Below are 56221 nucleotides of genomic sequence, written 5' to 3'. Positions count from 1 at the left end.
CGAGGCTCCAGCTCCGGCCGTCCGGGCCCTCGCCACGATAGGCGTTGACGTTCTGGCCGAGCAGGGTGATCTCGCAGACCCCCTGGGCCAGGAGCTGGCGCGCCTCGGCCAGGATCGCGGCGGCCGGGCGCGACGCCTCGGCACCCCTGGTATAGGGCACCACGCAGAAGGTGCAGAACTTGTCACAGCCTTCCTGCACGGTGAGGAAGGCGGACGGGCCCACGGGCGTGAGCGCCGCCGGCAGCTCGTCGAACTTGCTTTCCAGGGGAAAGTCGGTGTCGACCACGCCTCGCGCCGTCCGGCCGCGCCTCGCCAGCATCTCCGGCAGGCGGTGATAGGCCTGCGGGCCCACCACCACGTCGATGAAGGGGGCGCGCTCGAGCATGGCCTCGCCCTCGGCCTGGGCGACGCAGCCCGCCACCGCGATCGTCAGGTCGTCGCCCGAGGCACGACGCTGGTCGCGCAGCAGGCGGACCCGGCCGAGCTCGGAATAGACCTTCTCGGCGGCCTTCTCGCGGATATGGCAGGTATTGAGGACGACGAGATCCGCGTCCTCGATCCGATCCGTGGCGGCATACCCATGTGGTGCCAGAGCTCCGGCCATACGCTCGGAGTCATAGACGTTCATCTGACAGCCATAGGTCTTGATGAAGAGCTTCTTCGTCACCCGCCAACCAGAAATGGTTTTACCGCGCCGAGTTATTCCCAGCGCGGCTCGACGCGTCAAGTTACGCTTCGCTGCGCAGCCATGCCGTCGGTGCCGGGGGCGCCGATACTGGAGGCTGGCGCTGCTGTCCGCGGCACCGGTGCGGGAGGCTCAGGCCGGAGGGCCCACCTCCCGCCGGGCGGTTGCGGTCAGGCCGAACGGCGGCCGCGGGCACGCGGCTTGGTGCCGAGCCCGATCTTCTTCGCCAGCGACGAGCGCTGCTCCGCATAGGCGGGCGCGACCATCGGGTAGTCGTCCGGCAACCCCCAGCGCTTGCGATAGTCTTCCGGAGACATATTATAACGGGTCTTCAGATGCCGCTTGAGCATCTTCAGCTTCTTCCCGTCCTCCAGACAGATGATGTACTCAGGCGTGACCGACTTCTTCACCGGCACGGCCGGGGTCAGCTTCTCCTGGGGCTCTTCCTTGATCTCGACGCCCTGAGACGACAGAGACGAATATACGAGCCTGATGAGGTCGGGCAGGTCGGTGGACGACACCGTGTTGTTCGACACGTGTGCCGCGACGATCTCCGTCGTCAACGACAGGAGTTCGTTCTGGGTCAACTGATCCGCCATCTCAGCGTATGGGCTCCCGGCCTACTTGGTATTAGACGAGCCACTACTATATTTCTTCAACGCGCGCCCGCAAGGGGTCAGCGAGAAAAATCGTGTCAGAAAAGGCTAGTTGAAGTGCCGTCAACTGAAGCAACCCTGGACATCACTGCCGACACCTGCCCGATCACGTTCGTTCGTGCAAAGCTGGCACTCGAAAAGATGCGACCCGGCGACATGCTGCGCATTCGGCTGCGCGAGGGTGAACCGCTGAGTAATGTCCCCGTTTCCCTGGTCGACCATGGACACGAGGTCATTGCTCACGAAGCTGTGGACAAGGGGATTTTCGAGCTTGTCGTGCGCCGGGGGAAGGACTAGCCCAGGCGGGCCCGCGACCTGAGGCTCCCGAGGGAGGCCTTCATCGTATAGGCGCTGGTCTTGCGGCCGTCCGGTCGGTGGTAATAGTCGGTCCGCGTGCCGACCCGCTCGAAACAGTATCTTTCATACAGGCTCTGCGCCGTGACATTGTCGACGGCGACCTCCAGGAACATCGCTTCCGCGCCGGCTTCATGCGCCCGGAACATCGCGGTTTCCAGTAACATTCCGGCGACGCCCCGCTTGCGCCAAGGTTGCAAGACGCCGATCGACAATAGTTCGCTCTCGTCGCGCACCACCCGACAGATGGCGAACCCGACCCCGCGCAGCCCGTCGATCGCGGAGAAGCCGCGGTCGAAGCAGCGCGCGATCAGGCCGAAGCTGCCCGGCAGGGACAAGAGATGGGCGATGTCCGATCTCGACCAGCCGTCGTCGAAGCAGCCGCGATGAAGCCGTGCCAGCCGCCCGAGGTCGAAGGGCCCGATATTCTTGACGGCGATCTGGCCGGGCCGGGGCAGGGCGATCAACGCCATCAGGCCGCTCCGGCCAGATCCAGCAGCGACCGCCCGGCACCTTCCCGGGCATCGGCACCGCGCAGGTAGAGCGGCACCAGCATCTCGCCAGCCATTCCCTGCTCGCCGGCCAGCAGCCGTCCGGCCGCCGCCAGGCCCACCTCCTCGGCACCGGCCACGAGCTGCACCGCTTCGGGCACCTCGCCGACGAGCTGGAAGCCGGCAGCGGGGCCGGGCGGGGAGGAATCCGTCGAGATCGGGCCGAAGCGCCCGGCCGCATCGACGTCCTGCACATGCCAGTTGCCCCGGCCGCCGGGCACCACGATCCGCAAGGGCGCCGCGATGCCGCCGGCCCGGGCGGCGACCGCCAGCGCCTCGAAGGTCGAGACGGCCATGACCGGCACACGAGTGGCGAGCGCCAGTGCTCGGGCGAGCGCCACGCCCACCCGGATCGAGGTGAATCCGCCAGGCCCGACCCCGCAGGCGATCAGGTCGAGCTCATCGACGCGCCAGCCGGCCTGGTGGAGGCAGGCCTGCACCTGGGTCGGCAGCAGGTCGGCCTCGGCGGCAGCAGCCCGGGTCGCCCGGCCGGTCACGGTCACGCCGTCGGCGTCTGCCAGGCAGGCGGCCGCCGCGACCAGACCGGTCCCACCGATCGCCAGGACGCGCACCGGACCGGCCGGAGGCTCAGTCGATCGCGCGGACTTCGACGACATCCGGCACGTAGTAACGCAGGAGGTTCTCAATGCCGTTCTTCAGCGTGACCACCGAGGACGGGCAGCCGGCACAGGCACCCTTCATGTGCAGGTAGACCACGCCGCGCTCGAAGCCGTGGAAGACGATGTCGCCGCCGTCATTGGCCACGGCCGGGCGGACACGCGTGTCCAGGAGCTCCTTGATCTTGGTCACGGTCTCGTCGTCCTCGGGCGCATGGCCAGCGTGCGACGCCTCCGCCTCGGCCTGGACCACCGCCGGCTCGCCGGACATGAAGTGCTCGACCATGGCGCCGAGCACGGCCGGCTTCAGCACATACCAGTCGGCCGCGGCCTGCTTGGTGACGGCCACGAAATCCCGGGTGATGAACACCGAGCGCACCCCGTCCACCGCAAACAGCCGGCGCGCCAGCGGGGAGACCTGCTCCGCCTCGTCGGCGTCGAGGACTTCGACCTGCCCCTGCTCGACGATGGTGCGGCCGGGGAGGAACTTCAAGGTCGCCGGATTGGGCGTCTGCTCGGTCTGGATGAACATGGGGTATTTCTCCTTGCGCCTGAGGTGGCGACCGTGTGCCACTAACGCAAGAGGATGTTGGTCACCTCACGCAACTGCGTGCGTGCGCGCAGCAGGAGGAAGCCCTGGCTGGCCAGATGGTTGGGCTTGAACTGGCTTTCCAGTCCTCCGTTCACGACCACCCACGGTTGAAGCGTCGCAGCGAGTCGGAAACTGTCGAGCATTTCGGTCCAGCTCGACGCCGCACCCCGCTCGCGGATCACGTCGGCATAGTCCAGCCCCAGCTCGCGCAGGAGGATGTAGTAGGCGTAGAGCTGGCCCTTGGCGGTGTAGAACAGGTCGTCAGCCGAGAAGTCGAGCCAGCGGTTCCCGCTGAGATCGATCGCCTGGTAGACCGCGCCGGAGGTGGAGCCCAGGTCCGAGGCGATCGCGTCCAGGCTTTCCAGCAGGTTGTCCGCCCTGAGCTCCAGCGTCGCCTCGCCGGATGCCAGCCGGCCGTTATAGGCGCGCAGTGCAGTCACGGCCTGGCGGTACTGGCTCTCGGTGGTGGCGGTGGGCGCCCAGGAGTTCGCCGGGTTCCAGACCCAGACATTGCCGGGATAGGCCAGGAGGCCCATGGCGCGGGTCAGGTCCGCGTCCGCCTGCGAGGAGCCGCGCACCCTTGCCAGGCGGTCGCGCACCGATACGCCGAAGCGCTGGACGGCAGCGACGATGCCAATCTGGTAGTTCGGCATGTTGTCGAGCAGGACGCCCGGCTTGAAGAACGGCTCGTTCGGCGTCCACTCGTTCTGGTCGATCTCCCGGGACACGAGGTCGGCCATGGCCGCCACCGCGCGCGAGCCGCCCTCGGGTGCCGTGGTGGCCGTGGCGAAGTCCGGGTCGTCGTCGATCCGGTGCACCACGGCCATGCCGACCAGGTACCAGCCCGCCACGGCCAGCACGAGCAGCGCCGGCAGGCCCAGGAGCGCGCGCCGCAGGAGCGGGCGCCGGGCGGGAATGGAGGGGTCCGAGACGGCCATTATCGATCCTTGGAGTGAAACGGAAGCTGCCGGGACAGATGGCGCGCCGCCCCGGCGGCTGGAAGGCTTTAGGCCTGCCGGAAGCCGATGATATCATAGACCTGCCGGAGGATGGGGCCGGCGATGGCATCGGCCTTCTCGGCACCCCGGTCCAGGATCCGGTCGATCTCGGCCGGATCCGCCAGCAGGCGGCGCATCTCGGCCGTAATCGGCGAGAGCTTCTCGACGCACAATTCGGCCAGCCGCCCCTTGAAGGCCGAGAAGTTGGCGCTGGCGAACTCCGCCTCGACCTGGCTGCGCGGCTGATCGGCCAGGGCCGCGTAGATCGTCAGGAGGTTGGACGCCTCCGGGCGCCCGGCCAAGTCGTAGCTCATCCCCTCGATCGGGTCGGACTTCGCCTTCCTGATCTTCTGGGCGATCGTGTCGCTGTCGTCGGTCAGGTTGATGCGGCTGTAGTCGGACGTGTCCGACTTGCTCATCTTCTTGGTGCCGTCGCGCAGCGACATGACCCGGGTGGCCTCGCCCAGGATCATCGGCTCGGGCAGGACGAAGAAGTCGACGCCGAACTGGCGGTTGAAGGCGCCCGCCGTGTCGCGCGCCAGCTCCAGATGCTGCTTCTGGTCCTCGCCGACCGGCACGTGGGTGGCGTTGTAGGCCAGGATGTCGGCCGACATCAGCACCGGGTAGGTGTAAAGTCCGGCCGAGGCGTTGTCGCGCTGCTTGCCGGCCTTTTCCTTGAACTGGGTCATCCGGTTCAGCCAGCCGATCGGCGTCTGGCACATCAGCACCCAGGCGAGCTGGGCGTGGGCCGGGACGGTCGACTGGTTGAACAGGATCGAGCGGTCCGGGTCGATGCCGCAGGCGATCAGCGCCGCGGCGACCTCGCGGATGGCACCCTTCAGCTCCTTGGGATCCTGGGGCAGGGTGATCGCGTGCTGGTCGACCACGCAGTAGATCGCCTCGTAGTCCTGCTGCAGACGGACCCAGTGCCGGATAGCGCCCAGATAGTTGCCGAGATGCAGGGCGCCGGTCGGCTGGACGCCGGAAAAGATGCGGCCGGACATGGACGAGCCTTCGTAGCGGGACGGTACGGACGGTCGAGCGCGGTTGGATGGCGGCTCGCGACCGTTGCGTCAAGCTCGGTCCCGGAAGAGTGCGACGAGTTCCTGCGGCCGGACCACCCGCGCCACCGCCGCCATGCCGAGAAAGGCCAGCCCCGCCACCAGGATCGCACCGCCGAGCGCCATGGGCGGCTCCAGATGCTGCATCTCGCGCAGTGCCTGCACGGCGACCGAGGCGGCGACGATCGCGCAGACGAGCCCGCCCAGCGCCCGCAGCTTGGTGCGCCGGGAAAAGGCGCGGCCCTCGATCCGGCCGATCCGGCGGACCAGCACGGCGAGATTGGCCCAGCTCGACAGGCTGGCCGCGGTCGCCAGCCCCAGATGGCCGAGGCTGCCGAGCGTGGCCAGGCCCACCGTGAGGTTGACCGCCAGCGCCACGATGGCGCCCATCAGTGGTGTCCGCAGGTCGCCCCGGGCGAACAGGGTGGCGGCCATGATCCGGACCAGCACGGCTGCCGGCAGGCCCAGCGCGAAGGCCTGCAGCGCCGCGGCGGTGGCGACCGTGGCCGCCGCATCGAAGGCGCCCCGGCCGAACAGGATGCTTACGATCGGCAGGGCCAGCGCGGTGAGCCCGGCCGCAGCCGGCAAGGTGAGCAGGAGGGCGATCTCGACCGCCTGGTCGCGCACCGCGCGCGCCTCCTCCAGCCGGCCTTCCGCCATCCGCCGCGCCACGATCGGCAGGAGTGCCGTGGAGATGGCGACTCCGATCAGCCCCAGCGGCAACTGGGCCAGCCGGTCGGCGAAATAAAGAAAGGACACAGCCCCGGGGGCGAGTGCCGTCGCCATCACCGTCACCACCACCACGTTGACCTGATAGACGCCGGCACTGGCGATCCCGGGCAGGATGCGGCGGGCCAGCGGGCGGAGCTGCGGGTCGGCGAGGTCGGCCCGGGGGCGGATCGGCGCACCGGCGCTCCTGCAGGCTTGCCAGAGCAGCAGGAGTTGCAGGGCACCCGCCACCGGCAGGGCCAGGGCCAGCACGCGCGCCAGCGCCAAGGGCTCGCCTCCGTACCAGAGCAGCACCGCGATCATCACGAGATTGAGGATCACCGGTGCCGCCGCGGCGGCGGCAAAGCGGCCCAGCACGTTCAGCACGCCGCCCAGGAGTGCCGCCAGCGACACGAACAGGATGAAGGGGAAGGTGCGCCTGGCGAGTTCCACCGCCAGGTCCCGGCGCGGGTCGAGCGGGTCGAAGCCGGGAGCCAGCACCAGGATGACCAGCGGCATGGCGAGCAGCGCCAGGCCGGTGGCCACCGTCAGCACCAGGCCCAGCGCGGTCAGCGCCCGGCCCGCAAAGGCCAGCGCCCTGGGGCGGCCGTCGCTCGTCAGGATCTGGCTGAACAGCGGGACGAAGGCGGCGGAGAAGGCACCTTCGGCGAACAGCCGGCGCAGAAGGTTCGGCAGCTTGAGCGCCACCAGCAGGGCGTCGGCGGCCACGCCGGCACCCAGGCTCTGCGCCAGGAGGACGTCGCGCAGGAAGCCCAGGAGACGCGAGGCCAAAGTCGCGGCCGAGACGATCGAGGATGCGCGCAGCCAGCCCAAGCACTCTTCCCGGTCAAGTGAGGTCTGGTCAGGTCAGGCTCAGCGCCTCGGTGAGCTGCTTTTGGACCTTCATGACCTTGCTGCGCACCGTAACCTTCATGCCGAACACGTCCTTGACGTAGAACACGTCGACGACGCGCTCGCCATAGGTGCTGATATGCGCGGAGCTGATCACCAGGCCCAGTTCCTTCAGCGCCTTGGCGAGATCGAACAGCAGGCCCGGCCGGTCGCGGCCATTGACCTCGATGACGGTGTGGGTGCGGCTGGCATTGTTGTCGAGCAGCACGCGCGGCTCGACCTGGAACACATCCGCCCGGGCCGGCAGGCTGCGCCGCCCCGCCAGCGCCTTTTCCAGCCAGATCTCGCCGGACAAGGCGCGGATCAGGTTGTCGCGGATGCGCTGGAAGCGCTCGGGGTCGTCGACGGCCGCGTGCTTGCCCGCGTCCTGGAAGCCCAGCATGTCGAGCGCCGTGCCGTCGGTCGTGGTGAAGATGTGCGCGTCCACGATGCTGGCGCCGCCCAGTGCGATCGCCCCCGCCACCTTCATGAACAGGCCGGGATGGTCCGGCGCGTAGAGCAGGAGCTCGGAGCGGGCGCGGAACTTGTCGACCCGGAAGTCGATGCCGATCGGCAGGGACTGGCTCTCGGTACGTCGGATCAGCTCGGCATGGCGGACCAGGTCCTCGGTGCCGAAGCCCAGCCAGTAGCGCGGGTCGTGCCGGGCGAGATGCCGGTCGATGCGCTCCTGCGTCCACCAGCCGTCCGGCTCCGCCAGCAATGCCTCGGCCAGCTCGGCCTTCGCCCGGTTGGCCCGGCTGGCGCGCCGCCCGCGCAGGTCGCCGGACTGCAGCGCCGCCTCGGCCTCGCCATGCAGCTCGCGCAGGAGCTGGCCCTTCCAGCCATTCCACACATTGGGGCCGACCGCGCGGATGTCGCACACGGTCAGCATCAGCAGGAGCTTCAGGCGCTCAGGGGACTGCACCACCTCCACGAAGTCCTGGATGGTCTTGGGATCCTCCAGGTCACGGCGAAAGGCGGTGTCGCTCATCAGCAGATGGTAGGCGACCAGCCAGACGACCGTCTCGGTCTCTTCCGGCAGCAGGCCGAAGCGCGGGCAGAGCTTGCGCGCGATGACCGCACCCACCTCGGCATGGCGCCCGCCCCGGCCCTTGCCGATGTCGTGGAGGAACAAAGCGACGAACAGGGCACGGCGCGACAGGAGCTTGGGCACCAGCTCGCTCGCGAGCGGCAGGTCGTCCCGGAGCTGGCCGTCCTCGATCTGCCGCAGGATCGCGATCGCCCGGATCGTATGCTCGTCCGTGGTGTAGACGTGGTAGAGATTGTGCTGCATCTGGCCGACGATCCGGCCGAAGTCCGGCACGAACCGGCCGAGCACCCCGGCCTCGTTCATCCGGGTGAGGGTCCCCGCCGGATCCTTGCGCGAGGTCAGGATCTCCAGGAACAGCCGGTTGGCCTGCGGGTCGTCGCGCAGCTCGGCATCGATCCTGGGCAGGGCCTGGCCCACCGCCGCCAGCGTGGCGGGGTGGATGTCCAGGCCGCGGGCATCGGCGGTGTGGAACAGTTGCAGGAGCTTGATCGGCTCCTGCTGAAACAGTTTCGGGTCGTCCAGCGCCAACCGGTTGCCCTGGATCAGGAAGCCGTCCACCCGCTTGCGGGTGAGGCCGAAGCGCGGCAGCGCGAATTTCGGCCGGCGCCGGTGCTGTTCCTCCAGGGCCGCGCAGACGATCCGGGTGAGGTTGCCGACCTCGCGCGCGGCCAGATAGTAGCGCTTCATGAACCGCTCCACCCCCATGGAGCGGGTCCGGGTGCGAAAGCCCATGCGCGCGGCGATCTCGGGCTGCACGTCCAGGGTCAGCCGGTCCTCGGCCCGCCCGGTCAGCCAGTGCAGGTGGCAGCGTACCGCCAGGAGGAAGGCGCGCGAGCGCCGGAAGGTCGACAGGTCGCGCCGGGTGATCAGCCCGCTCTGGACCGGCTTGACCAGATCCGTGCCGCCATAGACGAACCGGGCGATCCAGCCCAACGTATGGAGGTCGCGCAGGCCGCCCTTGCCTTCCTTGACGTTGGGCTCGAGCAGGTAGCGGCTGTCGCCGACCCGCTGGTGGCGCCCATCGCGCTCGGCGAGCTTGGCCTCGATGAACGTCGCCTCGTGGCCGTGGACGATCTCCTTGCGGTAGCGCTCCTCGAGGTCGCCGGCGGCGGCGGCATCCCCCCAGAGCAGCCGCGCCTCCAGCAGCGCGGTCGACACGGTGAGGTCCTGCTGGGCCAGCTTGATGCACTCGCCGGCCGTGCGGGTGGCCTGGCCGACCTTCAGGCCCAGGTCCCAGAGCCGGTAGAGCAGGTACTCGGTGATCTGCTCGCCCACAGGCGTGCGCTTGTAGGGCACCAGGAACAGGAGATCGATGTCGGAGTGCGGGCAGAGCTCGCTGCGCCCGTAGCCGCCCACCGCCAGCACCGCCATGCCCTCGCCCTTGGTCGGGTTGGGGGTCGGATAGACATGGGTGCTGGCTAGGTCCAGCAGGCCCTGGATCAGCCCGTCGGTGATGGCGCTGAGTGCTGCCACCGCGGCCTCGGCCGGCCCGCCCGCCTCGAACGCGCGGCGGACCAGGCCGCGGGCATCGCCATGGATGCGCTTCAAGGCCGCCGTGAGCCCCGGGATGTCGGCGGCAGCGGCCGCCCCCAGCGCCTGGACCTCCGCCCGGACCTGGGCACGGATGGCCGGCGCATCGGGCAGCGTTGGAGCTTCGGCGGCAGTCGTGCTAGGCGCAAGGGCGGCCCGCTGCGGATCCTGGCTGGACCCGGGCGCTGGCCGCGCCGCGTTGCCATGACCTTCGACCGGAGCTCCGGTGCTCGCGTCCAATTCCCACCGCCTCTCGCCGCTCGTGCCGTGCTGCGCGGCATACCGTGACCCGCCCGCTGCGGATAGTGCCGGCACCGGAGGACCGGTCCATGGCTGAGTTCCTCGCGATGGGCGGCTATGCGGCTTATGTATGGCCGGCGTTCGGCTTCACCATCCTGGTCCTGGGCGGCCTGTGGCTCCTGTCCCTGCGCCAGATGCGCGCCAAGGAAGCCGAACTGGAAACCCTGCGCAGCCAGATGCGCGCCCGCCGCCCGGCACGCCCCGCCCAGGTGATCCGCCCGCGCCGCGCATCCGCCACCGAGCAGGAAGGCTGATCCGACCGGAATCGGCGCCCGGCCATCTTCCGGTATCCTGACGATTTCCTCATTCCGCCGCATCACCCTGGTCGCGCCGGCACCCGCCCGCTACCTGATCGGGCGCCGGACCTGCCAGGCAGGCCCGGCAGTGGCGCGTCAGGGGCAGGGCGTCCTCCGGCGTGCCGGTCACCGGTAGAGGATCGTTTCGGCTCATGCTGCTTCGCGCGTTCGCCTTCCTGCTCGTCCTCCTGATCGCCCAGACTTCCCCCGCCACCGCACAGAACGCGCCAGGCCAGCAGGCCCAGCCGCCGGCATCGGCGGCCGCCCCCGTCGCCGAACGGGCCGACGATCTCGCGACCATCGACCGGGCACTGCAGCTCCTGAAGAACAATGCCGGCCGCCAGGCGGTCATCGCCGATCTGGAGACCCTGCGCGCCCAGCTCGAGGCGCCGCCGTCGTCGCCGGCCACCGGCCAGGCGGCGGGGGAGGCGCCGGTTCCGGCCAGCCCGGACCAGGCAGCGCCGGCCGAGAACGGCACGCCCGCCGAGGCCGGTGCGGCACAGGCACCGCCAGCCGCGGCCGAGCCGGCCCCGGCTCCCGCTGCCGAGCCGGCGCCGGCGGCCGAGCCCGCCCCGGCCGAGGCGATCCTGACCGAGCACGGCCTGGTGGGCGCGCTCAGCGACTGGGCCAGCGACGTCGGCCAGGAGCTGCCACGCCTGGCGCTGGGCGGCGGTTCGATCATCGAGCGCTTCCGCCTGGCCGGCCAGCAGGTCCACGCGCGCATCAGCGATCCCGGCTTTCGCGACGGGCTCGAATATTTCCTGATCCGGTCGATCGCCGGCTGGGCGCTGGGCTTCGGCATCCTGTTCCTGGTGGCCAAGCTGCCCGCCGTGCAGCGGCGCACGGTCGCCACCCAGCGCAGCCGCGGCGGCAAACTGGTGCGGGAGATCCTGACCCGCGCCCTGTTCGGCATCCTGCCGCTGGCCGTGGCCGCCGCCATCCTGCTCATCTGGCCGGTCGCCTCCGGCATGAGCGCGCGCGGCCGGCTGATCTTCCTGCTCCTCGCCTCGCCCTTGTGGTGGGGCATGTTCGCCCGCCAGATCTTCCACCACTTCCTGATGCTCGCCGCACCGGCGCGCGGCTGGCGGCTGGTGGGCTATGCGCAAAAGCGCATGGGCGTGTGGATCTCTTGGCTGGTGGGCCTGGCCGTGTTCAGCGCCGTGCTGCGCGACCCGAACCTGCGCAGCACGATCGGCCTTGCCACCGCCGACATCGTCTCCCTCCTGTTCGACCTGCTCTACAATCTCGCCGCCCTGATGTTCGTGCTCCGGCACAAGGCGACGATCCGCGCGCTGCTGATCCGGGGCCGGCTGGCCAAGGGCATCGGTGTCGGTCAGGTAGAGGCGGCGCTGGTCGGGCTCGCCCGCCGCTGGCACCTGATCGCGATCGCCTTCCTGGCGTTCAACGTGATCGCCCGGCTGCTCGGCACGCGCAGCCAGAGCTTCATCCTGCAGGTCTCCTTCTCGCTGGCGCTGGTGATCGTCGGCACGATGCTCGCGGCCTGGCTGCGCAAGCGCGCGCGGATCGCCGAGGAGCACATGCAGCAGCGCCGGATCACGACCAGGGGCGCCGTCGCCGCCCGGGTGATCGGGCTGGTGGCGGTGATCGGCCAGGTGGTGCTGGCGGTGCTGGTGGTGGTGATCACTTTCCGGCTGTGGGGCTTCGACCTCCTGGCCTGGCTGCAGCGCGAGCCGGGGCGCACGATCGTGAGCTCGCTCTCCGGCATCGGCTTCGCCCTGATCACCGCCTGGCTGGCCTGGATCTTCATCGACAGCTGGATCGCCGGCGCGCTGGTGCCGACCGACCATCAGGGCCGGCCGCGGCCGATGTCGAACCGGGTGAAGACCCTCCTGCCGCTCTTGCGCAACTTCGTGTTCGTGACCTTGTCCGTGCTCACCGTCATCGTGGTGCTGGCCAATCTCGGCCTGAACGTGGCCCCGCTGCTCGCCGGCGCCGGCGTGGTCGGCCTCGCCATCGGCTTCGGCTCGCAGCAGTTGGTCCAGGACGTGATCACCGGCCTGTTCATCCTGCTGGAGGACACGATCTCGATCGGCGACGTGATCGACACCGGCGACCGGGCCGGCACGGTCGAGGCGCTGACCATCCGCACCGTGCGCATCCGCGACGGCGAGGGCGCGCTCCATTCGATCCCGTTCTCCAGCATCAAGGCGGTCAAGAACCGCTCGCGCGACTTCGGCGTCTATACAGTGACGGTGATGATCGACCACCACGCTGACACGCAGAAGGCGATCGACACCATGCGCGAGGTCGGCAACTCGCTGCTGAAGGACCCGGCCTACGCGCCGCTGATCCTCCTGCCGCTGGACGTCTGGGGCGTGGACGAGGTCAACCCGGACGGCATCGTGCTCAAAGGCGGCATCCGCACCCGGCCGCTGCAGCAATGGGCGGTCGGCCGCGAGCTGAACCGCCGCCTGCTCGCCCGCTTCGACGAGGTCGGCATCGACCTGGCCCACCGCCAGTACCAGCCGGGGCTGCAGGCCGTGCCGGCGGCCTGAGCAAGTGCCGGCTGCGACTTCCACTGCTGCGTCACATAGGCGTAGTGTCTATTCGTAGTGTGGAGATGTCTCATGGGCATGCCGATCTCGATCCGGCTCGATGACGATGTACGTGACGAGCTCGAAGCGCAGGCACGCGCAAGCGGCGTCGGTCTGGCGACGTTGTTGTGTGACCTGACGACCCGGGATGCGCGGGATGCCCGGCGTGCGCGCATCACCGAAGCAAGCGCGCGAGTTGGCCGTCGTGTCGCCAATTCGCCCGAAGGCAGGGCGTTCTACGAGGATTGGGGAACGCCGCCCGCCGATGCCGACTGAGCGTGAGCTGTCGAACTTCGCGGCCGGCCAGATCGTGCTGGCCGACTGGCGGGCGGCGCCTTGACCAAGGAGCCGAACAAGCGTCGTCCGGCGGTCGTGGTCGAGGACGACGCGCTGTTTGCCCCGGCCTACCCGAACGTGATCCTGGTGCCGCTGACCGAGGATGCGACCCTGGTGATCGCTGACCTCGCAGTGCCGATCGCTCCCAGCCGTGCCAACGGCTGCAGCAAGCCCTGCTGGGCGGTATCCCATCTGGTCGCGACCACGTCCAAGGCGCGGCTGACGGCGACACCGTCCCGAATCACCCCTGACCAGCTCGCCGCCATCCGCCGCCAGATCGCCCTGGCGCTCGGGATCGGCGGCTGATCATCCACGCCAGGTCGGCTGTACCACCCACGGATGGCTCCAGCCGGTGGACGCTGCGCTTCCCGGTAACGACGTCCTGCTGCTCGACAGGGGCAGTGGCGGGAGTAATCGGCCTTGTTGGTGAGCTCGCCGAACCGGTGGACGCCGCCTTCGTCATCACCCGGTCGTTGCGGCTGAACATCGTCCATGGGCACGGGAGCGGCTTCGCCACCTCGTCGAGATCACCTGGGTCCCGGCGAAGGTGGTGAACAACAGGATCCTGCCGCCGCTCCGACCGGTGTTTCGTCGTGAAGCATGCGCCGCATCAGGCGCACGAGGCCGGCCTGCGCCTGGACCAGCGCCCCTCCATCCCGGGCGAGCAGCCGGACGAACAGTCCGGCTTCCTGGCGCAGCGGGCTCGCACCGCCAAATACGTCCGGTCCCTCCAGCAGCACCTGGATCTCCCGGCACCACTCCTTGGCGAGCGCGGGCGAGGTCGGGCGGACCAGCAGCAGGCTGCCCTGGGCCAGGAAGCCGCCGGCCACGCCGGGCGTGTCAGCTGCCAGGGCCGTCCCGCTCGCCCGGGAGCGATCCAGCGCCACGAGGCGCCCGTCCGGCCGCGCCAGGCCGAGGGTAGTGACGCACCAGTCGAACCCGCGCCCGGTCCGGCCGGGGTCGTGCATCATGAAGCCGTCGCCCACCAGTAGCCGTGCGCCCGCATCGGCGGTCACCTCGATCGTCTGGGTGAGCCGGCTGTCCGGGAAGAGGATCAGGGGCGGGGGCGTGAACTCCAGCACCGAGCCCGCCTCAGCCACCAGCTCGATCCGCTGCTCGCTGGCGCCGCCGTTCGGCATCTCGTGGACCACGGTCGCGGCCGGGACCTCGACCCGCAGCTCCGCACCCTGCTGCACGGCGACGCGCTGGCCGAGCCGCTCGCCCTCGAAGATCCCGCCCGACATCGACTGGACGAAGATCCGCGCCCCCAGCGGCCGGCCGGGCAGGTCCCAGAGCGGGGCCTGCACCGAGAAGGGATGGCGCACGCGGCGGCCGGCGAGTGCTGTCCGGCCGTCCGGCCCGGCCCGGAAGGACAGATCGAGGGCTAAATTCATGCGTCCTGGAACAGCACCGCATGGCAGATGGCATCCGCCACCTGGTCCACCCCGTCGCCCTTGCGGCAGTTGGTGCAGACGATCGGGCGCCCGCCGCGCACCGCCTGCGCTTCGGTCAGCATGCGCGGGAGGTCAACGCCGACATGCTCGTGCAGGTCGACCTTGTTGATCACCAGCAGGTCGCACTGGAGGATGCCGGGGCCCCGCTTTCTCGGGATGTCGTCGCCGCCGGCCACGTCGATCACGAACAGCCAGTAGTCGACCAGGTCGAGCGAGAAGGTCGAGGCGAGATTGTCCCCGCCGCTCTCGATCAGGATCAGCTCCAAGCCCGGGTAGGCCCGGTCCAGGCTGTCGGCCGCCTCCATGTTCAGGGTCGGGTCCTCGCGGATCACGGTGTGCGGGCAGGCACCCGCCTCCACCGCCAGGACGCGGGCCGGGTCGAGCAGGTTCGCCCGGCGCAGGCGCTCGGCGTCCTCGTGGGTCACGAGGTCGTTGGTGATCACCGCCAGGTCCACACCCCGGGCCTTCAGCCGCGGGATCAGCGCTTCCAGGAGCGCGGTCTTGCCCGAGCCCACCGGCCCGCCGATCCCGACCCGTGCCGCACCCTTGCTCATCGCAACTTCCCGTTCATCGCAGCATGTAGCGCCGGTTGAGCGGCACCCTTTTTGCCGGCTCGCACATCAGCAGCCTGCCGTCCGCCCGCACCTCGAAGGTACGCGGGTCGACCTCGATCTTCGGCATGGCGTCGTTGCGGATCATGTCCTTCTTGCCGAGCCCACGCAGGTTTTTGATCGGCACGAACGGCTTTTTCACCCTGAGCTTCTTCTGCGTGTCCGCCTCGATCGCCAGCTTCGAGACGAAGGTGACGCCCAATTCCAGCGGCGAGCGGCCGAACGCGCCCCACATCGGCCGCTGCACGATCGGCTCGGAATCGGTCTGGCTGGCGTTGCCGTCGCCCATCGCCGCCCAGACGATGAAGCCGCTCTTGATCACCATCCAGGGCTTGGCCCCGAACGAGGCGCGCGGCCAGAGCACCAGGTCGGCCATCTTGCCGGGCTCGATCGAGCCGACATGCGCGTCCATGCCCGACGCGATCGCCGGGTTGATCGTGTATTTGGCGACGTAGCGCTTGATGCGCTCGTTGTCGGCGCGCTTGGTCGTCTCCTCCGGCAGCCGGCCGACCCGCTCCTTCATCACGCTGGCGAGCTGCCAGCATTTCGCGACGTTCTCCGCCAGCCGCCCCATGCCCTGGGTGTCGGTCGCGAAGATCGAGATGGCACCCATGTCGTGGAGGAAGTCCTCCGCGGCCATGCTCTGGGCACGGACCCGCGACTCCGCGAACGCCAGGTCCTCCGGCAGGCGCCAGTTCATCATGTGCGCCAGCATGGTCATCGGCAGACCCTCGTTCAGCGCATAGGCGGTGAACGGGTTGGTCGGGTTGGTCGAGGACGGCAGGACGTTCGGATGGCTGTTGACGATCAGCAGGTCCGGCGCATGGCCGCCACCGGCCCCCTCCACATGGTACATGTGGATGGTGCGCCCGCCGATCGCGCGCAGCGTGTCCTCGCAGAAGCCGTACTCGTTGATCGTGTCGGTATGGAGGTTGACCTGGAAGTCGTTGCGGTCGGCGGCCTTCAGGCTGCCGTCGATCACCGCGGGCGACGCGCCCAGGTCCTCGTGGATCTTCACGCCCAGGCAGCCGCCCGCGACCGATTCCTCGACCGCGCCGGGATCGGAGCAGCCGCGCCCCAGGAAGGCGAAGTTGAGCGGAAAGGCGTCGCAGGCCTGGATGATCTGGCCGACCACGTTCGGCCCGGCGCAGCTCGTGTCGAAATGGGGCCCGGGCGACATGCCGATCATGGTGGTGCAGCCGCCGGCCAGCGCATGCTCCCACTGCTGCGGCGACAGGAAATGGGCGTGCGCCTCGATGGCGCCGGCCGTGCAGATGAACGCGTCGCCGTGGATCACGGTGGTGTTCGGCCCGCAGCGCAGAGCCGGGTCGACCCCGTCCATGAAGTCCGGGTTGCCGGCCTTGCCCACACCCACGATCCGCCCGTCACGGATGCCGATGTCGGCCTTCACGATGCCGATCACCGCGTCGATGATCGTGGCGTTCTGGATCACCGTATCGAGCGCGCCGGAGGCGTACGTCCCGGTGGTCTGGAAGCCTTCGCCGTCGCGCATCGACTTGCCGGCCCCGGTGGTCAGCTCCTCGCCATAGACGGTGAAGTCCCGCTCGATCTCGGCGAGCAGCTCGGTATCCCCTAAGCGCACCATGTCGCCCGTGGTGGGCCCGTAGACCTCGGCGTAGTGACGCCGGCTGAGGACCGCCATCGTTCTTCTCCTTAGGTCGGGTCAGGCGCCGCGATAGTTCTGGGCACGGGCCAGCGCCAGCGCCGCCTGCCGGCTGTCCTCCGTGCGGACCGTGCCGTTGACCAGGCCCGCCTGGCCATGCACCAGGCCCGCCCCGCCGATCTCGACCAGCTCTACCGACTTCCGCAGCCCCGGCTCGAACCGCACCCCCTGGCCGGATGGCACGTCCAGCCGCATGCCGAACGCCGCCGCCCGGTCGAACTCGAGCGCCCGGTTGGTCTCGAAGAAATGGGCGTGGCTGCGCACCTGGATGTCGCGGTCGCCGGTGTTGACCACCTCGACCGTCACCTTGCGCCGCCCGGCATTGACCTCGATCTCCTCGTCCGGGGTGATGATCTCGCCGGCCACAAGATGCTCCTCGACCGGCTTCTCCCCGGGCCCCACCGGCCGGAACACGATCACCATCTTGGTGCCTTCCTCGAAGTCCGCCTCGACCGACACCAGCTCGATCATCGCGGCCACGCCCGGCATCACGTCGTCCGTGGTGAGCAGCCGGCCGGCCATGTCGACGATCGCCTCGTATGCCATGCCGGCACGGGCGGCGAGCAGCATCTCGTCGGCGATCAGCGCCACCGCCTCGGGATGCGACAGGCGGATGCCGCGGGACTTGTGCCGGCGCGCGAACTCCGCGGCGGTGAAGATCCACAGCCGCTCCATCTCGGTCGGCGTGAGGTTCATCATGGTGTCGGCCTCACCTCGTCAGTTGGCGAACAGGCGCAGTTCCTGCCCGGCATGGCGCATCATCGCGATCTCCGCCGCGGGTGTGAACGCAGCAGCCTCGTCCAGGGCGGGCAGGGGACCTGCCAGAAGCCCCGCCAGTACCGGCCGCAGTGCGGTCAGCGCCTGCTGCGCGTCCAGATGGCTGGCCAGACCCAGGCGGATCGCGGCCGTGCAGAAGGCGGCCGCTGTGGCATGGGCGGCGACCGCCAGCGCTTCTGCCAGCCCGAGCCCCACGCCTGCCAGCACCATGCCCTGGACCACCGCCTGATGGCCGTGCGCCGCACCCGCATGGACGCGCGTGCGCAGTTCGGCAGCTCCTGACGTGCCCAGGCGCTGATGCACGCCCAGGAGCGCGTTGCCGGCCCGTTTCGAGCCATCCCGGGCCGGCTCGGCGAGCGTCGCGGCATCCACCCAGTCATCCAGCTCGCACAGGCCCTGAAGGTCGCGGCAGCGCCGGTGCGCTTCCGCGATCACCACCCGGTCGAAGCAGGCCCAGCGCTGGCGGAACTGGCCCTCGATGAAGTGATGGAGGTCGCGTCGGCCGAGATGGCCGCCGCCCATGAGCCCTTCCAGGCCCCAGGAAAAGGCGAAGCCGCCGCTCGGGAACTGGCTGTCGCCGTGCTGAAGGGCCGCCAGCAGGCGGGCAGGGTCAGTCATCGACCAGGGTGACCCGGCCGGAGGCCAGATGCTCCTCGATCCGCGCCAGATAGCGCTCGCGCGGCACGTCGACCGCGACCAGCAGATGCCCGTCGGCAAAGCGCACCCGCCAGTGGAGGTTGCCGGCGAGATAGCCCAGCTCCAGCGCGAACCCCTCGGCCGGCCGCAGCTTCAGCCATTCCTGCTCCCCGACCTTCACCACGATCGCCCGGTTCCCCTCCAGCAGCAGCACCGCGCCGTCGAACAGGGCGGTATCGCGGGGCAGGGCGATCGCACATTCGGTGCCCTGGTCGGTGACGGCGCGAAACCGCCGCCGCGGCAGGTCGGCCACCGGGACCGCCACCGTTTCCAGCCGTCCGTCATGGGCCAGGTGGTGCAGCCGGTGGGCGAGGCCAGGCTCGGTCCGGTCGCCGATGATCCGCTCGATATGGCAGAGCTGGCTGGTCATGGTCTGGTCGCGCTGTACGAGGGCGCCACCGGCTTAGTCCCGATCCGCGCAGGGTTCAACGCCGGCCAGGGCGGCATTCGTCTGGGCGATGCCGCCGCCTGCCTGCGCGGTGACTTGCGCTCGCCAAGAAGATCGTCGGGTACGCCAGTAATCAGCCCGCTTCTTCCGGCGCGTTCTTCATGCCGCCGGTCGGGAATTCATCGTATGAAATATACGCCGACCGGCGGTTGATCCTGTCCGCGACGCATTCGTTTGACACACTGGGGGCGGGCGCATATTGTTTCGAGACAAAGCGTTAGAAGTCGCCAGGAAGAACTGCGGCCACGGAGGGAGGATGATCAATGACGTCATTTTGGCGGCTAAAGGTCTGACCAAGCAGTTCAAAGGTTTTGTCGCGGTAAATGATGTAGATCTTCAGATCGGGCGTGGCTCGATCCATGCGCTGATCGGGCCGAACGGGGCCGGCAAGACGACCTGCTTCAACCTGCTCACCAAGTTCCTGCAGCCGACGCGCGGCACCATCACCTATAATGGCCGGGACATCACCCGGATGCAGCCGGCGGACATCGCCCGGCTCGGCATGGTGCGCTCCTTCCAGATCTCGGCGGTGTTCCCGCATCTGACCGCGCTGGAGAATGTCCGCATCGCCCTGCAGCGCCAGCGCGGCGACAGTTTCGACTTCTGGCGCTCGGAACGGGTGCTCTCCGGCTTCGATGGGCAGGCCCTGGCCCTGCTGGACGAGGTGGGCCTGGCCGACTTCGCCGCGGACCCGGCCGGTGCGCTTCCCTATGGCCGCAAGCGCGCGCTGGAGATCGCCACCACCTTGGCGCTGGACCCGGAGATGCTGCTGCTCGACGAGCCGATGGCCGGCATGGGCCACGAGGACGTCGACCGCATCGCCGGCGTCATCCAGCGGATCGCGAAGAACCGCACGATCCTGATGGTGGAGCACAATCTGTCGGTCGTCGCCAGGCTCGCCGGCCGGATCACCGTGCTGGCGCGCGGCAAGGTACTGGCCGAGGGCGACTACGCCACCGTGTCGAAGAACCCGGACGTCATCGACGCCTATATCGGAGCCGGCCATGACTGAGGCCCAACTCATGGAGCGGGCACATTCCGCCCAGGGCAGCAGCCTGCTCACGGTCCGGGACGTCCATGGCTGGTATGGCGAGAGCCACGTGCTCCATGGCGTCAGCTTCGACGTCCATGCCGGCGAGGTCGTGACCCTGCTCGGCCGCAACGGTGCGGGCAAGACCACCACACTCAAGGCGATCATGGGCATCCTGGCCAAGCGCCGGGGCTCGATCGTGTTCGACGGGCGCGAGACGATCGGCCTGCCCGCCCGCACCATCGCGCGCGCCGGCATCGCCTTCTGCCCGGAGGAGCGCGGCATCTTCGCGAGCCTCTCGGTCGAGGAAAATCTGATGCTGCCGCCCAAGGTCCGCGATGGCGGACTCTCGGTCGAGCAGATCTTCGAACTGTTCCCGAACCTGAAGGAGCGCCTGTCCAGCCAGGGCACCAAGCTGTCCGGCGGCGAGCAGCAGATGCTGGCGATCGGCCGGATCCTGCGCACCGGTGCCAAGCTCCTGCTCCTGGACGAACCCACCGAGGGGCTGGCCCCGGTGATCGTCCAGCAGATCGGGCACACCATCGCGAAGCTCAAGCGCGCGGGCTTCACCATCGTCCTGGTGGAGCAGAACTTCCGCTTCGCCGCCTCGGTGGCGGACCGGCATTATGTCGTGGAGCAGGGCAGGGTCATCGACACGATCCGCAACGACGACCTGGAGAGCAACCTCGACAAGCTGCACGCCTATCTCGGCGTGTAGCCCGCACATTCAGCTGGACGGCGCGAACAAGAATGCGCCGCGCAAGGGAGAGCTTGGACCAGATGACGAGGATCAGGAACTTCACGCTGGCGGCAGTGGCCGCGACGCTGCTCTCCGGCACCGCGCTGGCCGAGACCAGTGTCAAGATCGGCGTGCTCAACGACCGCTCCGGCGTCTATGCCGACCTGTCCGGCGAGGGCTCGGTGGTCGCCGCACAGATGGCGGTCGAGGACTTCAACGCGGCGGAAAAGGGCATCACGGTCGAGATCGTCTCGGCCGACCACCAGAACAAGCCGGACGTCGCCTCGACCATCGCGCGGCAGTGGTACGACCAGGACGGCGTCGACGTGATCGTGGACGTGCCGACCTCCTCGGCGGCCCTGGCGGTCAACGACATCACCCGCGAGAAGAACAAGGTCTTCATCAACTCCGGTGCCGGCACCGCCGACCTGACCGGGCCGCAATGCTCGCCCAACACGGTCCACTGGACCTACGACACCTGGGCGCTGGCCCATGGCACCGGCAGCGCCATGGTCGAGGCCGGCCACAAGAAATGGTTCTTCCTGACCGCCGACTACGCCTTCGGCCAGGCGCTGGAGCGGGACACCACCGCAGTGGTGGAGGCCGCGGGCGGCGAGGTGGTCGGCACCGTCCGCCATCCCTTCCCGGGCTCGGACTTCTCGTCCTTCCTCCTGCAGGCGCAGTCCTCGGGTGCCGACGTGATCGGGCTGGCCAATGCCGGCGGCGACACGATCAACTCGATCAAGCAGGCTTCCGAGTTCGGCATCACCCAGGGCGGCCAGGCCATCGCCGGCCTGCTGGTGTTCCTGACCGACATCCACGCGCTGGGGCTGGAGACGGCGCAGGGCCTGGTGCTCACCGAGAGCTTCTACTGGGACCAGAACGACGGCACCCGCGAATGGTCCAAGCGCTTTGCGGAAAAGCATGACGGCGACATGCCGACCATGGTCCAGGCGGGCGTCTATGCCGGCGTGCTCCACTATCTCAAGGCCGTGGAAGCGACCGGCGGCAAGGACCCGACCGCGGTCATGGCCAAGATGAAGGAGATGCCGACCGAGGACGAGCTGTTCGGCCAGGGCACGATCCGGGAGGACGGCCGCAAGATCCACGACATGTACCTGTTCCGGGTGAAGACGCCGGACCAGTCGCAGGGCCCGTGGGACTATTACGAGCAGGTCGCCACCATCCCGGCCGACCAGGCGTTCCGCCCGCTGAACGAGGGCAACTGCCCGCTCGTGCAGTGATGTCGTCGGGGCAGGGCGGGCCGCAGCGCCCGTCCTGCCCTTCTTGCTTTTTCGGCTGACTGCAGGACGGGCCGATGTTCGAGCTTCTGGGAATCCCGCCGCAGGCCCTGTTCGGCCAGCTCCTGCTGGGCCTGATCAACGGCTCGTTCTATGCGCTGCTCAGCCTCGGGCTGGCGGTCATCTTCGGTCTGTTGAACATCATCAACTTCACCCACGGCGCGCAGTACATGATGGGCGCGTTCGTGGCCTGGATGCTGCTCAACTATCTCGGGATCAACTATTGGGCGGCCCTGGTCCTGGCCCCGGTGATCGTCGGGATCACCGGCGTCATCATCGAGCGCCTGCTGATCTCGCGCCTCTACCATCTCGACCATCTCTACGGCCTGCTGCTGACCTTCGGCCTGGCGCTGGTCATCCAGGGCCTGTTCCGCAACGAATACGGCATCTCCGGCCTGCCCTACCAGATCCCGCCCCAGCTCTCCGGCGGCATGAACCTGGGCTTCATGTTCCTGCCGAACTATCGCGGCTGGGTGGTGGCGGTGTCCCTGGTCGTCTGCCTCGCCACCTGGTTCGTGATCGAGAAGACCAGGCTGGGGGCCTACCTGCGCGCGGCCACCGAGAACCCGACCCTGGTCGGCGCCTTCGGCATCAACGTGCCGCGCCTGATCACCCTGACCTATGGCTTCGGCGTGGCGCTGGCCGCGTTCGCCGGCGTGCTGGCCGCCCCCATCTACTCGGTCAACCCGAACATGGGGGCCGACCTCATCATCGTCGTGTTCGCGGTCGTGGTGATCGGCGGCATGGGCTCGATCCTGGGCTCGATCATCACCGGCTTCGGCCTGGGCCTGATCGAGGGCCTGACGCGCGTGTTCTACCCGGAGGGATCGGCGGTGGTGATCTTCGTGATCATGGCGATCGTGCTGCTGGTGAAGCCGGCCGGCCTGTTCGGGAGGGCCGCATGATGGCTGCCGAAACCCGAAACGCCCGCACCGAGGTCGCTGCCCCGGCGCTTACGGCACCGGCCGGTGCCATGGGCATGCCGCGCCACCATCTCCTGATCTTCGTGGGCCTGCTGGCGCTCGGCCTGATCGGCCCCTTCGTCCTCTACCCCGTCTTCCTGATGAAGGTGATGTGCTTTGCGCTGTTCGCCTGCGCCTTCAACCTGCTGCTGGGCTATGGCGGGCTCCTGAGCTTCGGCCATGCCGCCTATTTCGGCTCGGCCAGCTATGTCAGCGCCTATGCGGCCAAGGCCTGGGGCCTCACCCCTGAGCTCGCCATCCTGCTCGGCACGGCGACCGCCGCCGTGCTGGGGCTCGTGTTCGGGGCGCTCGCCATCCGCCGGCAGGGCATCTACTTCGCGATGGTCACCTTGGCCTTTGCCCAGATGGTATATTTCTTCTCGGTGCAGGCGCCGTTCACCGGCGGCGAGGACGGCATCCAGTCCGTCCCGCGCGGCCATCTGTTCGGCCTGATCGACCTCGGCCCCGACCGCAGCCTCTATTTCCTGGTGCTGGCGATCACCTTCTTCGGCCTGCTGCTGATCTACCGGATCATCCATTCCCCGTTCGGCCAGGTGCTGAAGGCGATCCGCGACAACGAGCCCCGCTCGGTCTCGCTGGGCTACCGCACCAACCAGTACAAGCTGGCGGTCTTCGTGCTCTCCGCCACGCTGGCGGGCCTGGCCGGCGCCACCAAGGCCCTGGTCTTCCAGCTGGCCTCGCTCACCGACGTCTACTGGACCATGTCCGGCGAGGTCGTGCTGATGACGCTCCTGGGCGGCATGGGCACGGTGTTCGGCCCGATCGTGGGTGCCGCCGTGGTCGTCGGCATGCAGAACTACCTCGCCACCTTGGGCGCCTGGGTGACCATCATCCAGGGCGTCATCTTCGTGGTCAGCGTGCTCCTGTTCCGCGAGGGGATCATCGGCGTGCTGGGCAGGTGGCTGAAGAAGCCGCTCTGAGCGGGCAGGTGCCGGCAGCCATGCCGGACCGCCTGCCGGGCGCGTGATCCAGGGGGAGCGGGCGCAGCCGAACTCACGGTCTGCGTCCGGCTGGTCATCATCCGCGCGGAACCTCGGCTGTTCCGGACGCTTCCAACGTCAACGGATGAGGATGGTCAGCGCCTCGACAGCACCTGGCAGCGAAAACCAGGTCTGGCGTGCCATGTCCTCGCCTCCCTCAGTACGGAGAACAGTCATGCCGACCCTGTCGCGCAAGACGGCGCCGATGGGCATTGCGGCCGGCGCACTGCTGCTGCTTGGCGCCTGTGCCGGCACGCCGCCCCCGGACGACGCCATGGCCACTGCCAAGCTGGCTGTGGAGCGCGCCGAGGCGAGCGAGGCGCCCCAGGAAGCCCCGCTGGAACTGCAGCAGGCGCGCGACAAGCTCAACCAGGCGGAACAGGCCATCGCCGAGGAGGAGTATGAGAAGGCCCGCCGCCTGGCCCAGGAGGCCGCTGCCGATGCCGGCCTGGCCGAGGCGCAGGCCGAGCGGGCGGTGGCCGAGCGCAACCGGCAGCAGGTGGACAGCGCCATCGACGCGCTGGCCCCGGGCGGATCGGCGGTGACCACATCGGCCCCGTCGAACGGCACGCCGCCGGCCGCCACCACGCCGGCCGCCGCAACGCCCCTGGCACCTGCCGCCTCCGGAGGGATCCAGTGATGCGCCCGATGATGCGCAAGCTCATGACCGCGACCCTGCTGGCCGGATGCAGCCTGGCGCTGGCCGCCTGCAGCACGCCCACCAGCCCGGCGGTGGAGCAGGCACGCGCCGCGGTGGCCGGCGCGCGGGCCAATCCGGAGGTGGTGAGCCGCGCCCAGCCCGAGCTCAATGCCGCCCAGGAAGCGCTGGCCCAGAGCGAGCGGGCGCTGACCGAGGAGGATGACCTCGAGCAGGCCGAGACCCTGGCCTATGTCGCCCAGCGCCGGGCGCAAACCGCCGAGCAGTTGGCCGTGGCCCGGGCCGAGACCGAGGCGGTCGAAGGGGCGGGCGAGGCGCGCGAGCGCGCCATCCGGCAGACGCTGGAGCAGCGCCTGGCCGAGCTGCAGGCCGAGCGGACCGATCGTGGCCTGGTGGTGGGCCTGGCGGGCGACGTGCTGTTCCCGGTCGACGAGTCGACGCTCAGCCCGGGCGGCCTGCGCGAGGTGGACCGGGTCGCCTCGGCCCTGCGCGACTTCCCGCAGGCGACCGCAATCATCGAGGGCCACACCGACAGCACCGCCTCGGATGCCTACAACCTTTCGCTCTCGGAGCGGCGGGCCGACGCGGTGCGCGCGGAACTGGTGGCCGCGGGCATCGACCCGGCCCGGCTGGTCGCCCGCGGCCTGGGCGAGGCCTATCCCAAGGCGCCCAACGACACGGCCGCCGGCCGGCAGCAGAACCGCCGGGTGGAAGTGGTCATCCAGGAAGGCGGCGCCTGACCGCAGGTGCGCCAGAGGTCAGGCACGACGTCCTGACCTGCCGCGCCTTCCTCTTCGTCATGGCCGGGTCCGCCCGGCCATGACGGGAACGGAACGGCTCGCCAGCCTGCTGGTCCAGACGGCCCCTACCGTGCCGGCCGCCAGCACAGGAGGCGCATGGCGTTCGCGGTCACCAGCACGGTGGCGCCGGTATCCGCCAGGATCGCCGGCCACAGTCCGGTGATGCCCAGCACGGTGGTCAGGAGGAACAGGGCCTTCAGGCCCAGGGCGATCGTGATGTTCTGGGCGATGTTGGCCATGGCCGTGCGTGCCAGCCGGATCATCGCCACCACATCGCCGACCCGACCATGGAGGACCGCCGCATCCGCGGTCTCCAGCGCCACGTCGGTGCCGCTGCCCATGGCGATCCCGACATCGGCCGCGGCCAGTGCCGGCGCATCGTTGATGCCGTCGCCGACCTTGGCGACCTTGTGGCCGCCGGCCTGCAATTCGCCCACGATCCGCTGCTTGTCGGCCGGCAGGAGGCCGGCTTTGGCCTCGATGCCGAGATCCCGGCCGATGGCGGCTGCGGCGCGCGGATGATCGCCGGTCAGCATGATCGTGCCGATTCCGGCAGCGTCCAGGGCCGCCAGCGCCGCTCTGGCATCCGGACGCGGCTCGTCGCGCAGCCCGATCAGCCCGGCCACGCCGCCATCCGCCACCAGCACCGACACGCTGTTGCCGGCCATCTGCATGGCCTCGATCCGCGCTGCCACCACCGGGGCGAGCGGCGCCACCGCCCCCGCGACCTCGGCACTGCCCAAGAACAGCCTCGTGCCCGCCACCTCGCCCAGCACCCCCTTGCCGGCCAGCGCCCGGGCTTCCGTCACCGCCGGGAGTGTCATCCCTTCGGCACGCGCCAGGATCGCCCGGGCGAGCGGATGGCTGGACTGGCTTTCCAGGGCCGCCGCCAGCCGCAGCACCTCCGCCTCCGGGCGGTCGATCCCGACGATCGCGGTGACGGTCGGGCGGCCCTCGGTCAGGGTCCCGGTCTTGTCGAACGCTACCATGTCGATGCTGCGCAGCTGCTCCAGGACGCTGCCGCCCTTCATCAGGAGGCCCTGCCTGGCACCGGCCGACAGGGCGGCCGCGATGGCGGCCGGCGTGGAGATGACCAGGGCGCAGGGGCAGCCGATCAGCAGGATCGCCATGCCCTTGTAGATCCACTCGTACCAGTCCTGGCCGCCCAGCAGCGGGGGCAGGATGGCGACCAGGGCCGCCACCGCGACCACGCCCGGCGTGTACCAGCGCGAGAAGCGGTTGATCAGCCGCTCGGTCGGCGCCTTGCGCTCCTGGGCCTCCTCCACGAGCTTCACGATCCGGGCGATCGTATTGTCCGCCGTCGGGCGCTGGACCAGGACCTCGAGCACCCCGTCCGTGCTGATCGTCCCGGCGAACACAGGGGCACCCGGCCCCTTGGCGACCGGCAGGCTCTCACCGGTGACCGGCGCCTCGTCGATCCCGCCGCTGCCGGCCTGGATCACCCCGTCCGCCGCGATCCGGTCGCCCGGCCGGACCCGGATCACCATGCCCGGCCGGAGCAGCTCGGCCGCGATCTCCTCGGTGCCGCCGTCCGGGCGCAGCCGCAGCGCCGTCTTCGGCACGAGCCGGGCGAGACTCTGGATGCTGGCGCGGGCCCGGCCCGCCGCCACCCCTTCCAGCATCTCCCCCACCATGAACAGGAACACCACCGCCGCCGCCTCCTCGGCAGCCCCGATCGCCACCGCACCCACCGCCGCGATGGTCATGAGCATCTCGATCGAGAACGGCGTGCCGCTGACCGCCGCCGCGAAGGCCCGCCGGGCGATCGGCACGAGCCCCACCAGCATGGCCGGGATGAAGATCCAGCCCTCGGTGGCCGGCACCAGCCGCTCCAGCAGGAACGCCACCACGAAGGCCAGCCCGCTCGCCGCCGTCAGGATCGCCCGGGGCTGCCGCCACCACGGCCCGTCGCCCTCGTCATGCACATGGAGATGGCCGTGCGGCTCGTCCTCGACTGCGTGCTCGTGGTGGTTCCCGTGATGATCATGCCCGCAGCAGGCACCGTGCGCGGCATCGGCGGCGGGCATGCTGCTCCCGGCAAGCGGAGACGCCCGGTAGCCCAGCCGCTCGACCTGGCGCTGGATCGCCGGGCGGAGCTGCAGGCCTTCCGCATGGCCGACCGTCATGGTGCCGGCCGCCACCGAGACCACCACATCCGTCACGCCCTCGATCCGGCGCACCGCATTGTCCAGCTTCTGCGCGCAGGAGGCGCAGTCCATCCCCTGGACGCGGAAGCGGGTCTGCACGGCGGCGGCGGTCATGGCGGTTCCTTGTGACATGCTGCGGGGCAACCTACTTTCTCTAGCGACTAGAGGAGCAAGCCCTTTGCTTGAGCTATCGATCGGCGAGGTGTCCCGGCGCACCAAGGTGAAGGTGCCGACCATCCGCTTCTACGAGCAGATCGGCCTCCTGCCGGCCCCGCCGCGCACCGAAGGCAACCGCCGCCGCTACGACGAGGCCGACGTGCGCCGCCTGGCCTTCATCCGCCACGCCCGCGAGCTCGGCTTCGAGGTCGACGACATCCGCGAGCTCCTGAGCCTGACCGCCCAGCCCAACCGCTCCTGCCACGAGGCCGACAGCATCGCCTCCCGCCACCTGCAGGAAGTCGAGCGCCGCATCGCCCGGCTGGATGCGCTGCGCGTGGAGCTCCAGCGCATGGTCGACGAGTGCGGCCATGGCCGGGTATGCGACTGCCGGGTGATCCAGGTCCTGGCCGACCATGGCCAGTGCGCCCATCACCGGCATTGAACTTCGCTCTGCTCGGGGAGCGACAATAAACCCGTAGTCGGTTCTCCAGTATCGGGATGCCTGTAGTCAGCTAGTCTGTTAGCGATCCTCGCAGCGGGAGGTGCGTGCGACGAGCAACGTCACCCGCCCGCCGGGAGGACGTCATGAGATCGAAGTGGAAATCCGCGCTCGCCGGCGGCGGCCTCGGCATGGTGGCGGCCCTGGCGCCGGCACCCGACGCGGCCGCATCCCATCAGGTCCCGGGCTTCGAGGCCGACGCCAGCAGGCTGGTCGGCGCCATCACCACCAAGGGTGTGGTGGCCCACATGAACGAGCTGCAGTGGATCGCCGACTACCGGAACGGCAACCGGGCCGCCTCCACCAGCGGCTACGCAGCCTCGGTCAGTTATGTCCGGCGCAAGCTGGAGGCGGCCGGCTACCGCACCTCCACCCGCAGCTTCGACTATCCCTACTTCAAGGAGATCGGCACGCCCGTCCTGCGGGCCGGCGGCACCGGCTACACCGCCGAGACCGACTTCCTCACCATGGAGCTGTCCGGCTCGGGCAGCGCGTCCGGCCGGCTGGTGGCCATCGACGTCCAGATCCCGCCGCCTGCCACCGGCTCCTCGACCAGCGGCTGCGAGGCCAGCGACTTCCCGCCCGCGGGTGCCACGCCGGCCATCGCCGTGGTCCAGCGTGGTACCTGCGACTTCGCCGTCAAGGTGGCGAACGCCGCTGCCGCCGGCTACCGGGGCGTGGTGATCTTCAACGAGGGCCAGGAGGACCGCACCGACCTGTTCGGCGGCACGCTCGGCAGCCCCGGAGCCCTGCCGGCGGTCTCCACCAGCTATGCGATCGGCCAGCAGCTCGTCGATCTCGCCGAGGCGGGCGGAACCGGCCAACTGGAAGTCCGGGCACGTTCCGAGACCCGCCAGACCTACAACATCGTGGCCGAGACCGCGGGCGGCCGCGCCGACCGGGTGGTGATGGTCGGCGCGCACCTGGATTCGGTGCCAGAGGGTCCCGGCATCAACGACAACGGCAGCGGCAGCGCTGCGATCCTGGAACTCGCCCTGCAGATGGCGAAGCTGAAGGTCCAGCCTAAGAACAAGGTCCGCTTCGGCTGGTGGGGTGCCGAGGAGTACGGGCTGCACGGCTCCAACGCCTATGTCGCCGGCCTGCCCGACGAGCAGGCGGCCTCGATCCTGGCCTATCTGAACTTCGACATGATCGCGTCGCACAACTACGCTTGGCTGATCCAGCAGGGCAATCCGGACAGCGCCGCGGACAAGGTGGTCGAGCAGGTGTTCACCAAGTATTTCCAGCGCGCCCGGCTGCCCTACCAGTATTCGCCGGCCGACGGCCGCTCCGACTATGCCGCCTTCTCGGCCATCGGGATTCCCGTGGGCGGGCTGTTCAGCGGTGCCGATGCAATCAAGACCGAGAAGCAGGCCCGGCTGTTCGGCGGTGTCGCCGGCCAGCCGCTCGATCCCTGCTACCACAAGGCTTGCGACACCAACCGCTACATCAGCCGCCGCTCCACCCTGGTGCTGAGCCGGGCGATCGCGGACACGGTCTACAAGTTCGCCATGACCGAGCGCGACATCCGCCAGGAGAACATCCAGGCGGCGCAGGCGCGCGTGATGTCGGCCCAGGCCGGGGAGGAAGCCCGCTACCAGGGCCCGCACCTGGTCCGCTGACGCGGCATGGGGCTGGATCACCGCGGGCACAGTGCCTAGGTTCCGGCCCCAGCTTCAGCGGGAGGATAGCGGGGTGACGGGCGATCGGTACGAGGTCGGGGCGCTGGTGGCGTTCGCGACCGCCCTGTTCGAGAAGGTCGGGCTGGATGGGGACAAGGCCGCGGTCACCGCGCGCCTCCTGGTCGACGCCGACCTGATGGGCCATACCACCCATGGCCTGAACCTGGCCGGGCCCTATCTCGCCGAGGCCCAGAAGGGTTCGATGACCACGAGCGGCCAGCCGGAGGAGGTGGCGCGCAAGCCGGCCGCCCTGACCCTGGACGGCCGCCGCCTGCCGGGCGTGTGGCTGACCGCGCACGCCGTGGACGAGGCGATCGCCATGGCCAAGGCCACCGGCATCGGTGCCGTCTCGATCCGCCGCGCCCACCACATCGCCTGCCTCGCCACCTTTTTGCCCAAGGCCACCGAGCAGGGCCTCTACATCCAGATCGCCTGCTCCGACCCGAACGTCGCCTCGGTGGCGCCCTTCGGCGGCACGCGCGCGGTGTTCACCCCCGACCCCTACGCCATCGGGATTCCCACCTCGGGCGATCCGATCCTGATCGACACCTCCGCCTCGATCACCACCAACGGCATGTCCAACCGGCTCCTCGCCGAGGGCAGGACCTTCGACCATCCCTGGCTGCTCACCGCCGACGGCCAGCCCAGCAACGACCCCAAGGTCTTCAACACCGACCCGCCCGGCACGATCCTGCCGACCGGCGGGCTGGACCATGGCCACAAGGGCTATGGCCTGGCGCTGAACATCGAGGCGCTGAGCCAGGGCCTGTCGGGCTTCGGCCGGGCCGACCCGGGCGAGGGCTGGGGCGCCTCGGTCTGGGTCCAGGTGGTGGACCCGGACGCCTTCGCCGGCCTGCCGGCCTTCCGCCGCCAGGTCGACCACATCGTCCAGGCCTGCCAGGCCTGCCCGCCGCGCCCGGGCGTGGCAGCCGTCCGCCTGCCCGGCCAGGCCGCCATGGCCAAGAAGCGCCAGGCCGAGGCCGAGGGTGCCGTGCTGCACCCCTCGATCATGCCGGCCCTGCTGCCCTGGGCCGACCGGCTGGGCGTGCCGGTGCCGGAGCCGATCGCCCGCTGACCGTCAGCCCGCCCGTCGCCACGCTACCGTGGCGACGCCGGCCCCGATCAGCACCGAGCCCCCGGCCCGGTTGATCCAGCGCTGCACCGCGGGCCGCCGGATCGTCCCTTTGAGGGACGAGGCGGCCAGCGCATAGGCCAGGGCGTTGGCGGCGGCGAGCAGGACGAAGGTCAGGACCAGGATCGCCGCCTGGGGCAAATAGGGCCGGGCCGGGTCGACGAATTGCGGGACGAAGGCCACGAAGAACACGATGCTCTTGGGGTTCAGCGCCGTCACCAGCCACGCATGGCCCAGCATCACCCGGGCTGCCACCGGCCTTGCCGCCCCCGGCTCCGCCCGGTCCACCGGTGCCCGCCACAGTTTGATCCCGAGATAGACCAGGTAGGCGGCGCCCAGCCATTTCAGCAGGGTGAACAGGCCCGCCGAGGCCGCCAGCACCGCACCCAGGCCCAGCAGCGACAGGCTCATCGCGGTGAGGTCGCCCAGCGCCACCCCGGCCACGATCGCGAGCGCTGCCCGGTGACCCTGGCTCAACGCATAGGACATCACCAGCGAGATGGTCGGCCCCGGGATGATCAGCAGCGTGATCGCCGCGGCCGCAAACGCCAGCCAGACCGAAGCATCCATCGAAGCCTTCCTCCGGAACTCAGAGCACCAGGATCGCCCGCACGTCGTTGACGTTGGTGAGCGTCGGCCCGGTCACCACCTGGTCGCCCAATGCCACGAAGAAGCGATGGGCGTCGTTCTCGTCCAGCATCCGGTGCGCATCCAGGCCTGCGGCACGCGCGCGCGCCAGCGTGTCGGGGGTGACGATCGCACCCGCCACCTCCTCGGCGCCGTCGATCCCGTCCGTGTCGCCGGCGATCGCCCAGACGTCCCGCTCGCCGCCCAGCGCCACCGCCAGGCCCAAGAGGAACTCGACATTGCGCCCGCCACGGCCCTGGCCGCGCACGGTCACCGTGGTCTCGCCGCCGGACAGGAGCACGCAGGGGGCAGGGCAGGGCTCGCCGTGGCGGCGCACCGAGCGGGCGATCCCGGCCATCACCCGGCCGACCTCGCGCGACTCCCCTTCCAGCGCATCGCCCAGCAGCAGGGGCCGGATGCCCTGGCTGCGCGCGAAGCTGGCCGCCTGCTCCAGGGAGCGCTGCGGGGCCGCGATCAGGCGGTTCTCCACCCGCTGGAAGATCGGGTCACCAGGCTTGGGCGTTTCCTCCGCCCCTGCCTCCAGATGGCGGCGCACCGCATCGGGCAGGTCCAGCCGGTAGCGGCGCACCAGCGCCAGCGCGCCGGCGAAGCTGGTGGGATCGGGCACGGTGGGCCCCGATGCGATCACCGCCGGATCGTCGCCCGGCACGTCGGAGATCAGCAAGGCCACCACCCTCGCCGGTGCCGCCGCCTTCGCCAGCCGACCGCCCTTGAAGCCCGAGAGATGCTTGCGGACGCAGTTCATCTCGTCGATCGAGGCGCCCGAATGGAGCAGCGCGCGGTTCACCGCGATCTTGTCGGCGAGCGTCAGCCCGGGTGCCGGCAGGGCGCACAAGGCGGAGCCGCCGCCCGACACCAGGCACAGCACCAGGTCGTCCGGCCCCAGCCCCTCCACCGCCGCCAGCAGACGCTTCGCACCCGCCTCGGAACGCTCGTCCGGCACCGGGTGGGAAGCGGACAGGACCTCGATCCGCTCGGTCGGCGCCTCGTGCCCGTCGCGCGTGACCACCACGCCTTCGAGCGGGCCCGGCCAGTGCCGCTCCACCGCCTGGGCCATCACGGCGGCGGCCTTGCCCAGGCCCACCACCACGGTGCGCCCCTTAGGCGGCTCCGGCAGAAAGGGCGGCACGGCAAACAGCGGGTCGGCCGCGCGCACCGCCTGCTCGAACAGGCCGCGCAGGAAGCTCCTGGGCTCCAGCTCCGTCACGACGCCACCTTCCGGCACTCCACCCGATGCCTCCCGCATGGTCCCGGCCGTCCTGGCCGGCGGGGAGATTGGCCCCGGCCCGGCCGGGAGGCAATGTCGATCGCCCCTTTTGGGTGTTGCGGGCTTCCGGCTAAGAAGGCAGCGCTTCGACGCCATCCTGCAGGGGGCCGCCTTGAACCTCTACCCGCGCGACATGGTGGGCTATGGCCGCTCGGTGCCGTTTGCCGACTGGCCGGGCGGCGCCCACATCGCCGTCCAGTTCGTGCTCAACTACGAGGAAGGCGGCGAGAACTGCATCCTCCATGGCGACGCGGCCTCCGAGGCGTTCCTGTCCGAGATCGTGGGTGCCGCGCCCCTGGCCGGGGCGCGGCACATGAACATGGAATCGATCTACGAATACGGTTCGCGCGCCGGGTTCTGGCGGCTGTTCCGCATGTTCACCGAGCGCGACCTGCCGCTCACCGTCTATGGCGTGGCCATGGCGCTCTCGCGCCACCCCGAGGCCGTCGCCGCCATGAAGGAGGCCGGCTGGGAGATCGCCACCCACGGCTATCGCTGGATCGACTACCAGCACGTGCCGCTCGAGATCGAGCGCGAGCACCTGCGCCTGGCGATCGACGTCCATGCCGCCGTGACCGGCAGCCGGCCGCGCGGCTGGTATCTCGGCCGCTGCAGCCCGAACACGCTGAATCTGGTCTGCGCCGAGGGCGGCTTCGACTATTACGCGGATTCCTATGCTGACGACCTGCCCTATTACGTGAAGGTCGGGCGGCACGACCAGCTCGTGGTGCCCTACACGCTGGATGCCAACGACATGCGCTTTGCGACCAGCCAGGGCTTCAACTCAGGGGACCAGTTCTTCAGCTACCTGAAGGACAGCTTCGACGTGCTCTACGAGGAGGGAAGGGCCGGCTCGCCCAAGATGCTCTCGGTGGGCCTCCACTGCCGGCTGGCCGGCCGGCCCGGCCGCGCCGCCGCCCTGGCCCGCTTCCTCGACTATGTCCAGGGCCACGAGCAGGTCTGGATCACCCGCCGCATCGACATCGCCGAGCACTGGCTCGACCGGCACCCGCCCGCATGACCGGCAGCCCGCCCGACATTTCTTCGGACGCCCGCACGCTGATGGCCCGGCTGGACGAACTCGGCCGGGTCTCCACCGATCCCGGCCGGCTGAACCGGCAGCCGTATACGGCTGCGCACCGCCAGGCGATCGAGCTGGTCGCCGGCTGGATGCAGGCAGCCGGGATGGCAACGCGGGTCGATGCGATCGGCAACCTGATCGGCCGCTACGAGGGAGAGGATCCCGCAGCGCCGGTCGTGCTCATCGGTTCGCATCTCGACACGGTGGTGGATGCCGGCCGCTATGACGGTGCACTCGGCGTGCTGGCCGGCGTGCAGGTGGTGGCGGCACTGCATGATGGTGGCGAGCGCCTGCCGTTCCCGGTGGAGGTGGTGGCGTTCTGCGACGAGGAGGGCGTGCGCTTTCCCACGACCTTCCTGGGCTCCAAGGCGATCTGCGGCACGCTCGATCCGGGCGTGCTGGAGCTGCCGGACGGGGCGGGCGTCACGGTCGGGGCGGCGCTGCGGGCGTTCGGCGGCGATCCCGATGCCCTGGCGAGCGTCGCCTACCCGCCGGGCTCCCTGCGCGCCTTCCTGGAGGTCCATATCGAGCAGGGCCCGGTGCTCGAGGCCGAGGACCGCCCGCTCGGGATCGTCACCGCCATCCAGGGCCAGTCGCGCCTGGCCGTGGTGCTGGACGGGATGGCTGGCCATGCCGGCACCGTGCCGATGGGCCACCGGCGGGATGCCCTGGCCGGTGCCGCCGAGATCGCCCTCCTGGTCGAGCGGCGCTGCAGTGCCGCGCCGGACCTGGTGGGCACGGTCGGCCGGCTGGAGGTCCTGCCGGGTGCGGTGAACGTCATCCCCGGCCGGGCGATGCTGACCCTGGACATCCGCTCGCCCAGCGACCTCGTGCGCGGCCAGGCCGTGGCGGAGCTGGTCCAGGCGATCCACGGGATTGCCGCAGCCCGCGGCCTCGGCTGCACCGTCGCCCGCGAGCACGACCAGCCGGCCAATGTCTGCGCGCCCCGCCTGCAGCGGGTCCTGGCCCAGGCGATGCGTGCGGAGGGTGTCCCGGTGAAATACCTCCCCAGCGGTGCCGGCCACGACGCCATGGCCATGGCCGCCATCTGCCCCACGGCCATGCTGTTCGTGCGCTGCGGGGGCGGCATCAGCCACAATCCTCTGGAAAGCATGACCCTGCCGGATGCCGACTTGGCCCTGCGCGTCCTCCTGCGCGCGCTGCGCCTCCTAGCCCTGCCGAAAGCCAAACCATGAGCCAGACCGCCGACGCCATCGACGCGTTCCTCGCCAGCCGTCAGGAGCAGGCCGAGCGCTTCTTGGCCGAGCTCGTGAAGGTCCCCTCCGACAACCCGCATGGCGACTGCGCCCCGCATGCCGCCCGGGCCAAGGAACTGCTGGAAGAGCTGGGCCTGGAGGTCGAGACCGACGTGGTGCCGGCCACGCTGGTCGAGGCCCAGGGCATGGTGTCCATCACCAACCTGATCGTGCGGCGCCGGTTCGGCAGCGACGGGCCGACCATTGCGCTGAATGCCCATGGCGACGTCGTGCCGCCGGGCGAGGGCTGGGGCCACGACCCCTATGGCGCCGAGATCGAGAACGGGATGATGTACGGCCGGGGTGTGGCCGTCTCCAAGTCCGACTTCGCCACCTACACCTTCGCGCTGCTGGCCCTGGACGGGGTGGCCGACCGCCTGTCCGGCACGGTCGAGCTGCATCTGACCTATGACGAGGAAGCCGGCGGCAACCTGGGTCCCAAGCGCCTGCTGGAGACCGGGCTCAGCCGCCCGGACCTCGCGATCGGGGCCGGCTTCGCCTATTCGGTGGTCACCGCCCATAATGGCTGCCTCCATCTGGAGGTCGAGCTGCTGGGCCGCTCCGCCCACGCGGCCCGGCCGGACACCGGCTTCGACGCGCTGGAAGCGGCCAACGGCGTCCTGACGGCGCTCTATGCCGCGCGGCGCACCCTGCAGACCCGCCGCTCCAAGGTGAAGGGGATCACCAGCCCGACGCTGGTGGTCGGGCTGATCTCGGGCGGGATCAACACCAACGTGGTGCCGGACCGGATCGTCATGCGCCTGGACCGGCGGATGATCCCGGAGGAACGGCCGGAGGACGTCGAGGCCGAGCTGCGCAAGCTGATCGAGACCGCGGTGGCGAAGTTCCCGGGCGTCAGCGTGCGGATCCGCCAGATCCTGCTGGCCCGCCCGCTGACCCAGCTGCCCGGTGCTGCCCGGCTGGTCGAGCGGCTCACCGCGCGGGCCAGCGAGATCCTGGACATGCCGGTGACCGCCCAGGGCATCCCCCTCTACACGGACGGCCGGCACTATTCGGAAGCCGGCATCCCCTGCGTCCTGTACGGTGCCGGGCCGCGCGACCTGCTGGAAGCCAACGCCCATCGCGCCGACGAGCGGCTGGCGCTCGCGGACCTTCATGCGGCGACCCGGGTGATCGCGCATACGCTGGCCGATCTGCTCGGTGCTTGACCACCTTCAGGTATGCATAATGGCAGCACCATCCTTACCAACTGTTCATGTGTCTTGACCCCTGATCAGGCTGTGCGAAGAGTTGCTGGCGTCCCCGGCCAGAACCTCCAGCGGAACCCAGCCTCGTGAAGCGCATCAAGCTCTATTATTCGGCGATCCGTGCGCTGCTGATCGGGGTCCTGGCAACGGGCGGTGCCACCTACCTCCATCCGGAGGCACAGGCGCAGGACAGCAGCATCGAGCTCTCGCCGGAGGACGCGCTCTGGCTGGACGTGAAGGCGGCCGACACGCCGGCCGCCTATCAGAGCTACCTGGAGGCCTATCCGGTCGGCCGGTTCGCCAATCAGGCCTTCCGCCGGCTCGTCGAGTACAGCAAGCTGGGTCTGGCCGCCCTGGAGGATGATCTTCCCGGGCCGGCGGCCGGCCCGGGGCTATCGAGTGCGCTCACCACCGCGGATCTCTATTGAGGCAACGGGTTCTTTTTGGCGGCTGGCACCAGGAAAGCAGGTAGCCTGGCAGGCAGTACCAAGGCAGGTGGCGGCCGGCAGGGGAGACGAGGGGTGCGGATGCGAGGTCGACGGCTCTGGATGCTGGCAGCATTGCTGGCACCGCTCGCCATGCCGGCCCAGGCCCAGGAGCGGCCCAAGGTCCTGACCTATGTGAAGCCCGCCGGCCGGCCGTCCCAGCCGATCGACCTGACCGTGGCGCTGGCCCCGGAAACCGTCCGCAACCGGATCCGCGCCAATCTGGAGCGCGCCGGGCTGCGGCTGCTCGACACGGACGACCCGCTGGCGGTCGCCGCCACCTATGCCGGGCGGGCAACACCCTGGATCGACTGCGGCTGGATCTTCAGCTTCGAGCAGGGCCAGCGCGCCTCGCCGCTGCGGGTGGGCGGTGCCGCCGAGGACGCGACCATCACGGTGCGGCGCGACGACCAGGAATATGTGATGCGCCGCGAGGTCACGCTGGACGGCATGCTGGGTGTGACGGTCACCGAGACCAAGGGCGGCTCCCGGATCACCGGCCTTGCCACCTATGTGGTCACCCGGACCATCATCGCGCCCGACGGGGCCCGCGAAGTGTCGCTCATCGACTTCCGCTCCGGCGAGACCGGCGCGTTCGACAAGGGCACCACCTGCCTGCCGACCGGCCAGTTCGAGCGCCTGGTCACGCAGGGACTGCCGCGGGCACGCTGAGCTGCACCGGCCGCCGGACCGCTCGCCCGTGCATCGCCGCATCCATGATCGCGGCCCCCATCTGCCGGCCGATCCAGCGCCAGTCATAAAGATCCGCCGTGGCGGCCGCCGCCTTGGCCATCGCGGCATGGGCGGCAGGGTCCAGCTCGACCAGCCGCAGCAGCGCCTCCGGCAGCCCGTCCGGCCGGTGGCCGGGGTAGAGCAGTGCCTCCCGCCCGTCCTGGACGATCTCGGCCAGGGCCGGCAGGTCCGGCGCGATCACCGGCCGGCCGAAGCCCAGCGCCAGCATCAGCGTGCCCGAGGTCAGGATCGCCCGGTAGGGCAGCACCACCGCATCCGCCGCGGCCAGGAGCCGGTCGGTCTCGGCTGCCGGCACGAACCGGTCGTGCACGGTGATCCGTGCCTGCACCGATGCCGGCAGGGCGGCCAGGGCCGCGTCCAGCGGCACGATCTGCTTGCCCGCGATCACGAGGCGCAGGCAGACCGGCCCTTCGGCGAACGCGGCCAGCAGTGCCCCCGCCCCCTTGTAGGCGTCGAGCCGGCCGAACAGGAGCAGGACGAGGTCGCCGCCGGCAAAGCCCTGGCGGGTCCTGGCCGTGTCCCGATCGGTGCTGCGCGGGTCGTGGATCGGGCGGTAGTTGCCGTGCGGCAGCACCACGGGCTGGGCCGGCGCCAACTCCAGCTCGGCCCGGATCGCGCGCAAGGCGGCCAGCGAATGGACATGGACCCGGTCGGCCAGCTTCGCCAGCGCCTGGCGCAGGGTCCGGTCCAGCTCCGGGTGGCTGCCGACATGCGAGCCCTGGTTGTGCACCGTCCAGAACAGCGTGCCGCCGCGCCCGGTGAAATCCTCGACCTTGGCCAGGAACTGGTGGACCGCGGTCGCCGCATCGGCCGGATCGGCCAGATGGCGGTGCAGCACGTCCTCCCAGTGCAGGTGGAACACGACCTGCCGCCCGGGCGGGGCATGGTCGAGCAGCCGCAGCGCGTCGTCGATCGTGCCCGCCCGCGGATGCAGGTGGGCGAGCTGCCGGTAGAGCAGTTCCTGGTAGGGATTGGCCGCGCGATAATCGGGAAAGAAGATCAGGTCATGGGTCATCAGCTCGTCCACCGGCAGGCCGACAGGCTACGCGCTGCCGCAGCCGCCGCAAGTCCACCTTTGCACCGGCACCTGCCGGAAACCGCCTGAGCCATCCCCGGCTGCTGCTTGCAGGATGCTGCATTGACCGACCTCGAACTCCTCCTGCTGCTCGATCCGCGCCTGCCCGACGCCGAGGCGCGCGCCCTGGTCCGCTTGGTCGACCGGCTGGCGGCCCGGGGCTGGCGGATCGGCCTTCTAGGCATCCGCTCCGGCCTGTTCCTGCCCGGCCGCCCCATCGCCCCGCCGCTTGCCGCCAGCCTCGCCGCGCGGCAGCTCGTCCTGGTCGACGCCGACCGGCCGGTCAGCAGCCGCATCCTCCTGGCCTGGCACCTGGCCCCCCTCCTGGCCCGGATCGACCGCCCGCCCCGGATCCGCGCCGACCACGCCATCCTGCGCTTCGACCAGCTCCCCTGGCGGGACGGCCGCCCCGACCGGGAGCTGCTGGCCGCCCTGCGCCACCGCTTCGCCGCCTTGGCGGAGCATGCCGCCCTGCACGAAGTCGCGGTGGACCGGAGCATCGCCGCCGCCCTGGGCCTGGACAGCGAGCCCTGGCTGCCGCCGGCCCCTCCGGTCGGCACGACACCCCACCCGGCCTGGACGCGGCGGCCCACCGTGATCGGCCGCCATGGCGGGCAGGGCAACGCCGCCTGGCCCATGGATGAGGACGGCTTTGCCCGGGCCTATCCGGCAAGAGCACCCTGGTCGGTGGAACTGCTGGCGCCACCTTTGGCCCTGCTCCGCCGGCGGATCGACCGGCCCTTGCCCGAGCTGCGCCTGATCCCCGCCGAGGCCGAGCCGGTCGATGCCTTCCTGGCGCGGCTGGACGTCTGGCACCTGGCCGGCTGGCCGGGCCAGCCCCAGCCGGTCACCGCCGAGCTGGTCGAGGCCGCGGCCGCCGGCGTGCCCTTGTCCCTGCCGGCCGAGCTGGCCGGCTGGCCGGAGGATGGAGCGAGCTTCCACACCGGCACCTTCCGCGAGCCAGGTGCGGACCGCCAGGCCCGCGCGGAGCGGGCCCGGGCCTTCGTCAGGGAATCCGCCGACCCTGCGATCCTGGCCGCACGGCTCCTGACCCTGGCCCCGGACCTCGCCCGCCCCCGGCGCATCGACCCCGCCCGGATCCGGTCGCCCCGCCGCGTGCTGATGCTCTCGCCCAACGGGATCGGCATGGGCCACCTGACCCGGCTGCTCGCCGTGGCGCGCCGGCTGCCCCCCGCCATCGAGCCCGTCTTCCTTACCATGTCGCAGGCCGTGGGCGTGGTCGGCCAGTACGGGTTCCACGGCGAGTATTTGCCCTATCACAGCTATTACGGCGGCGACGCCGACTACTGGAATCGCGGCCTGCTCGCCCGCCTCCAGGCGATGATCGGCTTCTACGACCCGCGCGTGCTGCTGTTCGACGGCAACATGCCCTATGCGGCGCTCACCGAGCTGCGCCGGCACTGCCCCGAGCGGCGGTTCGTCTGGCTCCGGCGCGGCCTGTGGCGACCCGATGCCGGCAAGGCCGCGATCGAGCGGGCCGTCAGCTTCGACCTGGTGATCGAGCCCGGCGAGTTCGCGACCGAAGCCGATCGCGGCCTCACCCGGACCCGCGGCGGCCAGGTCGTCCGCGTCCCCCCGGTGACCCTGCTGGACGACGACGAGATCCTGGACCGGGCAGAAGCGCGCGCCGAGCTCGGCATTGCCCCCGACGCCCTGGCCGTCCTGGTGCTGCTGGGCTCGCAGAACAATTTTGACTACCGCCGCGTCCGCCAGACCCTGGCCGCGTCCTTGGGCGAGCAGGCGGGCGTGGTGCTGGTCGAGGCCGAGTGGCTGATCAGCGAGAACCAGCCGACCGAGCGCCTGCCTGGTGCTAGCACCCTGTCCGGCTTCCCGATGGCCCGGCTGTTCCGCGCCTTCGACCTCGCGGTCAGTGCCGCCGGCTACAATTCCTTCCACGAGCTGATCTCGATCGGCATCCCCACGATCTTCGTGCCGAACGAAAACCCGTCCATGGACGAGCAGGAGGCGCGCGCCGCCTGGGCCGAGCGGGCGGGTCTGGGGGTCGCCGTGCGCGTCCACCAGCAGGACCGGCTGCGCTGGGCGCTCCATGCCCTGCAGGCGCCGGAGGTGGCGGCCCGGATGCGCGAGCGGGTCCGGCACCTGCCGCCCACCGACGGCGGTGCCGCGATCGCCCGGCTGGTCGAGGAGCAGGCCGCCCTGCGCGACGCCGAGACCGGCCCGCCGCACCTGCCCCACCTGGCCCCGCACTCCGCTCCGCTGGTCGGCTGAAGGCCTACAGCTTCTCGCGCCGGCCCTCGGCCACCGCCGCCAGCGCGTCGGGGTCGGCCGGGCGACCGAACGCGATGGTGGTCACCGGCTTCCACTTGCGGCCGATCAGGCGGTACTGCTCCAGCGCATAGGCCCCCCAGTCGAGCCCCGGCCGGCGATGGCGGCAGATGTCGGGGTCGATCACCTGCTCGAACAGGGCCCGCTGCGCGCGCAGGGGCGCGAAGTCGGTGCCGTCGGTCACGAACAGCGGCTTGGTATGGGTGCGCCGGCATTCGGTCATCACGGTCTGCACCGTCTCCGCCAGGGCCTGACCTTCCAGCCCCAGCACGGTGACCAGCACCGTCTGCGGCCCGGACAGCTTCTCGCTTCCCGGCTTCTCGTTGAGCGGCTTCTCGCCAGCCGTCTTCTCGTTCGGCGGCTTCTCGGCCGGCGGCCGGTCGGCGTGCGGCGGCAAGGCGACCGGCTCCGCGGCGGCGGCTTCTGCCGGCACGGCCGCGACCGGCGCCGCCCCTGCCTCGCTGCCCCCCTTCCAGCGCGCCACCAGCCCGCGCAGTCTCATGCGCTGCGCAGCACGTCGTTCACCAGCCGGCCGGTGCGGCGGGCCGTGTCGGTGGCGTCCTGGGCCGAAAGGTCGGCTGCGACCACCCGCCGCCCGCCATCGTCCAGCTCGACCACCACCTTGAAGCGCGGCTCCTCCTGGCCATGGAGGCCCACCAGCTCCTCGATCAGGACCGCGCGCACCGCCTGGGCCCGCACCGCCTCGCCATTGGGTAGGACCGCCAGAAGGCTGGGCGTGGCAGGGGCGACGGTGGCGGTGATCGGAGTAAATTCAGCCGACATCTGCGGTTGTATGCTCCCGGAACTATCCTCCAGGAAATGCCGCAGCGGCGCGTGAGCCACAAGGGCTTCAGCGTATCCCGCGCTCGGCGGCGACCCGATCGTATGCCGCATTGATCGCGGCCAGGCGCCGGCTGGCCTTCTCCACGAACTCCGGGGGCAGGCCCTGGGCCACCAGCCGGTCGGGATGGTGCTCGCGCACCAGTGCCCGCCAGGCGAGCTTGATCTCGTCATTGCTGGCGGTGCGCGACAGGCCCAGCACGGTATAATGGTCGACCGCGGCCGCTTCCGGCGGGCGCGGCCGCCTGGGTTCCCAGGTATACATGTAGCGCGCGCGGATCGCCTCGAACTGGAACGGCCCGAAGCCGAAGATGGCGCCGACCTGGCGCAAGAAGCGCAGCTCGTTCTCGTCGATCGCCGCGTCCGCCACCGCGACCTCGAACAGGCCGCACAGCAGTTCCTCGAGCACGACCCGCTCGGTGCCGAACACCGCGGCCACCTGGCGCGCCGCCGCCTCGAACCCGTCCGGGCTCTGCTTGGCCTCGTTGTAGATCGCCGCCACGTCGCCGACATCGGCGTCCGAGATGTCGAAGATCCGGCGGAACGCCAGGATCTCGTCGCGGTTCACCTGGCCGTCGACCTTGGCGAGCTTGGCCGCCAGCACCACGATCGCGGTGGCGAACGCCACCTGCCGGGTCTCCAGGATCGCGTCCAGGTCGACATAGGCGGGATCACCCGCGGCCGCCCGCTCCGCCCGCACCTGCCGGCGCTCGCGGCGCCACTGGTCGAAGGCATGGCCGGCGATGCCGCCCAGAACTGCGCCTATCCACTGTCCGATCATGAAGCCGATGGCTACTCCGATGAGCTTGCCCCAGATGGCCGCCGCATCCTTGCGAAGCTGGTTCATTCCGGTGCGCAGATAGGCAAGGCTCGGCCGTTCGTCTATCCAGCGCGACGTGAACCCGCATGACATCAGCGCGGAGAAGGACCTTGGACGAGCGCCGCTGGCAGTTCTGGATCGATCGGGGCGGCACGTTCACCGACGTGGTCGGCCGGGATCCCGAGGGTCGGCTGCACATCCACAAGGTCCTGAGCGAGAACCCGGAGCGCTACCAGGACGCAGCGCTCCAGGGCATCCGCGACCTGCTGGGCCTCCAAAGCGATGCGCCGCTGCCGACCGAGCGGATCGACGCCATCAAGATGGGCACCACGGTCGCGACCAACGCCCTGCTGGAGCGCAAGGGCGTGCCCGTGGCCCTGGCGGTGACCGCGGGCTTGGGCGACGTGCTCCGGATCGGCTACCAGGCGCGCCCGGACATCTTCGCCCGGCACATCGTCCTGCCCGAGCAGCTCTACCGCCGGGTCGTCGAGATCGACGAGCGCCTGCGCGCCGATGGCACGGTCGAGCGGCCGCTGGACGAGGCCCAGGCGCGCGACGGTTTCCAGGCCGCCTATGACGCGGGCTTCCGTGCGGTCGCCATCGTGCTGATGCACGCCTACCGCTATCCCGAGCACGAGCAGGCTCTGGCAGGGATCGCCCGCGAGATCGGCTTCACCCAGATCTCGGTGAGCCACGAGGTCAGCCCGCTCATGAAGATCGTGGGGCGCGGCGACACCACCGTGGTGGACGCCTATCTTTCGCCGATCCTGCAGGACTATGTGCAGCGCGTGGCGTCCCAGACCGGCGACACCCGGCTGATGTTCATGCAGTCCAATGGCGGCCTGGTCGACGCCCATCGCTTCCAGGGCAAGGACGCGATCCTGTCGGGACCGGCCGGAGGCATCGTCGGCGCCGTGGTCACCGGCGGCCTGGCCGGCTTCGGCCGCCTGCTGGGATTCGACATGGGCGGCACTTCCACCGACGTCACCCATTATGCCGGCCAGTACGAGCGGGTGTTCGACACGGAGGTCGCCGGGGTGCGGATCCGCGCGCCCATGATGCACATCCACACGGTGGCCGCGGGCGGCGGCTCGATCATCGTGTTCGACGGGGCCAAGTTCCGGGTGGGCCCGGAGAGTGCCGGCGCCAACCCCGGCCCGGCTGCGTACCGGCGCGGCGGCCCGCTGACGGTGACGGATGCCAACCTGATGGTCGGCAAGATCCATCCCGACTACTTCCCCGCGGTGTTCGGCCCGAACGGCGACCAGTCGCTCGATGCCGACACGGTGCGGGCGAAGTTCCAGGCCCTGGCCGACGAGGTGCAGGCCGCGACCGGCGTGGCGCGCACCCCGGAGGAGATCGCGCACGGGGCACTCGCGATCGCCGACGACAACATGGCCAACGCCATCAAGAAGATCTCGATCCAGCGCGGCTACGACATCGCCGGCTACACGCTGAACTGCTTCGGCGGGGCCGGCGCGCAGCATGCCTGCCGGGTGGCCGATCTTTTGGGCGTGTCCTCGGTGCTGATCCACCCCTTCGCCTCGGTCCTGTCCGCCTACGGCATCGGCCTGGCCGACGTGCGGGTGATCCGGCAGCGGGCCCTGGAGCAGCCCCTGGACGAGGCCGCGCTGGCGGCCCTGCGCCAGGCGAAGGACGAACTCGCCGCCGAGGCGCTGGCGGAGCTGGCGGCCCAGCGGGTCGACACCGCCACCGCCACGATCGAGAGCCGCGTGCATCTGCGCTATGCCGGCACCGATGCGGCCCTGGACGTCGCGTTCGCCGATCTGGCCGACATGGTCCAGGCCTTCGAGCAGGAGCACCGCGCACGCTACGGCTTCACCGTGGCAGGCCGTGGCCTCGTGGTCGAGCAGATCGCGGTCGAGGGCATCGGCCACATGGAGCGGATCGACGAGCCGGAGCAGGCGCTCGTCGAGCGCCAGGCGGAGGAAGCACTGGCGCCGGTCCGCCACGTCCGCCTGTTCACCACCGAGGCGCCGCACGCGCCGGCCGGCGGCGTCGATGCCGCCCTGTATGACCGGGAATCGATGCGTCCGGGCGACCGGGTGCAGGGCCCGGCCCTGGTGGTGACGAAGACCACGACCGTGGTGGTGGAGCCGGGCTGGGAACTCGCCATCACCGCGCGCGAGCATCTGGTGCTGCGCCGCGTCGTGAAGCTGCCGCGCCAGGCCGCGGTCGGCACCGATTCCGACCCGATCATGCTGGAGATCTTCAACAACCTGTTCATGACCATCGCCGAGCAGATGGGCTTCACCCTGCAGAACACCGCCTATTCGGTGAACGTGAAGGAGCGGCTCGACTTCTCCTGCGCCCTGTTCGACGCAGGCGGCGGGCTGATCGCCAACGCCCCGCACATGCCGGTCCATCTGGGCTCGATGGGCGAGAGCGTGCAGACCATCCTGCGCCTGCGTAAGCACGAGATGGGGCCGGGCGACGTCTATGCGCTGAACAACCCCTATAACGGCGGCACCCACCTGCCAGACGTCACGGTGGTCATGCCGGTGTTCGACGAGAATGGGCAACTCCTGTTCTTCACCGCGGCCCGTGCCCACCATGCCGATGTCGGCGGGATCACGCCGGGCTCGATGCCGCCGGACAGCACCCATATCGACCAGGAGGGCGTGCTGTTCGACAATGTCCAGATCGTGGCGAAGGGCCGCTTCCTGGACGAGGAGGTCCGCGCGGTGTTCGCCAGCGGCCCCCATCCGGTGCGCAACATGACCCAGTCGGTCGCCGACCTCTTGGCCCAGGTGGCGTCCTGCCAGCGCGGTGCGAACGAGCTGCACGCGATGGTGGCGCAGTTCGGGCTGGACGTGGTCCGGGCCTATATGGGCCATGTCCAGGACAATGCCGAGGAGAGCGTGCGCCGGGTCCTGGACGTGCTGACGGATGGGCATTTCCGCTACGAGCACGACAACGGCACCGCGGTCGAGGTCCGGATCTCGATCGACAAGGCAGCACGCACCGCCCATGTCGACTTCACCGGGACCAGCCCGCAGCAGCCCAACAACTTCAACGCCCCGGCGGCCGTGACCCGGGCCGCGGTCCTCTACGTGTTCCGCACGCTGGTGGACGAGAACATCCCGATGAACGAGGGCTGCCTGAAGCCGATCCGGATCACCATCCCGGAAGGTACCATCGTGAACGCCCGCTACCCCGCCGCGGTCTGCGCCGGCAATGTCGAGACCAGCCAGTGGGTGACCGACACGCTCTATGGTGCGCTCGGCGTGCTGGCGGCAGCCCAGGGGACGATGAACAACTTCACCTACGGCAACGCCAAATATCAGTATTACGAGACGATCTGCGGCGGCTCGGGCGCCGGCGAGGGCTTCGACGGCACCGCCGCGGTGCATACCCACATGACCAACTCGCGGCTGACCGACCCGGAGGTGCTGGAGCACCGCTACCCCGTCCGCCTGGAAAGCCACCGGATCAACCGGGGCTCGGGCGGCCAGGGCCGCTGGACGGGCGGCGACGGCACGATCCGGCGCACCCGCTTTCTGGAGCCGATGACCGCCGCGATCCTGTCCAACCACCGCCGCATCCCGCCCTTCGGCCTCCATGGCGGCGCCCCCGGCTCGGTCGGCGACCAGTGGATCGAGCACCCCGACGGCAGGGTCGAGAAGCTGAAGGCCGCCGACAAGCGCGAGATGGCGGCGGGCGACATCTTCGTCGTCCAGACGCCGGCGGGCGGCGGCTTCGGCAAATCGTAGGAACGCAGGCCCGGTTCATGCTATCACTGGTCCCCTTGTGCCCTTGCGCCGATGGCAGCCGCACCGCGTGGACGATGATTCGAAAAATGCACAAACGAACCCGAGAAGTGCACCGGACCAGCGAACCAGCCCGGCTCGAGCGGTGGATCCCTGGTCGGACACGTGCCGAGATAGATCCCCCGCCTGCGCGGGGGATGACCTGGAGGGGGGCGGCATGTTCCGGCTCTCGACGCGGGCATCTGCACGAACGAACCCGAGCGGCTCAACTGACTGGCGCGGCGAACCTGATCCCTGCGTACCCCACCTCCGTCATCCCCTGGCTTGACCGGGGGATCTACGATTGGTCGCCTGCCGGGGTGGAATCTCCGCCGCCGCGGGATATGGCCTGGAGAGGACCTTCACCTCGCGGCTCTCGCCACGTACGACAACACGAACGAACCCGAGAGACCCAAGCTTGCTGCGGCACCTGGCCCGCTGGATGGGCATGAGCGAGACCTCGCGCCCGGAGCAGGTCCTCCACGACGTCTTCGGCTTTCCCGGCTTCCGCGGCCGGCAGGCGGAGATCGTCCATCACGTCCTGGCGGGCGGCGACGCGTTGGTCCTGATGCCGACCGGCGGCGGCAAGTCGCTGTGCTACCAGGTGCCGGCACTCTGCCTGGACGGGCTGACCCTGGTGGTCTCGCCCCTGGTGGCGCTGATGCGCGATCAGGTGGAGGCGTTGCGCCAGCTGGGCGTGGCCGCCGCTGCCCTGCATTCCGGCGTGGCGCTGCCTGAGCGGCGCCAACTGGAGCGCCAGCTCGACCGCGGCGAGATCCGCCTGCTCTACGTGGCACCCGAGCGGTTCCAGGCGGACGGCTTCCTCGACCGGCTGGCCGGCTGGCAGCCGGTCCTGTTCGCCATCGACGAGGCCCACTGCGTCAGCCAGTGGGGCCACGACTTCCGGCCGGACTATCTGGCCCTCTCGGTGCTGCACCAGCGCTTCCCCGGCGTGCCGCGGATCGCGCTCACTGCCACCGCCGACCGGCGCACCGAGCAGGAGATCGTCGCCCGGCTCGACCTGGGCGAGGGCCGGATCTTCCGCGCCAGCTTCGACCGGCCGAACATCCATCTGAGCGTCACGATCAAGGACAACCCGCGCCGCCAGCTGCTCGAGATGATCCGCACCCGCCACCAGGGCCAGAGCGGGATCGTCTATTGCCAGTCGCGTGCCAAGGTCGACGACCTGGCGGCCTGGCTCACCGAACAGGGCGTGGCCGCCACCGCCTATCATGCCGGGCACGACGCCGACGAGCGCTCCCGCCGCCAGGACCGGTTCCTGGCGGAGGACGGGCTGGTGATGGTCGCGACCATCGCGTTCGGCATGGGCATCGACAAGCCGGACGTGCGCTTCGTCGCTCATGTCGACCTGCCCAAGAGCTTCGAGGCCTATTACCAGGAGATCGGCCGTGCCGGCCGCGACGGCGACCCGGCCCATGCCTGGATGGCCTACGGCATGGACGACGTCGCCCGCACCTTCGCCCAGATCCGCAACGGCGAGGGCGATGATGCCAAGAAGCGCTCCGACCGGCACAAGCTCGCCAGCCTCCTGGGCTATTGCGAGACCACACGCTGCCGGCGCCAGGTGCTGCTAGGTTATTTCGGCGAGGAGTTGAAAGATCCCTGCGGCAACTGCGATGTCTGCATGGTCCCGGTCGAGAGCTATGACGGCACCGAGCAGGCGCAGATGGCGCTCTCGGCGATCTTCCGCACCGGCCAGCGGTTCGGGGCCGGCCACGTGGTCGACGTGCTGGTCGGCAACCGGACCGAGCGGGTCGGCCAGCTCGGGCACGACCAGCTCTCGGTCTTCGGCATCGGCAAGGCACTGCCCGGGTCCCGCTGGCGCTCCGTGCTGCGCCAGCTGGCGGCACTGGAGCTCGTGGTGGTCGACGTGGACGGCCATGGCGGCCTGCAGCTCTCCGACACGGTCCGCCCGGTGCTGAAGGGCGAGCAGCGCGTCGCCCTCAGGGTCGACCCGACCCGGGCCCGCTCCAGCCGTGACCGGCCACGCGACGAGCATCCGCTGAGCGGCGAGGCGGAAGCGCTGTTCTCCGCCCTGCGCCGCTGGCGGCTGGCCGAGGCACGCGGCCAGGGCGTGCCGCCCTATGTCATCTTCCACGACGCCACGCTCGCCGCCATCGCCCGCGCCCGGCCGACGAGCCTCGGCGCGCTGGCCGGGATCCCGGGGGTGGGCGCCAGCAAGCTGGAGCGCTACGGCGAGGGTGTGCTCGGCGTGCTTGCGGAAAATCCGGCATGAGCCCTGGTCGCCCGCTCCGGTTGGTGCCAGTTTGGTGGGGTATCGGCGACTGTGGAGAACCATCATGCGTCTGGCTGCTTTGATGCTCACCGCGCTCTTCCTCTCCGCGACCGCGCTGCCCGCGCTGGCGCATTGCACCTTCCACGAGGACGTCGCCAGGTCCGAGACCGGCAACGGCCAGTCCAACCAGAGCAAGCTGCCGGCCGAACAGAGCAGCTGATCGCCGGGTTGAACTGACCTTGCGGCCGGCGACCGGGCCGGCCGTTTTCTTGCGCCTCTTGTCGCAGCGGCGGTTCCACACCTTCCGCCGGCCATGGCCGGGCGCGTAGCTCGACGGGACGATACCGGGAGGTTCAGGTGGTGCTTGCAGTCGGGCTGATTGGCGACGCGCATGGGATCGGGGCAGCCTTGCTGCGCACCGGGACGACCATGCTGGCCAGGTCCGATCTGCCGGGCGAGCCGCCGGCCGCCAAGGGCGCCACCCTGATCCAGGGCGAGCGCAGCTTCTTCGAACAGCTCGAGTTTCCCCGCCGCATCGTGCTGGACCTGCTGCCGGGTGAGCAGGTCGACCAGGTGCTGGAGGCGGTCTATCCCTGGCTGGAGCCGGGCGACGTCGTGCTCGACTTCTCCGGCAGCTACTGGGTCGACACGCTCCGGCGCTTCCGGCGGATGCGGCACCGCTCGATCTACCATGTCGACCTGGCGCTGGTCGGGCAGACCGGGGCGCGGCATCTCCTGGTGGCCGGCGATGCCGAAGGCGTGACGCTGGCGCTGCCGGTGGCCGAGCAGCTGGTGCCAGCCAAACGGGTGGTGCGGGCAGGTCATGCCGGGACGGCCCATTATGCCCGGGCGCTGGGCGACGCGGTCGCGAGCGTGGCCAGCCAGTTGCGGGGCGAGCTGCGCCAGATGCTGGAGGCCCTGCCGCTCGAGCAGGACGTGGGCGGGATCCTGAGCGCGCTGCTGCCGGCCAGGCCCGACTCGGATGGACGCGCACCCTGGGTGCTGGACGACGCGGTGCGGCTGGAGGCGGCCACCCCGCTCCTGGCCCAGGCGATCATGCTGGACCGGGCCGAGCAGCTGGAGCAGCACGTGACCCCGGTGTCGCTGACCCGGGTCGGGCCCTACCAGGATCCCGAGGAGATCCTCTGAGTTTCCGGTTGCCGGTTGCGCCGGCGCCTGCCAGTCGTTGGCAAACAACCAGCGATCGGGGTGGTGCAGATGGCGCGGCTGGCGGATGAACTGGCTTATCAGGGCGTGGCGGAGATCGCCGGGCGGATCCGGCGCAAGGAGCTGTCGCCGGTCGAGGTGATCGAGGCGTTCCTCCAGCGGATCGAGGAGCGTAATCCTTCCATCAATGCGCTGACCTTCGTCGACGCGGACGGGGCGATGGCAGCGGCCAGGGCGGCCGAGCGCAAGGTCATGGCGGGGGACGAGGTCGGGCCGCTGCATGGGGTGCCCGGGGTCCTGAAGGATCTTTTCGACTTCAAGCCGGGCTGGCCGGCGACGCTGGGCGGGATCCGGGCGCTGAAGGATTTCCGGCCGGACCTCACCTGCCTGTTCGCCGAGCGGGTCGAGGCGGCGGGGGCGATCCTGCTCGGCAAGGCCAACAGCCCGACGCTCGGGTTTCGCGGCACGTGCGACAACTATTTGTTTGGACCGTCCCGCAATCCTTTCAACCCAGAGTATAACACAGGCGGGTCGTCCGGGGGAAGTGCCGGTGCGGTGGCGGACGGGCTGGTGCCGTTCGCGGAGGGCACGGATGGCGGCGGGTCGATCCGGATCCCGGCGGCGTGGTGCGGCATCTACGGGCTCAAGCAGTCGTTCGGCCGGGTGCCCGTGGTGACCAGGCCGAACGCGTTTCCCGGGACGGCACCCTTCATCTTCGAGGGGCCGCTCACCCGCAACGTCCAGGACGCGGCCCTGCTGCTCACCGTGCTGAACGGCCCGGACCCGCGCGACCCGCTCTGCCTGACCGAGAAGCTGGACTTCACCGATGCGCCGAACCGCTCGATCAAGGGCATGCGGATCGCCTGGAGCCCGGACCTGGACGTCTATCCAGTGGATCCGCAAGTGGCCGAGGTGGTCGAGCGGGCGGTGAAGCGGTTCGAGGAGGCGGGGGCGATCGTCGAGCCGGTGAAGCTCGGCATCAGGCATGGCCACTACGAGCTGGGCGAGCTCTGGTGCCGGATGATCTCGTCGCTGAACGTGGGTGCCGTCGAGATGTTCAAGCAGTTCGGCATCGACTTCACCGGGGCGCAGGCCGAGGACCTGCCGCCGGCGCTGCGGGACTGGATCAGGAAGGGCTACGAGCTCACTGGCCTGGACCTCGCGCGCGACCAGGCGATCCGCACCGAGATCTTCGACGCTATCCAGGGGGTGATGGAGCGCTACGACTTCCTGGTGAGCCCGACCCTGGCGTGCACCGCCGTGCCGAACGGTACGGACGGCGACACGATGGGGCCCGAGGAGATCAACGGCCAGAAGGTCGAGCGGCTGATCGGCTGGTGCATGACCTATTTCTGCAACTTCACCGGCCACCCGGCCGCCTCGGTCCCGGCGGGGCTGGCGCGCAACGGGCTGCCGGTCGGCATGCAGATCATGGGCCGGCGCCATGCCGATGCCGACGTGTTGGCGGCGAGTGCGGCGTTCGAGCGGCTGCAGCCCTGGGCGGACAGCTACCGGATCCCGGCGGGGCGGCCGATCGGCTGAGGCCGGTCGCCGGCGGCACTCTCGCCTGTCATCCCCCGGCTCGTCCGGGGGATCTACCTTGGTACGCCGGCAGCGGCATAGGCCGGCGCAGGATGCCGTCGTGCGGCGGTTGATCCCCCGCCTTCGCGGGGGATGACAGGTGAAGCGCGGGGGATGACAGACTAGGGCCGGGGGATGGCATGTGAGTGTGCAGCGGAGTGTGCGGCGTCGCGCCTCGTCCCGGCAGGCAACGCGCGGGGCCGGCGGCGGTTGTGAGAGGCCGGGTCGGTGATGCAGCGGCGGGGAGCGCCTTCTTGAGCAACCATCTGTTCGACCAGTTCCGTGCCGCGATGCCGGGGATCGGGCCGGATGGCGTCCTGATCGAGACGCCGGACGGGCCGGTGCTCAGCTATGGCGGCATGCTGGACATGAGCGGGCGGCTCGCCAACCTCCTGGTGGAGGAGGGGGTGGAGCCGGGCGACCGGGTGGCCGTCCAGGTGGAGAAGTCGGTCGAGGCGCTGCTGCTCTACCTCGCCTGCGTGCGAGCGGGGGCGGCGTTCCTGCCGCTCAACCCGGCCTATACCGATGCCGAGCTGGAATACTTCCTCCAGGATGCCGAGCCCAAGCTGATGGTGGCCGATCCCGGCCGGGTGAAGGGGGTGGTCGACCTCGCCTATGCGGTGAAGGCGACGCTGCTGACACTGGGGCCGGACGGGCAGGGCAGCCTGATGGCGGGGGCGGCGGAGCAGGCGGCGGAGTTCGAGGACGTGGCGCGCGGGCCGGACGACCTGGCGGCGATCCTCTATACCTCGGGGACCACGGGGCGCTCCAAGGGGGCGATGCTCAGCCACGAGAACCTGGCGTCCAATGCCCGGGTGCTGGTCGAGGCCTGGCGCTTTTCGCCGGACGACGTGCTGATCCATGCCCTGCCGATCTTCCATACCCACGGCCTGTTCGTCGCCACCAACACGGTGCTGAGCGCCGGGGCGTCGATGCTGTTCCTGCCGAAGTTCGACCCGGGCGCGGTGATCCGGGCCATGGGGCGGGGCACGGTCATGATGGGGGTGCCGACCTATTATGTCCGGCTGCTGCAGGAGCCGGGGCTGACCCGGGAGGCGGCGGCGGGGATGCGGCTGTTCGTGTCGGGCTCGGCGCCGCTGCTGGCCGAGACGCACCGGGCGTTCCAGGAGCGCACCGGGCACGCCATCCTGGAGCGCTACGGGATGACCGAGACCAACATGAACACCTCCAACCCGTATGACGGCCCGCGCATCCCGGGCACGGTGGGGCCGGCCCTGCCGGGGGTGGATCTCAGGATCGTCGATCCGGAGAGCGGGCGACCGGTGGCGGACGGCGAGATCGGGATGATCGAGGTCAGGGGCCCGAACGTGTTCGGCGGCTACTGGCGGATGCCGGAGAAGACGAAGGCGGAGTTCCGGGAGGACGGGTTCTTCATCACCGGGGACCTGGGCCTGATCGACGAACACGGCCATGTCCAGATCGTGGGGCGGGGCAAGGACCTGGTGATCTCAGGCGGGTTCAACGTCTATCCCAAGGAGGTCGAGGCCGAGTTGGACCGGCTGGACGGGGTGATCGAGAGTGCGGTGATCGGCGTGCCGCACCCGGACTTCGGCGAGGGCGTGGTGGCGGTGCTCGCGGTCGAGGAGGACCACCGGCTCACCGAGGACGTGGTGATCGCGGCGCTGGCGCAGCGGCTGGCGCGCTACAAGCTGCCCAAGCGGGTGCGGTTCGTGGCGGAGCTGCCACGCAACACGATGGGCAAGGTGCAGAAGAACCGGCTGCGCGAGGACTACAGGTCGTTGTTCTCGGCCTGATCCCGGTTGCGGACGTGCTCGGCGGCCCAGGCCTTGGCCTTGTGGAACAGCCATTCGCGGGCGACCTCGGGTTCGTTCGTGCAGATTTCCGCGATCGCGGCGGCGTTCTCGCCGGGGCGGCGGGCCGGGCGCTGCGCGGCCTGGCGGGGGGCGGCGGATGCCGGTGCGGCGGCGGGCGGTTCGGCCGGCGTGGCGGGGGCGCCCAGGTCGTTGGCGGCCAGGCCCGGCATGGTGGCGGGGTTGGCGCTGTCCGGCTCGGCGGCCTGGTGCTCCAGGGCTCCCTGCAGTGACGGCGGCAGGTCGCTGGTGACGAACAGGGCACCGTCGTCGGGATCGGCCCGGCCCTCGCGGAGCATCTGGAGCTGGCGGAAGGCGCGGCCATAGGCCTGCTGGGCCTGGCTCAGATAGCGCAGGATCGTGTCGAGGGCCGGGCGGCGGTCCGTGTTGTCCTGGGCCATGAGCTCCAGCCGGTCCGGGCTGTCGCGCCGGCGGCGCCTGCCGTCCGGCGGGATCTGCCAGTAGCTGGCCTCCAGCCGCTCGGCCCGCTCGCAGCGCCAGAGCGCCGCGACCATCCGGGCGCACAATGCTGCTTCCAGCGGCGAGGCCGGGCGGAACTGGTCATGGACGGAATCCTGCAGTTCGCGGAAGCGCTCGGCGTCCTCGTCGGGCAGGGGGCAGGTCTCGGCCGAGCGCAGGCCGTAGGTGCGGGCGTTCAGGGCGGCGCGAGCCTTGCCGGCGGAGGTGATGGGGCCGTGGCTGCGGCGGCCGTTGCGGCGGGAGGCTTCCATCTGGGCGGAGGTACGGGGCATTGCGAGAATCCCACCAACGTGAAGTGAAGAGATCTGCAAAACATCCATATCATAGGAATATAATCTTATAAAGCAGCTTTGTCTGTAGCATCACCCGGTCACTAGCTAAATCTCCTCGGAGCGGGCAAGCTTATGTCAGGAGCGATCGATGAGGCTGTCGCTCTAGCACCGGAAGACAAAAAGACAACTGCTACAAGATATACCACATGTCTGTCCCATACGAAGGTGGCAGACGTTTAGTATGAAGCAATCAAGCGTCTGGAGTGGATTTGTGACTAAGGAACACATCGGCGCGAAGTGGTGGAAGTTTGAGTTCCACACCCACACGCCAGCCTCAACGGATTACGGCAAGGGCCCAAACCAAGCCACTCTAAAAAATAGAACGCCAGAGGAATGGCTAATAGATTATATGGAGCAGGGCATCGATTGCATATGCGTCACAGATTACAACAGTGCCGAATGGATCGACAGGCTACGTGTTACTTTGCGACAAATGGAAGAATGCGGGCACCCTAGCTACAGGCCAATAACTATATTCCCGGGAGTGGAAATATCAGTCAACGGCGGAATTCACGTTTTGGCTATATTCGATATAGCTGTCCCACAGCAGACTATCGATATTCTGCTAACGGTATGCGGCTTCAGCGGGACAAAGGGGGCATCTGACGATGTAACCTCGTCTTCCTTAATTGATGTAGTAAATACTATAAACAAGCATGGTGGTTTAGCGATACCAGCTCATGTTGATACATTTAGTGGTATATTCTATGCGGGAACATCAGGGCAGCCATTAGTTGCGGGGCAAACTTTATCCAAATTTTTGAAAGAATGTGATATAGCCGCTTTGGAAATTATTGATGTAGATGTAGCCAAGCCACAAGCATACATTGAGCAAAATGTAATGCACGCAGAAGTGCTGGGCTCCGATGCACACCACCCTAGTGGTGTCCCTGGCTCGCGCTTCCCAGGGAGTCACTATACTTGGTGCAAGATGGGAAGGCCGGACCTCGACGGACTGAGGCTGGCGCTATTGGACGGGCATCACTCAATCAAGAGATCCGATTCCGGCGGAACCGATCCGAATGACCATGGAAAGGACTTTATAACCTACCTAGAGGTCGCAGATGCAAAGTTCATGGGTAGAGGAAAGTTCTGCCCATTTAGAATAGAATTTAGTCCATGGATGACATCGATCATCGGTGGTAGGGGAACAGGAAAGTCAACCATACTGGAGTTCATCCGACTGACTACAGGGCGTAGGGACGAGGTTCCGCCCGCTCTACATAATGAACTGAGAAAATATCAGACTACATCTGAAAGCAGGCAAGATGTCGGCCTTTTACGCCCATCGACTACAATCGAAATAGGATACCGAAAAGATACAACCGACTACCGTGTCAGATGGAGTGCTGGGACCAACACGCATACAATTGAACGCAAGCAGCTTGATGATTCCTGGGCCGCAGAGGAAGGGATTGTTGTTGATCGGTTCCCGATCAGGATATTCAGTCAGAAACAAATATTTGAACTGGCTGGAGCGCCAAAGGCACTGCTTGATCTAATAGATCAGTCGCCTGAGGTTGACTATCGTGAATGGGATGAGAAGAATCGAGAGCTGATAGCTCATTTGTCTTTACTGCGGGCGAGAAAAAAAGAGCTGCAATTGCAAATTGATGATAAAATTCTTTTAAAAGGCCGACTAAATGATCTTCTAAGGCGACGTGAAACATATGAAAAAGAACGTCATGCTGAAGTTTTGGTTGAATATCATAATAAAACAAAGCAAGAGGGGGCAGTTAAACGTTGGGAAATCTCGTGGAAGCACTTGTCGAAGGTTGTGAGGGAAACGACTGCTAACTTTCCATCTGACTTGTCTCTTCCGACTATGTCTGAAGGCTGTATAGATGCTGGCACAGAGATAAATAGAAACTCAATAAATGTGATGCAACGTCTTATTGCTATTCGAAATTCAGTCGACAAGGCTGCAGATGATCTTGAGAAGCTGTGGGAGGAATGGAGCCACGTCAAAGCTGGATCAAGCTGGAACAATGATGTTCAGGCTACCTATCAGAGCCTGTTTGAGAATGGGTTGCTGAGCCAGAACGGCTGTGGTGGAAGCTCGGGATGTGGACCCGAGAGA

At 69.3% G+C, this 56221-nt stretch carries 52 protein-coding genes (1 of these 52 cut by a window edge); 28 read left to right on the top strand and 24 right to left on the bottom strand.

Annotation, left to right across the window (positions count from 1 at the left end; translation table 11 throughout):
* Nucleotides 1-667 carry the 5' end (the start) of a tRNA (N6-isopentenyl adenosine(37)-C2)-methylthiotransferase MiaB gene (miaB, locus tag HLA95_RS09285; protein ID WP_191058351.1) on the bottom strand. Its footprint begins 698 nt before the window's first position, so only the first 667 of its 1365 coding nucleotides appear in the window; the start codon lies at nt 665-667; its stop codon lies beyond the left edge, outside the window.
* 188 nt (nt 668-855) lie between these two features.
* On the bottom strand, nt 856-1284 hold the full coding sequence (locus HLA95_RS09280; protein ID WP_159712480.1) for a Ros/MucR family transcriptional regulator: 429 nt from the start codon (nt 1282-1284) through the stop codon (nt 856-858).
* 114 nt (nt 1285-1398) lie between these two features.
* Here HLA95_RS09280 and HLA95_RS29090 point away from each other — a divergent pair, with 114 nt between their 5' ends.
* Nucleotides 1399-1638 (top strand): sulfurtransferase TusA family protein, encoded by a 240-nt coding sequence (locus HLA95_RS29090; protein ID WP_191058350.1) that lies wholly within the window; start codon nt 1399-1401, stop codon nt 1636-1638.
* Here HLA95_RS29090 and HLA95_RS09270 read toward each other — a convergent pair.
* The 7 genes from HLA95_RS09270 to HLA95_RS09240 all read right to left on the bottom strand — a co-directional run bounded on the left by HLA95_RS09270 (nt 1635) and on the right by HLA95_RS09240 (nt 9934).
* Nucleotides 1635-2168, bottom strand: a complete 534-nt coding sequence (locus tag HLA95_RS09270) for a GNAT family N-acetyltransferase (RefSeq protein WP_191058349.1) — start codon at nt 2166-2168, stop codon at nt 1635-1637. The genes HLA95_RS29090 and HLA95_RS09270 overlap by 4 nt on opposite strands.
* Complete coding sequence (gene tsaB, locus HLA95_RS09265; protein ID WP_222183082.1) at nt 2168-2818, bottom strand: tRNA (adenosine(37)-N6)-threonylcarbamoyltransferase complex dimerization subunit type 1 TsaB; 651 nt, start codon at nt 2816-2818, stop codon at nt 2168-2170. Before tsaB ends, HLA95_RS09270 begins: the two co-directional genes overlap by 1 nt.
* Nucleotides 2819-2834: 16 nt before the next feature.
* The gene (locus HLA95_RS09260) at nt 2835-3395 is read right to left on the bottom strand and encodes a NifU family protein (RefSeq protein ID WP_191061475.1); all 561 of its coding nucleotides are present in this window, start codon (nt 3393-3395) and stop codon (nt 2835-2837) included.
* A gap of 41 nt (nt 3396-3436) precedes the next feature.
* Nucleotides 3437-4393, bottom strand: coding sequence for a DUF2333 family protein (locus HLA95_RS09255; RefSeq protein WP_191061476.1), 957 nt, complete (start codon nt 4391-4393; stop codon nt 3437-3439).
* Between the two features lie 68 nt (nt 4394-4461).
* A complete protein-coding gene (gene trpS, locus HLA95_RS09250; protein WP_191061477.1) occupies nt 4462-5457 on the bottom strand; it encodes a tryptophan--tRNA ligase in 996 nt (331 codons plus the stop codon).
* A 69-nt stretch (nt 5458-5526) separates the two neighbouring features.
* Entirely contained in the window at nt 5527-7056 is a 1530-nt protein-coding gene (murJ, locus tag HLA95_RS09245) for a murein biosynthesis integral membrane protein MurJ (RefSeq protein ID WP_222183080.1), read from the bottom strand.
* Nucleotides 7057-7084: 28 nt separating this feature from the next.
* Nucleotides 7085-9934, bottom strand: coding sequence for a [protein-PII] uridylyltransferase (locus HLA95_RS09240; protein ID WP_222183078.1), 2850 nt, complete (start codon nt 9932-9934; stop codon nt 7085-7087).
* Nucleotides 9935-10023: 89 nt separating this feature from the next.
* On the opposite strand from HLA95_RS09240, the gene ccmD reads away from it, so the two are divergent.
* A complete protein-coding gene (gene ccmD / locus HLA95_RS09235; protein ID WP_222183076.1) occupies nt 10024-10248 on the top strand; it encodes a heme exporter protein CcmD in 225 nt (74 codons plus the stop codon).
* Nucleotides 10249-10297: 49 nt separating this feature from the next.
* On the opposite strand, the gene HLA95_RS09230 is transcribed toward ccmD, so the two are convergent.
* Nucleotides 10298-10444: a hypothetical protein gene (locus HLA95_RS09230; protein WP_222183074.1), complete on the bottom strand. Its 147-nt coding sequence runs from the start codon at nt 10442-10444 to the stop codon at nt 10298-10300.
* Here HLA95_RS09230 and HLA95_RS28815 point away from each other — a divergent pair.
* The 3 genes from HLA95_RS28815 (at nt 10443) to HLA95_RS09215 (ending at nt 13487) form a co-directional block, all read left to right on the top strand.
* Nucleotides 10443-12806, top strand: a complete 2364-nt coding sequence (locus HLA95_RS28815) for a mechanosensitive ion channel domain-containing protein (protein WP_222183071.1) — start codon at nt 10443-10445, stop codon at nt 12804-12806. The genes HLA95_RS09230 and HLA95_RS28815 overlap by 2 nt on opposite strands.
* Before the next feature lie 72 nt (nt 12807-12878).
* Nucleotides 12879-13121: a hypothetical protein gene (locus tag HLA95_RS09220; RefSeq protein ID WP_191061550.1), complete on the top strand. Its 243-nt coding sequence runs from the start codon at nt 12879-12881 to the stop codon at nt 13119-13121.
* Nucleotides 13122-13181: 60 nt separating this feature from the next.
* Nucleotides 13182-13487 carry a type II toxin-antitoxin system PemK/MazF family toxin gene (locus HLA95_RS09215; protein WP_223861694.1) on the top strand — a complete coding sequence of 102 codons (306 nt, stop codon included), beginning with the start codon at nt 13182-13184 and terminating at the stop codon, nt 13485-13487.
* A gap of 221 nt (nt 13488-13708) precedes the next feature.
* Here the strand turns inward: HLA95_RS09215 and HLA95_RS09210 are convergent, their stop codons facing one another.
* From HLA95_RS09210 to ureE, 6 genes are read right to left on the bottom strand one after another with little or no spacing between them, the layout of a single operon-like run.
* On the bottom strand, nt 13709-14575 hold the full coding sequence (locus HLA95_RS09210) for an urease accessory protein UreD (RefSeq protein ID WP_222183069.1): 867 nt from the start codon (nt 14573-14575) through the stop codon (nt 13709-13711).
* Nucleotides 14572-15189 carry an urease accessory protein UreG gene (gene ureG / locus HLA95_RS09205; protein ID WP_191058958.1) on the bottom strand — a complete coding sequence of 206 codons (618 nt, stop codon included), beginning with the start codon at nt 15187-15189 and terminating at the stop codon, nt 14572-14574. Before ureG ends, HLA95_RS09210 begins: the two co-directional genes overlap by 4 nt.
* 13 nt (nt 15190-15202) lie before the next feature.
* On the bottom strand, nt 15203-16909 hold the full coding sequence (gene ureC, locus HLA95_RS09200) for an urease subunit alpha (protein WP_191058957.1): 1707 nt from the start codon (nt 16907-16909) through the stop codon (nt 15203-15205).
* A gap of 21 nt (nt 16910-16930) precedes the next feature.
* The gene (gene ureB, locus HLA95_RS09195; RefSeq protein WP_191058960.1) at nt 16931-17626 is read right to left on the bottom strand and encodes an urease subunit beta; all 696 of its coding nucleotides are present in this window, start codon (nt 17624-17626) and stop codon (nt 16931-16933) included.
* Nucleotides 17627-17647: 21 nt separating this feature from the next.
* Nucleotides 17648-18325: an urease accessory protein UreF gene (locus tag HLA95_RS09190; RefSeq protein ID WP_191058956.1), complete on the bottom strand. Its 678-nt coding sequence runs from the start codon at nt 18323-18325 to the stop codon at nt 17648-17650.
* Complete coding sequence (ureE, locus tag HLA95_RS09185; protein ID WP_191058955.1) at nt 18318-18773, bottom strand: urease accessory protein UreE; 456 nt, start codon at nt 18771-18773, stop codon at nt 18318-18320. Before ureE ends, HLA95_RS09190 begins: the two co-directional genes overlap by 8 nt.
* A 334-nt stretch (nt 18774-19107) precedes the next feature.
* Between ureE and HLA95_RS09180 the strand changes: the two genes are divergently transcribed.
* From HLA95_RS09180 to HLA95_RS09150, 7 genes are all read left to right on the top strand, one after another.
* On the top strand, nt 19108-19863 hold the full coding sequence (locus tag HLA95_RS09180) for an ABC transporter ATP-binding protein (RefSeq protein WP_191058954.1): 756 nt from the start codon (nt 19108-19110) through the stop codon (nt 19861-19863).
* Nucleotides 19856-20599: an ABC transporter ATP-binding protein gene (locus HLA95_RS09175; protein WP_191058953.1), complete on the top strand. Its 744-nt coding sequence runs from the start codon at nt 19856-19858 to the stop codon at nt 20597-20599. The genes HLA95_RS09180 and HLA95_RS09175 overlap by 8 nt, the downstream gene beginning before the upstream one ends.
* A gap of 62 nt (nt 20600-20661) precedes the next feature.
* Nucleotides 20662-21864: an ABC transporter substrate-binding protein gene (locus tag HLA95_RS09170; RefSeq protein WP_191058952.1), complete on the top strand. Its 1203-nt coding sequence runs from the start codon at nt 20662-20664 to the stop codon at nt 21862-21864.
* A gap of 74 nt (nt 21865-21938) precedes the next feature.
* Entirely contained in the window at nt 21939-22826 is an 888-nt protein-coding gene (locus tag HLA95_RS09165; RefSeq protein WP_191058951.1) for a branched-chain amino acid ABC transporter permease, read from the top strand.
* A gap of 74 nt (nt 22827-22900) precedes the next feature.
* Nucleotides 22901-23824 (top strand): branched-chain amino acid ABC transporter permease, encoded by a 924-nt coding sequence (locus HLA95_RS09160; protein ID WP_223861449.1) that lies wholly within the window; start codon nt 22901-22903, stop codon nt 23822-23824.
* 235 nt (nt 23825-24059) lie between these two features.
* The gene (locus HLA95_RS09155) at nt 24060-24524 is read left to right on the top strand and encodes a DUF4398 domain-containing protein (RefSeq protein ID WP_222183067.1); all 465 of its coding nucleotides are present in this window, start codon (nt 24060-24062) and stop codon (nt 24522-24524) included.
* The gene (locus HLA95_RS09150) at nt 24524-25282 is read left to right on the top strand and encodes an OmpA family protein (RefSeq protein WP_222183065.1); all 759 of its coding nucleotides are present in this window, start codon (nt 24524-24526) and stop codon (nt 25280-25282) included. The genes HLA95_RS09155 and HLA95_RS09150 overlap by 1 nt, the downstream gene beginning before the upstream one ends.
* Before the next feature lie 125 nt (nt 25283-25407).
* Here the strand turns inward: HLA95_RS09150 and HLA95_RS09145 are convergent, their stop codons facing one another.
* Nucleotides 25408-27624, bottom strand: a complete 2217-nt coding sequence (locus tag HLA95_RS09145; protein ID WP_255591714.1) for a heavy metal translocating P-type ATPase — start codon at nt 27622-27624, stop codon at nt 25408-25410.
* A gap of 64 nt (nt 27625-27688) precedes the next feature.
* Here HLA95_RS09145 and HLA95_RS09140 point away from each other — a divergent pair, with 64 nt between their 5' ends.
* The 3 genes from HLA95_RS09140 (at nt 27689) to HLA95_RS09130 (ending at nt 30925) form a co-directional block, all read left to right on the top strand.
* Nucleotides 27689-28111, top strand: a complete 423-nt coding sequence (locus HLA95_RS09140) for a MerR family transcriptional regulator (protein ID WP_370467479.1) — start codon at nt 27689-27691, stop codon at nt 28109-28111.
* 143 nt (nt 28112-28254) lie between these two features.
* A complete protein-coding gene (locus HLA95_RS09135; protein WP_191061291.1) occupies nt 28255-29790 on the top strand; it encodes a M20/M25/M40 family metallo-hydrolase in 1536 nt (511 codons plus the stop codon).
* 73 nt (nt 29791-29863) lie between these two features.
* Entirely contained in the window at nt 29864-30925 is a 1062-nt protein-coding gene (locus HLA95_RS09130) for an Ldh family oxidoreductase (protein ID WP_222183061.1), read from the top strand.
* A gap of 3 nt (nt 30926-30928) precedes the next feature.
* Here HLA95_RS09130 and HLA95_RS09125 read toward each other — a convergent pair whose 3' ends face one another.
* The gene (locus HLA95_RS09125; RefSeq protein WP_222183059.1) at nt 30929-31552 is read right to left on the bottom strand and encodes a LysE family translocator; all 624 of its coding nucleotides are present in this window, start codon (nt 31550-31552) and stop codon (nt 30929-30931) included.
* 19 nt (nt 31553-31571) lie between these two features.
* Nucleotides 31572-32876 carry a glycerate kinase type-2 family protein gene (locus HLA95_RS09120; protein ID WP_222183057.1) on the bottom strand — a complete coding sequence of 435 codons (1305 nt, stop codon included), beginning with the start codon at nt 32874-32876 and terminating at the stop codon, nt 31572-31574.
* A 154-nt stretch (nt 32877-33030) separates the two neighbouring features.
* On the opposite strand from HLA95_RS09120, the gene puuE reads away from it, so the two are divergent.
* The 5 genes from puuE to HLA95_RS09095 all read left to right on the top strand — a co-directional run bounded on the left by puuE (nt 33031) and on the right by HLA95_RS09095 (nt 37599).
* The gene (gene puuE / locus HLA95_RS09115) at nt 33031-33918 is read left to right on the top strand and encodes an allantoinase PuuE (RefSeq protein ID WP_191062004.1); all 888 of its coding nucleotides are present in this window, start codon (nt 33031-33033) and stop codon (nt 33916-33918) included.
* Nucleotides 33915-35174, top strand: a complete 1260-nt coding sequence (locus HLA95_RS09110; protein ID WP_222183055.1) for an allantoate amidohydrolase — start codon at nt 33915-33917, stop codon at nt 35172-35174. Before puuE ends, HLA95_RS09110 begins: the two co-directional genes overlap by 4 nt.
* Nucleotides 35171-36403, top strand: a complete 1233-nt coding sequence (locus tag HLA95_RS09105) for a M20/M25/M40 family metallo-hydrolase (protein ID WP_191061067.1) — start codon at nt 35171-35173, stop codon at nt 36401-36403. The genes HLA95_RS09110 and HLA95_RS09105 overlap by 4 nt, the downstream gene beginning before the upstream one ends.
* 125 nt (nt 36404-36528) lie before the next feature.
* Nucleotides 36529-36870 carry a hypothetical protein gene (locus HLA95_RS09100; RefSeq protein WP_191061066.1) on the top strand — a complete coding sequence of 114 codons (342 nt, stop codon included), beginning with the start codon at nt 36529-36531 and terminating at the stop codon, nt 36868-36870.
* Nucleotides 36871-36969: 99 nt separating this feature from the next.
* The gene (locus HLA95_RS09095) at nt 36970-37599 is read left to right on the top strand and encodes a hypothetical protein (protein ID WP_191061065.1); all 630 of its coding nucleotides are present in this window, start codon (nt 36970-36972) and stop codon (nt 37597-37599) included.
* Here HLA95_RS09095 and HLA95_RS09090 read toward each other — a convergent pair.
* The gene (locus HLA95_RS09090) at nt 37571-38695 is read right to left on the bottom strand and encodes a glycosyltransferase (RefSeq protein ID WP_191061064.1); all 1125 of its coding nucleotides are present in this window, start codon (nt 38693-38695) and stop codon (nt 37571-37573) included. The genes HLA95_RS09095 and HLA95_RS09090 overlap by 29 nt on opposite strands.
* A gap of 123 nt (nt 38696-38818) precedes the next feature.
* Here HLA95_RS09090 and HLA95_RS09085 point away from each other — a divergent pair, with 123 nt between their 5' ends.
* A complete protein-coding gene (locus HLA95_RS09085; RefSeq protein ID WP_222183053.1) occupies nt 38819-41005 on the top strand; it encodes a glycosyltransferase in 2187 nt (728 codons plus the stop codon).
* Nucleotides 41006-41009: 4 nt separating this feature from the next.
* On the opposite strand, the gene HLA95_RS09080 is transcribed toward HLA95_RS09085, so the two are convergent.
* From HLA95_RS09080 to HLA95_RS28915, 3 genes are all read right to left on the bottom strand, one after another.
* Nucleotides 41010-41564 carry a hypothetical protein gene (locus HLA95_RS09080; RefSeq protein WP_222183051.1) on the bottom strand — a complete coding sequence of 185 codons (555 nt, stop codon included), beginning with the start codon at nt 41562-41564 and terminating at the stop codon, nt 41010-41012.
* Nucleotides 41561-41845, bottom strand: coding sequence for a hypothetical protein (locus HLA95_RS09075; RefSeq protein WP_191060028.1), 285 nt, complete (start codon nt 41843-41845; stop codon nt 41561-41563). The genes HLA95_RS09080 and HLA95_RS09075 overlap by 4 nt, the downstream gene beginning before the upstream one ends.
* Nucleotides 41846-41912: 67 nt before the next feature.
* A complete protein-coding gene (locus HLA95_RS28915) occupies nt 41913-42749 on the bottom strand; it encodes a TerB family tellurite resistance protein (protein WP_191060029.1) in 837 nt (278 codons plus the stop codon).
* A 59-nt stretch (nt 42750-42808) separates the two neighbouring features.
* On the opposite strand from HLA95_RS28915, the gene HLA95_RS09065 reads away from it, so the two are divergent.
* The 6 genes from HLA95_RS09065 (at nt 42809) to HLA95_RS09040 (ending at nt 53272) form a co-directional block, all read left to right on the top strand.
* Complete coding sequence (locus tag HLA95_RS09065; RefSeq protein WP_191060030.1) at nt 42809-46456, top strand: hydantoinase B/oxoprolinase family protein; 3648 nt, start codon at nt 42809-42811, stop codon at nt 46454-46456.
* Between the two features lie 484 nt (nt 46457-46940).
* Nucleotides 46941-48749, top strand: coding sequence for a DNA helicase RecQ (gene recQ, locus HLA95_RS09060; RefSeq protein WP_255591705.1), 1809 nt, complete (start codon nt 46941-46943; stop codon nt 48747-48749).
* 64 nt (nt 48750-48813) lie between these two features.
* Nucleotides 48814-48969: a hypothetical protein gene (locus tag HLA95_RS09055; RefSeq protein WP_191060838.1), complete on the top strand. Its 156-nt coding sequence runs from the start codon at nt 48814-48816 to the stop codon at nt 48967-48969.
* A gap of 137 nt (nt 48970-49106) precedes the next feature.
* Nucleotides 49107-49898 carry an NAD(P)-binding domain-containing protein gene (locus HLA95_RS09050; protein ID WP_191060837.1) on the top strand — a complete coding sequence of 264 codons (792 nt, stop codon included), beginning with the start codon at nt 49107-49109 and terminating at the stop codon, nt 49896-49898.
* Between the two features lie 69 nt (nt 49899-49967).
* Nucleotides 49968-51458, top strand: a complete 1491-nt coding sequence (locus tag HLA95_RS09045; RefSeq protein WP_191060836.1) for an amidase — start codon at nt 49968-49970, stop codon at nt 51456-51458.
* A gap of 293 nt (nt 51459-51751) precedes the next feature.
* A complete protein-coding gene (locus tag HLA95_RS09040; protein ID WP_191060835.1) occupies nt 51752-53272 on the top strand; it encodes a malonate--CoA ligase in 1521 nt (506 codons plus the stop codon).
* On the opposite strand, the gene HLA95_RS09035 is transcribed toward HLA95_RS09040, so the two are convergent.
* Nucleotides 53248-54081 (bottom strand): hypothetical protein, encoded by an 834-nt coding sequence (locus tag HLA95_RS09035; protein ID WP_222183049.1) that lies wholly within the window; start codon nt 54079-54081, stop codon nt 53248-53250. The genes HLA95_RS09040 and HLA95_RS09035 overlap by 25 nt on opposite strands.
* Nucleotides 54082-54352: 271 nt before the next feature.
* Here HLA95_RS09035 and HLA95_RS28910 point away from each other — a divergent pair.
* The coding region (locus HLA95_RS28910; RefSeq protein ID WP_222183047.1) for an AAA family ATPase at nt 54353-56221 on the top strand (1869 nt) is incomplete at its 3' end.

It is taken from the genome of Geminicoccus harenae (assembly GCF_019800005.1).
Taxonomy (GTDB): Bacteria; Pseudomonadota; Alphaproteobacteria; order Geminicoccales; family Geminicoccaceae; genus Geminicoccus; species Geminicoccus harenae.
Note: the sequence above shows the minus strand (reverse complement) of the source record. Positions and strands in the feature narration are given on the sequence as shown.

Coding starts and splice junctions, on each gene's coding strand:
- HLA95_RS09155 (WP_222183067.1), top strand. CDS start 24,060: ATGCCGACCCTGTCGCGCAAGACGGCGCCGATGGGCATTGCGGCCGGC.
- HLA95_RS09230 (WP_222183074.1), bottom strand. CDS start 10,444: ATGAGCCGAAACGATCCTCTACCGGTGACCGGCACGCCGGAGGACGCC.
- HLA95_RS09255 (WP_191061476.1), bottom strand. CDS start 4,393: ATGGCCGTCTCGGACCCCTCCATTCCCGCCCGGCGCCCGCTCCTGCGG.
- HLA95_RS09170 (WP_191058952.1), top strand. CDS start 20,662: ATGACGAGGATCAGGAACTTCACGCTGGCGGCAGTGGCCGCGACGCTG.
- HLA95_RS09260 (WP_191061475.1), bottom strand. CDS start 3,395: ATGTTCATCCAGACCGAGCAGACGCCCAATCCGGCGACCTTGAAGTTC.
- HLA95_RS09095 (WP_191061065.1), top strand. CDS start 36,970: ATGCGAGGTCGACGGCTCTGGATGCTGGCAGCATTGCTGGCACCGCTC.
- HLA95_RS09160 (WP_223861449.1), top strand. CDS start 22,901: ATGCCGCGCCACCATCTCCTGATCTTCGTGGGCCTGCTGGCGCTCGGC.
- ureE (WP_191058955.1), bottom strand. CDS start 18,773: ATGACCAGCCAGCTCTGCCATATCGAGCGGATCATCGGCGACCGGACC.
- HLA95_RS09120 (WP_222183057.1), bottom strand. CDS start 32,876: ATGCGGGAGGCATCGGGTGGAGTGCCGGAAGGTGGCGTCGTGACGGAG.
- HLA95_RS09135 (WP_191061291.1), top strand. CDS start 28,255: ATGAGATCGAAGTGGAAATCCGCGCTCGCCGGCGGCGGCCTCGGCATG.
- HLA95_RS09035 (WP_222183049.1), bottom strand. CDS start 54,081: ATGCCCCGTACCTCCGCCCAGATGGAAGCCTCCCGCCGCAACGGCCGC.
- puuE (WP_191062004.1), top strand. CDS start 33,031: ATGGTGGGCTATGGCCGCTCGGTGCCGTTTGCCGACTGGCCGGGCGGC.
- HLA95_RS09220 (WP_191061550.1), top strand. CDS start 12,879: ATGGGCATGCCGATCTCGATCCGGCTCGATGACGATGTACGTGACGAG.
- HLA95_RS09045 (WP_191060836.1), top strand. CDS start 49,968: ATGGCGCGGCTGGCGGATGAACTGGCTTATCAGGGCGTGGCGGAGATC.
- HLA95_RS09075 (WP_191060028.1), bottom strand. CDS start 41,845: ATGTCGGCTGAATTTACTCCGATCACCGCCACCGTCGCCCCTGCCACG.
- ureC (WP_191058957.1), bottom strand. CDS start 16,909: ATGGCGGTCCTCAGCCGGCGTCACTACGCCGAGGTCTACGGGCCCACC.
- HLA95_RS09065 (WP_191060030.1), top strand. CDS start 42,809: ATGACATCAGCGCGGAGAAGGACCTTGGACGAGCGCCGCTGGCAGTTC.
- HLA95_RS09210 (WP_222183069.1), bottom strand. CDS start 14,575: ATGAATTTAGCCCTCGATCTGTCCTTCCGGGCCGGGCCGGACGGCCGG.
- recQ (WP_255591705.1), top strand. CDS start 46,941: ATGAGCGAGACCTCGCGCCCGGAGCAGGTCCTCCACGACGTCTTCGGC.
- HLA95_RS28915 (WP_191060029.1), bottom strand. CDS start 42,749: ATGAACCAGCTTCGCAAGGATGCGGCGGCCATCTGGGGCAAGCTCATC.
- HLA95_RS09125 (WP_222183059.1), bottom strand. CDS start 31,552: ATGGATGCTTCGGTCTGGCTGGCGTTTGCGGCCGCGGCGATCACGCTG.
- trpS (WP_191061477.1), bottom strand. CDS start 5,457: ATGTCCGGCCGCATCTTTTCCGGCGTCCAGCCGACCGGCGCCCTGCAT.
- HLA95_RS09150 (WP_222183065.1), top strand. CDS start 24,524: ATGCGCCCGATGATGCGCAAGCTCATGACCGCGACCCTGCTGGCCGGA.
- HLA95_RS09190 (WP_191058956.1), bottom strand. CDS start 18,325: ATGACTGACCCTGCCCGCCTGCTGGCGGCCCTTCAGCACGGCGACAGC.
- ureB (WP_191058960.1), bottom strand. CDS start 17,626: ATGAACCTCACGCCGACCGAGATGGAGCGGCTGTGGATCTTCACCGCC.
- ccmD (WP_222183076.1), top strand. CDS start 10,024: ATGGCTGAGTTCCTCGCGATGGGCGGCTATGCGGCTTATGTATGGCCG.
- HLA95_RS09145 (WP_255591714.1), bottom strand. CDS start 27,624: ATGACCGCCGCCGCCGTGCAGACCCGCTTCCGCGTCCAGGGGATGGAC.
- HLA95_RS09280 (WP_159712480.1), bottom strand. CDS start 1,284: ATGGCGGATCAGTTGACCCAGAACGAACTCCTGTCGTTGACGACGGAG.
- ureG (WP_191058958.1), bottom strand. CDS start 15,189: ATGAGCAAGGGTGCGGCACGGGTCGGGATCGGCGGGCCGGTGGGCTCG.
- HLA95_RS09090 (WP_191061064.1), bottom strand. CDS start 38,695: ATGACCCATGACCTGATCTTCTTTCCCGATTATCGCGCGGCCAATCCC.
- HLA95_RS09055 (WP_191060838.1), top strand. CDS start 48,814: ATGCGTCTGGCTGCTTTGATGCTCACCGCGCTCTTCCTCTCCGCGACC.
- HLA95_RS09165 (WP_191058951.1), top strand. CDS start 21,939: ATGTTCGAGCTTCTGGGAATCCCGCCGCAGGCCCTGTTCGGCCAGCTC.
- HLA95_RS09110 (WP_222183055.1), top strand. CDS start 33,915: ATGACCGGCAGCCCGCCCGACATTTCTTCGGACGCCCGCACGCTGATG.
- HLA95_RS09270 (WP_191058349.1), bottom strand. CDS start 2,168: ATGGCGTTGATCGCCCTGCCCCGGCCCGGCCAGATCGCCGTCAAGAAT.
- HLA95_RS09175 (WP_191058953.1), top strand. CDS start 19,856: ATGACTGAGGCCCAACTCATGGAGCGGGCACATTCCGCCCAGGGCAGC.
- HLA95_RS09080 (WP_222183051.1), bottom strand. CDS start 41,564: ATGAGACTGCGCGGGCTGGTGGCGCGCTGGAAGGGGGGCAGCGAGGCA.
- HLA95_RS09105 (WP_191061067.1), top strand. CDS start 35,171: ATGAGCCAGACCGCCGACGCCATCGACGCGTTCCTCGCCAGCCGTCAG.
- HLA95_RS09180 (WP_191058954.1), top strand. CDS start 19,108: ATGATCAATGACGTCATTTTGGCGGCTAAAGGTCTGACCAAGCAGTTC.
- HLA95_RS28815 (WP_222183071.1), top strand. CDS start 10,443: ATGCTGCTTCGCGCGTTCGCCTTCCTGCTCGTCCTCCTGATCGCCCAG.